At 35.4% G+C, this 57,671-nt stretch carries 54 protein-coding genes and 2 riboswitches (1 of these 56 running past the window's edge); of the genes, 27 read left to right on the top strand and 27 right to left on the bottom strand.

The genetic code is table 11. The features are described from left to right. The 3 genes in view from B2R82_RS12375 to B2R82_RS12365 are tightly spaced (at most 12 nt apart) and all read left to right on the top strand, a layout consistent with a single transcriptional unit that may run on beyond the window. Window positions 1-330, top strand: partial view of a GNAT family N-acetyltransferase gene (locus tag B2R82_RS12375; RefSeq protein ID WP_286925151.1) — the 3' portion only. The gene continues 105 nt to the left of window position 1, outside the view; only the last 330 of its 435 coding nucleotides appear in the window; its start codon lies beyond the left edge, outside the window; the stop codon is at window positions 328-330. 10 nt (window positions 331-340) lie between these two features. Further along, window positions 341-820, top strand: a complete 480-nt coding sequence (locus B2R82_RS12370; RefSeq protein ID WP_286925150.1) for a nucleoside 2-deoxyribosyltransferase — start codon at window positions 341-343, stop codon at window positions 818-820. Between the two features lie 12 nt (window positions 821-832). Next, complete coding sequence (locus B2R82_RS12365) at window positions 833-1,150, top strand: YbjQ family protein (RefSeq protein ID WP_286925149.1); 318 nt, start codon at window positions 833-835, stop codon at window positions 1,148-1,150. Between the two features lie 560 nt (window positions 1,151-1,710). Here the strand turns inward: B2R82_RS12365 and B2R82_RS12360 are convergent. Both B2R82_RS12360 and B2R82_RS12355 read right to left on the bottom strand, forming a co-directional pair. Further along, window positions 1,711-3,138, bottom strand: coding sequence for a serine hydrolase domain-containing protein (locus B2R82_RS12360; RefSeq protein WP_286925148.1), 1,428 nt, complete (start codon window positions 3,136-3,138; stop codon window positions 1,711-1,713). A 243-nt stretch (window positions 3,139-3,381) separates the two neighbouring features. Further along, window positions 3,382-4,152, bottom strand: coding sequence for a TSUP family transporter (locus B2R82_RS12355; RefSeq protein WP_286925147.1), 771 nt, complete (start codon window positions 4,150-4,152; stop codon window positions 3,382-3,384). A gap of 124 nt (window positions 4,153-4,276) precedes the next feature. Between B2R82_RS12355 and B2R82_RS12350 the strand changes: the two genes are divergently transcribed. Continuing rightward, on the top strand, window positions 4,277-5,059 hold the full coding sequence (locus tag B2R82_RS12350) for a TrmB family transcriptional regulator (RefSeq protein WP_286925146.1): 783 nt from the start codon (window positions 4,277-4,279) through the stop codon (window positions 5,057-5,059). A gap of 50 nt (window positions 5,060-5,109) precedes the next feature. Here the strand turns inward: B2R82_RS12350 and B2R82_RS12345 are convergent, their stop codons facing one another. Then, window positions 5,110-5,481, bottom strand: a complete 372-nt coding sequence (locus tag B2R82_RS12345) for a nucleotide excision repair endonuclease (RefSeq protein ID WP_286925145.1) — start codon at window positions 5,479-5,481, stop codon at window positions 5,110-5,112. 194 nt (window positions 5,482-5,675) lie between these two features. Continuing rightward, window positions 5,676-5,786: riboswitch (SAM riboswitch) on the top strand. A gap of 125 nt (window positions 5,787-5,911) precedes the next feature. Between B2R82_RS12345 and metA the strand changes: the two genes are divergently transcribed. The 3 genes from metA (at window position 5,912) to B2R82_RS12330 (ending at window position 10,934) form a co-directional block, all read left to right on the top strand. Continuing rightward, complete coding sequence (metA, locus tag B2R82_RS12340) at window positions 5,912-6,847, top strand: homoserine O-acetyltransferase MetA (protein WP_286925144.1); 936 nt, start codon at window positions 5,912-5,914, stop codon at window positions 6,845-6,847. Window positions 6,848-7,052: 205 nt separating this feature from the next. Beyond that, on the top strand, window positions 7,053-10,220 hold the full coding sequence (locus B2R82_RS12335; protein ID WP_286925143.1) for a bifunctional cytochrome P450/NADPH--P450 reductase: 3,168 nt from the start codon (window positions 7,053-7,055) through the stop codon (window positions 10,218-10,220). Window positions 10,221-10,379: 159 nt separating this feature from the next. Further along, window positions 10,380-10,934: a TetR/AcrR family transcriptional regulator gene (locus tag B2R82_RS12330; RefSeq protein WP_054770758.1), complete on the top strand. Its 555-nt coding sequence runs from the start codon at window positions 10,380-10,382 to the stop codon at window positions 10,932-10,934. A 44-nt stretch (window positions 10,935-10,978) separates the two neighbouring features. Here B2R82_RS12330 and B2R82_RS12325 read toward each other — a convergent pair whose 3' ends face one another. The 6 genes from B2R82_RS12325 to plsY all read right to left on the bottom strand — a co-directional run bounded on the left by B2R82_RS12325 (window position 10,979) and on the right by plsY (window position 16,383). Next, complete coding sequence (locus tag B2R82_RS12325) at window positions 10,979-12,292, bottom strand: GerAB/ArcD/ProY family transporter (RefSeq protein WP_286925142.1); 1,314 nt, start codon at window positions 12,290-12,292, stop codon at window positions 10,979-10,981. A 21-nt stretch (window positions 12,293-12,313) separates the two neighbouring features. Continuing rightward, complete coding sequence (locus B2R82_RS12320; protein WP_286925141.1) at window positions 12,314-12,547, bottom strand: hypothetical protein; 234 nt, start codon at window positions 12,545-12,547, stop codon at window positions 12,314-12,316. 4 nt (window positions 12,548-12,551) lie between these two features. Next, window positions 12,552-13,754, bottom strand: a complete 1,203-nt coding sequence (locus B2R82_RS12315; protein WP_286925140.1) for a Ger(x)C family spore germination protein — start codon at window positions 13,752-13,754, stop codon at window positions 12,552-12,554. A gap of 14 nt (window positions 13,755-13,768) precedes the next feature. After that, complete coding sequence (locus B2R82_RS12310) at window positions 13,769-15,331, bottom strand: spore germination protein (protein WP_286925139.1); 1,563 nt, start codon at window positions 15,329-15,331, stop codon at window positions 13,769-13,771. 139 nt (window positions 15,332-15,470) lie between these two features. Continuing rightward, window positions 15,471-15,761 (bottom strand): HesB/YadR/YfhF family protein, encoded by a 291-nt coding sequence (locus B2R82_RS12305; protein WP_286925138.1) that lies wholly within the window; start codon window positions 15,759-15,761, stop codon window positions 15,471-15,473. 19 nt (window positions 15,762-15,780) lie between these two features. After that, on the bottom strand, window positions 15,781-16,383 hold the full coding sequence (gene plsY / locus B2R82_RS12300) for a glycerol-3-phosphate 1-O-acyltransferase PlsY (protein WP_286925137.1): 603 nt from the start codon (window positions 16,381-16,383) through the stop codon (window positions 15,781-15,783). An 816-nt stretch (window positions 16,384-17,199) separates the two neighbouring features. On the opposite strand from plsY, the gene parE reads away from it, so the two are divergent. From parE to B2R82_RS12255, 9 genes are all read left to right on the top strand, one after another. Further along, the gene (gene parE, locus B2R82_RS12295) at window positions 17,200-19,176 is read left to right on the top strand and encodes a DNA topoisomerase IV subunit B (protein WP_286925136.1); all 1,977 of its coding nucleotides are present in this window, start codon (window positions 17,200-17,202) and stop codon (window positions 19,174-19,176) included. After that, window positions 19,173-21,611 (top strand): DNA topoisomerase IV subunit A, encoded by a 2,439-nt coding sequence (gene parC / locus B2R82_RS12290; protein WP_286925135.1) that lies wholly within the window; start codon window positions 19,173-19,175, stop codon window positions 21,609-21,611. Before parE ends, parC begins: the two co-directional genes overlap by 4 nt. A 205-nt stretch (window positions 21,612-21,816) precedes the next feature. Beyond that, a complete protein-coding gene (locus tag B2R82_RS12285; protein WP_286925134.1) occupies window positions 21,817-22,350 on the top strand; it encodes a sigma-70 family RNA polymerase sigma factor in 534 nt (177 codons plus the stop codon). Next, window positions 22,331-23,527 carry a hypothetical protein gene (locus B2R82_RS12280; RefSeq protein WP_286925133.1) on the top strand — a complete coding sequence of 399 codons (1,197 nt, stop codon included), beginning with the start codon at window positions 22,331-22,333 and terminating at the stop codon, window positions 23,525-23,527. The genes B2R82_RS12285 and B2R82_RS12280 overlap by 20 nt, the downstream gene beginning before the upstream one ends. Before the next feature lie 65 nt (window positions 23,528-23,592). Next, window positions 23,593-23,703: riboswitch (TPP riboswitch) on the top strand. 160 nt (window positions 23,704-23,863) lie between these two features. After that, a complete protein-coding gene (locus B2R82_RS12275) occupies window positions 23,864-24,862 on the top strand; it encodes an ABC transporter substrate-binding protein (protein WP_286925132.1) in 999 nt (332 codons plus the stop codon). A gap of 1 nt (window position 24,863) precedes the next feature. Beyond that, the gene (locus tag B2R82_RS12270) at window positions 24,864-25,154 is read left to right on the top strand and encodes a thiamine-binding protein (RefSeq protein ID WP_286925131.1); all 291 of its coding nucleotides are present in this window, start codon (window positions 24,864-24,866) and stop codon (window positions 25,152-25,154) included. Beyond that, window positions 25,154-25,924: an ABC transporter permease gene (locus B2R82_RS12265; RefSeq protein ID WP_286925236.1), complete on the top strand. Its 771-nt coding sequence runs from the start codon at window positions 25,154-25,156 to the stop codon at window positions 25,922-25,924. Before B2R82_RS12270 ends, B2R82_RS12265 begins: the two co-directional genes overlap by 1 nt. Beyond that, the gene (locus B2R82_RS12260) at window positions 25,902-26,651 is read left to right on the top strand and encodes an ABC transporter ATP-binding protein (protein WP_286925130.1); all 750 of its coding nucleotides are present in this window, start codon (window positions 25,902-25,904) and stop codon (window positions 26,649-26,651) included. Before B2R82_RS12265 ends, B2R82_RS12260 begins: the two co-directional genes overlap by 23 nt. After that, window positions 26,641-27,393, top strand: a complete 753-nt coding sequence (locus B2R82_RS12255) for a TatD family hydrolase (protein WP_286925129.1) — start codon at window positions 26,641-26,643, stop codon at window positions 27,391-27,393. The genes B2R82_RS12260 and B2R82_RS12255 overlap by 11 nt, the downstream gene beginning before the upstream one ends. A gap of 24 nt (window positions 27,394-27,417) precedes the next feature. On the opposite strand, the gene B2R82_RS12250 is transcribed toward B2R82_RS12255, so the two are convergent. The 5 genes from B2R82_RS12250 to B2R82_RS12230 form a co-directional block, all read right to left on the bottom strand. Continuing rightward, window positions 27,418-27,594, bottom strand: coding sequence for a hypothetical protein (locus tag B2R82_RS12250; RefSeq protein WP_286925128.1), 177 nt, complete (start codon window positions 27,592-27,594; stop codon window positions 27,418-27,420). Between the two features lie 98 nt (window positions 27,595-27,692). Continuing rightward, on the bottom strand, window positions 27,693-29,237 hold the full coding sequence (locus B2R82_RS12245) for a solute symporter family protein (protein WP_286925235.1): 1,545 nt from the start codon (window positions 29,235-29,237) through the stop codon (window positions 27,693-27,695). A gap of 11 nt (window positions 29,238-29,248) precedes the next feature. Then, complete coding sequence (locus B2R82_RS12240) at window positions 29,249-29,587, bottom strand: DUF485 domain-containing protein (protein ID WP_283868113.1); 339 nt, start codon at window positions 29,585-29,587, stop codon at window positions 29,249-29,251. A gap of 481 nt (window positions 29,588-30,068) precedes the next feature. Further along, window positions 30,069-31,622, bottom strand: coding sequence for a solute symporter family protein (locus B2R82_RS12235; RefSeq protein WP_286925126.1), 1,554 nt, complete (start codon window positions 31,620-31,622; stop codon window positions 30,069-30,071). After that, a complete protein-coding gene (locus B2R82_RS12230; RefSeq protein ID WP_286925124.1) occupies window positions 31,623-31,958 on the bottom strand; it encodes a DUF485 domain-containing protein in 336 nt (111 codons plus the stop codon). It lies immediately after the preceding gene. A gap of 587 nt (window positions 31,959-32,545) precedes the next feature. Here B2R82_RS12230 and B2R82_RS12225 point away from each other — a divergent pair. Further along, window positions 32,546-33,133: an SCO family protein gene (locus tag B2R82_RS12225; RefSeq protein WP_286925123.1), complete on the top strand. Its 588-nt coding sequence runs from the start codon at window positions 32,546-32,548 to the stop codon at window positions 33,131-33,133. 328 nt (window positions 33,134-33,461) lie between these two features. Here the strand turns inward: B2R82_RS12225 and B2R82_RS12220 are convergent, their stop codons facing one another. The 5 genes from B2R82_RS12220 to B2R82_RS12200 all read right to left on the bottom strand — a co-directional run bounded on the left by B2R82_RS12220 (window position 33,462) and on the right by B2R82_RS12200 (window position 36,566). Beyond that, complete coding sequence (locus tag B2R82_RS12220) at window positions 33,462-33,743, bottom strand: hypothetical protein (protein ID WP_286925122.1); 282 nt, start codon at window positions 33,741-33,743, stop codon at window positions 33,462-33,464. An 8-nt stretch (window positions 33,744-33,751) separates the two neighbouring features. Further along, a complete protein-coding gene (locus B2R82_RS12215; RefSeq protein WP_286925121.1) occupies window positions 33,752-34,141 on the bottom strand; it encodes an SHOCT-like domain-containing protein in 390 nt (129 codons plus the stop codon). Window positions 34,142-34,154: 13 nt separating this feature from the next. Next, entirely contained in the window at window positions 34,155-34,517 is a 363-nt protein-coding gene (locus B2R82_RS12210; RefSeq protein ID WP_286925120.1) for a DUF2089 domain-containing protein, read from the bottom strand. Between the two features lie 301 nt (window positions 34,518-34,818). Further along, window positions 34,819-35,781, bottom strand: a complete 963-nt coding sequence (locus B2R82_RS12205; protein ID WP_286925119.1) for an arsenic resistance protein — start codon at window positions 35,779-35,781, stop codon at window positions 34,819-34,821. Between the two features lie 296 nt (window positions 35,782-36,077). Continuing rightward, complete coding sequence (locus B2R82_RS12200) at window positions 36,078-36,566, bottom strand: PaaI family thioesterase (RefSeq protein WP_286925118.1); 489 nt, start codon at window positions 36,564-36,566, stop codon at window positions 36,078-36,080. Between the two features lie 609 nt (window positions 36,567-37,175). Here B2R82_RS12200 and B2R82_RS12195 point away from each other — a divergent pair. The 3 genes from B2R82_RS12195 to B2R82_RS12185 all read left to right on the top strand — a co-directional run bounded on the left by B2R82_RS12195 (window position 37,176) and on the right by B2R82_RS12185 (window position 38,477). Continuing rightward, window positions 37,176-37,463, top strand: coding sequence for an autorepressor SdpR family transcription factor (locus B2R82_RS12195; protein ID WP_283868106.1), 288 nt, complete (start codon window positions 37,176-37,178; stop codon window positions 37,461-37,463). Further along, window positions 37,460-38,086 carry a hypothetical protein gene (locus tag B2R82_RS12190; protein WP_286925117.1) on the top strand — a complete coding sequence of 209 codons (627 nt, stop codon included), beginning with the start codon at window positions 37,460-37,462 and terminating at the stop codon, window positions 38,084-38,086. Before B2R82_RS12195 ends, B2R82_RS12190 begins: the two co-directional genes overlap by 4 nt. Window positions 38,087-38,300: 214 nt before the next feature. Then, window positions 38,301-38,477 (top strand): hypothetical protein, encoded by a 177-nt coding sequence (locus tag B2R82_RS12185; RefSeq protein WP_286925115.1) that lies wholly within the window; start codon window positions 38,301-38,303, stop codon window positions 38,475-38,477. A 150-nt stretch (window positions 38,478-38,627) separates the two neighbouring features. Here the strand turns inward: B2R82_RS12185 and B2R82_RS12180 are convergent, their stop codons facing one another. Next, complete coding sequence (locus tag B2R82_RS12180; protein WP_286925114.1) at window positions 38,628-39,386, bottom strand: MBL fold metallo-hydrolase; 759 nt, start codon at window positions 39,384-39,386, stop codon at window positions 38,628-38,630. 302 nt (window positions 39,387-39,688) lie between these two features. On the opposite strand from B2R82_RS12180, the gene B2R82_RS12175 reads away from it, so the two are divergent. Next, on the top strand, window positions 39,689-40,255 hold the full coding sequence (locus B2R82_RS12175; protein WP_286925234.1) for a TetR/AcrR family transcriptional regulator: 567 nt from the start codon (window positions 39,689-39,691) through the stop codon (window positions 40,253-40,255). Between the two features lie 57 nt (window positions 40,256-40,312). After that, on the top strand, window positions 40,313-42,169 hold the full coding sequence (locus tag B2R82_RS12170) for an alpha/beta fold hydrolase (protein WP_286925113.1): 1,857 nt from the start codon (window positions 40,313-40,315) through the stop codon (window positions 42,167-42,169). 127 nt (window positions 42,170-42,296) lie between these two features. On the opposite strand, the gene B2R82_RS12165 is transcribed toward B2R82_RS12170, so the two are convergent. Continuing rightward, the gene (locus tag B2R82_RS12165; protein ID WP_286925112.1) at window positions 42,297-42,443 is read right to left on the bottom strand and encodes a hypothetical protein; all 147 of its coding nucleotides are present in this window, start codon (window positions 42,441-42,443) and stop codon (window positions 42,297-42,299) included. Window positions 42,444-42,893: 450 nt separating this feature from the next. Between B2R82_RS12165 and B2R82_RS12160 the strand changes: the two genes are divergently transcribed. Both B2R82_RS12160 and B2R82_RS12155 read left to right on the top strand, forming a co-directional pair. Beyond that, the gene (locus B2R82_RS12160; RefSeq protein ID WP_286925111.1) at window positions 42,894-44,618 is read left to right on the top strand and encodes a multicopper oxidase family protein; all 1,725 of its coding nucleotides are present in this window, start codon (window positions 42,894-42,896) and stop codon (window positions 44,616-44,618) included. A 1,745-nt stretch (window positions 44,619-46,363) separates the two neighbouring features. Further along, complete coding sequence (locus tag B2R82_RS12155) at window positions 46,364-47,269, top strand: tyrosine-type recombinase/integrase (RefSeq protein ID WP_286925110.1); 906 nt, start codon at window positions 46,364-46,366, stop codon at window positions 47,267-47,269. A gap of 197 nt (window positions 47,270-47,466) precedes the next feature. Here the strand turns inward: B2R82_RS12155 and B2R82_RS12150 are convergent, their stop codons facing one another. Both B2R82_RS12150 and B2R82_RS12145 read right to left on the bottom strand, forming a co-directional pair. Continuing rightward, the gene (locus B2R82_RS12150; protein WP_286925109.1) at window positions 47,467-48,831 is read right to left on the bottom strand and encodes a tyrosine-type recombinase/integrase; all 1,365 of its coding nucleotides are present in this window, start codon (window positions 48,829-48,831) and stop codon (window positions 47,467-47,469) included. A gap of 826 nt (window positions 48,832-49,657) precedes the next feature. After that, window positions 49,658-50,248, bottom strand: coding sequence for a hypothetical protein (locus tag B2R82_RS12145; protein ID WP_286925108.1), 591 nt, complete (start codon window positions 50,246-50,248; stop codon window positions 49,658-49,660). A 621-nt stretch (window positions 50,249-50,869) separates the two neighbouring features. Here B2R82_RS12145 and B2R82_RS12140 point away from each other — a divergent pair. From B2R82_RS12140 to B2R82_RS12130, 3 genes are read left to right on the top strand one after another with little or no spacing between them, the layout of a single operon-like run. Continuing rightward, on the top strand, window positions 50,870-51,811 hold the full coding sequence (locus tag B2R82_RS12140) for a hypothetical protein (RefSeq protein ID WP_286925107.1): 942 nt from the start codon (window positions 50,870-50,872) through the stop codon (window positions 51,809-51,811). Beyond that, on the top strand, window positions 51,808-52,941 hold the full coding sequence (locus tag B2R82_RS12135) for a hypothetical protein (RefSeq protein WP_286925106.1): 1,134 nt from the start codon (window positions 51,808-51,810) through the stop codon (window positions 52,939-52,941). The genes B2R82_RS12140 and B2R82_RS12135 overlap by 4 nt, the downstream gene beginning before the upstream one ends. A gap of 15 nt (window positions 52,942-52,956) precedes the next feature. Beyond that, window positions 52,957-53,256, top strand: a complete 300-nt coding sequence (locus tag B2R82_RS12130) for a helix-turn-helix domain-containing protein (RefSeq protein WP_286925105.1) — start codon at window positions 52,957-52,959, stop codon at window positions 53,254-53,256. Here B2R82_RS12130 and B2R82_RS12125 read toward each other — a convergent pair. From B2R82_RS12125 to B2R82_RS12110, 4 genes are all read right to left on the bottom strand, one after another. Then, complete coding sequence (locus tag B2R82_RS12125) at window positions 53,251-53,619, bottom strand: hypothetical protein (RefSeq protein WP_286925104.1); 369 nt, start codon at window positions 53,617-53,619, stop codon at window positions 53,251-53,253. The two genes, B2R82_RS12130 and B2R82_RS12125, sit on opposite strands and share 6 nt — an antisense overlap. 2 nt (window positions 53,620-53,621) lie before the next feature. Further along, entirely contained in the window at window positions 53,622-53,861 is a 240-nt protein-coding gene (locus B2R82_RS12120; protein ID WP_286925103.1) for a helix-turn-helix domain-containing protein, read from the bottom strand. Between the two features lie 328 nt (window positions 53,862-54,189). Next, a complete protein-coding gene (locus B2R82_RS12115; RefSeq protein ID WP_286925102.1) occupies window positions 54,190-55,239 on the bottom strand; it encodes a hypothetical protein in 1,050 nt (349 codons plus the stop codon). A gap of 300 nt (window positions 55,240-55,539) precedes the next feature. Further along, window positions 55,540-56,532: a DNA translocase FtsK gene (locus B2R82_RS12110; RefSeq protein WP_286925101.1), complete on the bottom strand. Its 993-nt coding sequence runs from the start codon at window positions 56,530-56,532 to the stop codon at window positions 55,540-55,542. Between the last annotated feature and the right edge of the window lie 1,139 nt (window positions 56,533-57,671).

Here is a 57,671-nt window from a genome sequence, read left to right as displayed (position 1 = left end):
GAGAGAAAAGAGGGCCTACTTTGTCTATTGGCGATTGAGGCTAAACGTATTATTGGCTTTAAACTGGGCTATATCCATCCAGATGGTGTTTTTTATAGCTGGCTAGGCGGTGTTCATGCAGCAAAGCGTGGTCAGGGAATTGCTAGTTTGCTTATGCGTCAGCAGCATACATGTATATTGGCAATGGGCTTTAAAAAAGTTCGTACATATGGTAGAAATGAGAGAAAGGCAATGCTTATCACAAATCTTAAACACGGATTTGATATTGTTTCAACATTTGTTGATGACAAAGGTCGACATAAAATAGTATTTGAAAAATTATTGGAATAGGAGTTTTAACATGAAGGCATACTTAGCAAATGGATTATTTTCATTAGGAGATCGTTTAGTAAATGAGCAACTAGCTGTGGCTATAAGAGACGCAATATCAAGTATTGAATTGTATGTACCACAGGAGAATGATGCCATTAATGATAAAACAGCCTATGCAGATAGTTTAGCCATTGCACAAGCAGATTTAGAGATGCTACAAAAAAGTGATGTGCTTGTAGCTGTTTTAGATGGTGTGGAGATTGATTCTGGTGTGGCGGCTGAAATTGGTGCATTTGCAATGCTGGATCGACCAATTATCGGTGTCTTTACAGATGTTCGCCAACAGGGAAGAGATAACATGCAAAAAATAGAGGCACTTGTAAGGGATGGCATTGAAAACCAGTTTGTATATCGTAATTTATTTGTAGTAGGCTTGATAAAACGCAATGGAATCATTACAACTTCCATTGAAGAAGCTGTCAAAGCCATTCAAAAATTTAACAAATAGGAGGTAATTTGTATGCTACTCTCAACAACAGATGCTGTAGCAGGGAAGGAAATAGTAGAAACAATTGGCTTAGTAAAAGGTAATTCTGTGCAATCAAGAAATATTGGTCGTGATATGGTGGCAGGACTTCGTCATATTGTTGGTGGAGAAATGAAGGAGTATGCAGAAATGCTCGTCCGTTCTCGAGAAATAGCAACTGGTGCAATGGAGGAAGAAGCCAAAGAACTAGGCGCAGATGCCGTTGTAGGGGTAAGATTTTCGACATCCTCTGTAATGGAAGGTACCTCAGAGGTATTAGCGTATGGAACAGCCGTAAAATTAAAGAAATAAATAATGAAGGGCTTCAATCAACGAGATTGGAGTCCTTTTTATCTTCATTAGCAATTCAATTCTTTACTGTGCGAAAGCGAAGCGACAGCAACACGGTTTTATCTGTGCGAAAGCGAAGCGACAGCAACAACAACAACAGACAACTGAGTGACCAACATCATGTTGCTGCCGCTACGTTAGCACTACGCTTTCGCACAAAAAACATCATGTTGCTGCCGCTGCGTTGCACTACGCTTTCGCACAAAAAACATTTGTTGGCTTAAAGCCCCTGGGGATGGCACGGAATCGAAAAGGAGTTCATAAAGGATGTATCATCGCATCCATGCGATAATGGCAAACTGACCTGTATCACGCAGGCCTAAGCACAAAGCCGAATCCGGACGCAATTAGGCCGAGGCAAAATTGATTTAGAAAAATACCGTGGACGAAAATTCACTGTGTGGAAAATTGTCGATGATATTAAAAAAGACTCCGAAGTGTCTTATGTTTGTCAAATTAAGCGTACCGATAAATTGAAATTTAATTACTTAACATTATGCTTATCTTGGGAGCGAGGTATTTTACCGGTGAGTGTATACAAACCATGTAATGCTTGCTGTTAATAATGCTGACGAAATCAAAGCTGTAAGAACACTATATGTTCGCCAAATAAGTATCGTTGACCAATCGAAAGCACAGCACAGTATACCCAGGGCAATCGTAGCGATCAGGAAAATAACTGTTACGATTATTCTCTTTTTTGTCATTGGCTGCCGCTCATTCGTTTTCATTCTGCGTAATCCTAAGAGAAATAGCAAACCGGCCAATAGGCAAAGAATAATTGTGATAGACGACAAAACGATATCCAAAAGCTGTGTGCCGCTTATTTCATATGACTGAGTTAGATTGCCATCTAATATATCTTTAACTTTTAGTACCATGCTTCTATTGATATTTGCGCCATTGGTCAGCAAGCAGATGGCTGTTCGTTCATTTAGCAGTATGACCATTTCAGTTCCGAAATTGGGATTGCCCCCTGGGTGCTCTATAATCGTTTGGTCGGCGTTTACCGACCAGCCTGCCGCATAATACATATCGTTGACAGCCGAAACAGACATATCACCCCTATGTGATTTTTCGATAACCGTGTGAAATATTTCGGGTATGTCCTGCACGATACCCATCTGTATGCCCATCCAACGCGCCATATCTTTTGTATTAGAAATGATGTAGGCTGCGGGTTTATTCCCAGCATAATCCGGAGCATTAAATGGAGTTGTCATAAAAAAGGTAGAACGGTAGCCCTGCGCCAACTGTCCAGTGGCTTGAGCATCTTCTTTATAAACATACGTCTGATGAAGACCTAACGGCTGAAATACCTGTTCCCTCATAAAGTCTTCATAGCTTTGTTGCGACACCATCTCAATAACCAAACCCAATATGTCATAATTAACGGTTCCATAGGTATACTGTTCACCGGGAGGAAACGCCAATTCAGCATCCACGAGCATTTCCACAGTCTTTTGCAACATATCCGGTGTATTGCCTTGTGGAATATTTTGAGTATGCCTAATATTTGTTAGACCACTGGTATGGTGAAGAAAGTTATTTAGTGTAAGGCTTTGCATATCAACAGGTTTCCCTTGATACTTTAACGTAAACCAAGGTAAATATTTTTGGACAGGGTCAGTCATTGAGAGCAGCCCTTGCTTTTCCAACAGCATAATACCCATACCGGTAAAAGCTTTACTAACCGAGGCTAACTCATAGAGTGTATTTTCACTTGCAGACAACTCCTTTTCACGGTCTGCATACCCTGAAGAAAAGTAGAGCACTTCATCATCAGCAAGTATTGAGATTGACATTCCCGGCACACCTGATATACGACTGGCATCATCTAGCAACGCTTGTATTGCCGCAGATTTCGAATCTGACAACGCATAACTTTGTGTTACGAATCCTGAGAATAATATAAATATCGTTAATACAAAAACAATAATCTTTTTCATAAATCCTCCATTTTGAAAAATTATAAGGGAATAATATAAAAACCTACTTTTGCAACTGCTAGACTAAATTTTCATTTATCTTTCTATTCACCTATATAATATCAAGTAATTGTGAAGAGTTACACTTAAATTAAACAACTTTAAAGAGCCTTGCTACGTAGAATGTAGTAAGGCTCTTAGCTTTTATTAATCAAAATTCATAACTTTATTATCATTATACATTCATGGCATTTTTCATGTTTATTAATGAGCAAAGTAATCATATGCATTTTTTGTTAATAATGTTATGGTCACAATGATGAATAAAACCCGTACAAAACCGCTACCTTTTTTAATGGCTACACGTGAACCCACCATTGCACCAGCAATTTGAGCGATACCCATTATGAATCCATAGGCAAAATGAACATGTCCTAAGTAGATGAACATTAAAAGACCCGCACAGTTACTTGCTAAATTTAAAAACTTTGCATTACCTGCTGCCTTTAAAAAGTCAAAGCCAACAAGTAAAAAACTAAAGATTAAGAATGATCCTGTACCTGGGCCGAGAAATCCATCATAGAAGCCAATACTAAATAGCAAAAACATAAATAAAACCAAGTGCAAAGGCGATAATGTTTTGACAGCGGATACAGAGCCCCAATCCTTTTTAAAAATTGTATAAACGGCTACTCCTGCAAGCATTATGAGCATGATTGGCTTGAGTAGAGAGGGATTGATTAAATGCACAGTCCATGCGCCAAACAATGACCCCACAAAGGCTAGTGGAAAGTATTTTAAAACAGAACGAATGTCTAGCTGTCCTGAACGATAAAAGGAAATTGTAGAGGTTAATGAACCCATGGTACCTGCTAGCTTATTGGTTGCAACCGCTGCTGCAGGATTTAAACCCGCAAACAACAGAGCAGGTAATGAGATTAAGCCTCCACCGCCAACCACTGAGTCTACAAAAGCAGCGAGAAACCCAAACGCGATCAATAAAATTACTACATTTACATCTACTTCAAAAAACATGTTGACACCTCATTACATAGTTACTACTGAAATAGTAACTAATTTTCGTTTCTCTGTAAAGATATTTTTTTCATTGGCTTCTATTCGTTAAATTATTCTATAATAAAGGAAATGGAGGGATTGGATGGATGAATTAATCGCCCAATTAAAAGAGCTAGGATTTACAGAATATGAAGCAAAGGCCTATACAGCACTTGTACAAAAGAGCCATATTAGTGCTTATCAGGTCAGCAAAAATTCTGGTATTCCTCGAGCAAGAATTTATGACATTCTGGATGTACTCGTTGAAAAAGGATTAGTGCTAAAAGAGGAAGCTGTTGATCAAACAACTTATTGTTCCATTCCTGTTGAGATGTTTCTGCAGCAAATACAGCAGCGTTGGCAATCGAATTTTACGTCTATTAGTGATCAATTAGAGAAATTAGAATCTAAGGAGCAGGAAGCGGAGCCTAAAGTGTTAATGCTAAAAGGCAGGCAGACCATTATTAATTATTGTCAGTCATTATTAAAAAAAGCTGAGAAAAAAGTACTTCTTTCTATGTGGGAAGAGATGTATGAAGCATTACGAGAGGATATTTATGAGGTGGCTGAACAGGTCGCTGTACATGGTATTACGCTATACGTGGATGAGCCTGTGTCATCCATTGATAGGCATCGAATGACCTATTATACAAAAAAATCTTCCACTCCCCATTGGTTTATCTTGTCTATCGATGGGCAAGAGATGATTTATGGACATTCTCCTTCAAATCTTGAAACCGCTTTTATTACAAATGATCCGGTTCACATCTATTTATTAGAAGATTATATTTGGCATGACGTCCTTATTAATCGTCTACTAAGACGAGATGATCATGAGCTTGAGGAATGGATTACGAAAGAACGAAAGGCATTTTTTGTAGAGTAAAAAATAAAGAATCTGCTTGCCTAATACTTAAGAGGCAAGCAGATTCTTTTTTAATAAAATACTTTATCAACATTATATTTAGAACGGAAAACATTAATGGCATATGTTTCGTAAATTTCACGTTCCATCGGATCTTCGATTTCATATACCTCAATTTTGAAAATTTCTTGACGATGATTTTTCATAGGCGATACATTGTCTTCAAAATGCTTTTTTATACGTTGACGAATTTTACGTGCTTTACCGACAAATAAAAGCTCATTTTTCTCATTGTAAAATAAGAAAATGCCACCTTTGTCTCGTGTGATTTTATGGAAGTCAATAAACCCGTGGTATGGTGTAATGGGTACATCTCCAGGTTTTATATCCTGCTCACGCTGGCGAATGACTATATCTGGTTTCGGAAATTCAATTTTAATCAAGCTAGTTCACGTTCCTCTCTGTTACTAAAGGTATATGTTAACATAATTACAGCATGTTTACCATAAAATTTCATATGTTGCTATGATAATTAGTGTTCATCAAAATTGAGCTGAACATGCATTGTAATGACGAAATATTCTATGTTTTATTGATATTCTTAATTGTTCATGTTACAATTCATTTTAATTAAATAATCTTATCAAGAGAAGCTGAGGGATTTGGCCCGATGACGCTTCAGCAACCTCTAACAAATGTTAGAAAGGTGCTAATTCCAGCAAAGGGTTTTTCCTTTGAGAGATAAGAGTGAACGTGGTAAAGTCCTTCTCATTCTATCTCGCATGGAATGAGGGGGATTTTTTAATTTCATAAAAGTGTCATTGTAATCATTACGATTAACACATTTATAAATAAAAGAGAGGGGAATGCAAGATGCCAATTAATATTCCAAAGAACTTACCAGCTGGAGAACATTTACGAGAGGAAAAAATCTTCGTGATGGAAGAGGATCGTGCGAAAACACAACAAATTCGTCCATTAAATATATTAATTTTAAACTTAATGCCTGAGAAAGAGAAGACAGAGCTGCAGTTACTGCGCTTACTCGGGAATACTCCACTGCAGGTCAATATTACATTTTTAAATACAGCAACACATGAATCAAAAAATGTTAGTAAATCACATTTACAGCTTTTTTACACAACTTTCCAACAAATTCGTCATCGCCGCTTTGACGGCATGATTATTACGGGAGCGCCTGTAGAGAAAATGGCTTTTGAAGAGGTGAATTACTGGCAGGAAATCTCACAAATTATGGATTGGTCTAAGAAAAACGTTACATCGATTCTACATATATGTTGGGGGGCACAGGCTGCTTTATATCATCATTATGGGATCGGGAAGGTTGAACTTCCAGCAAAATGCTCAGGGGTTTACTCGCATGTTATTACAGATTTAACAGTGGACTTAGTGCGTGGCTTTAGTGATTTATTTACAGCACCACATTCTCGTTATACATCTGTTTCAATCGATGAAGTACGCAATCACCCTGATTTACGTTTACTGTCCTATTCAGAGGAAGCTGGTGTATTTATTGTGCAGTCCAAGGATAATAAAAACATTATGATTACAGGTCATCTTGAATATGACGCGACAACCTTAGCAGATGAATACGGACGAGATGTTGCGAAAGGGTTAGACATTGCTGTCCCGGTGAACTATTTCCCGAATGACGACCCAGCAAATGAGCCCATTAATACATGGCGTGCCCACACCCATTTGTTATTCTCAAACTGGTTGAATTACTATGTTTATCAGGAAACACCATATGAATGGGATTTCGTTGATGAAATTGAATATCATATTTAATTAAATTTAAGGTTCAAAAGCCCAATGTCTCAACTGATTAGAGTGAGAGGTTGGGCTTTTGCTATTTCACTCTTTGTTCACAAATACTGCCATTTTTTCCTTTTACAATTTCTATAAAGTTGAATCTACATAATGCATGGTATATTATTTTATCAAATGATAGATTTAACTATCATTTTAAATTTACTGAAAGAAGGGATTCATGATGATTAGTGTAGAGGATGTTCCAAAACCAAAAACATTTGGTCCACTTGGCCATTTGCCTTTAATCGATAAAGAGCAGCCAACATTATCACTTTGTAAGCTTGCAGAAGAGTATGGGCCGATATATCGATTAGAAATTCCAGGTTATACTAGCTTAGTAATATCTGGTCATGAATTGGTAGCTGATGTTTGTGATGTTTCTCGTTTTGATAAACAGATATATAGTGAGTTGGAAAATGTTCGTGCTTTTGGCGGTGATGGTCTATTTACAAGCAGAACAACTGAACCGAATTGGCAAAAGGCTCATAACATCCTACTTCCCACGTTTAGTAAACATGCTATGAAAGATTATCATTCGATGATGATAGATATTAGCACACAGCTGATACAAAAATGGGAACGCTTAAATCCGATGGAAGAAATTGATGTCCCTGAGGATATGACACGATTGACGCTAGATACAATTGGACTTTGTGGCTTCAATTATCGCTTTAATAGCTTTTATAGAGAAACACATAGCCCTTTTATTATGAGCATGGTCCGTGCTTTAAATGAAGCTATGTTAAAAAGTTCTCGATTAAAGATACAAAATCTGATGATGGTTGGCACAAGGCGCCAATTTAACGAAGACATTGAAACAATGTTTACATTAGTAGATAAAATTATTGAGGAGCGAAAGGCAAGAGGTACACAAGAGCAGATAGATTTACTAGGCCGCATGTTAAATATAAAAGATCCAGACACAGGAGAAACACTGAGCGATGAAAATATTCGTTATCAAATCATCACATTTTTGATAGCCGGACATGAAACGACTAGCGGATTGCTGTCCTTTGCACTCTATTTTTTAATCAAGCATCCTGAAGTTTTAGAGAAGGCTTATGCTGAAGTTGATCAAATCTTGACTCAAGAAACACCGACATATGAACAGATTTTACAGCTAAAGTACATTCGCCTAATTTTAAATGAATCATTACGATTATGGCCGACAGCACCTGGCTTTGAGCTTTATGCAAAAGAGGATACTGTCATTGGCGACAAGTACCTGATTAAAAAAGGTGACAATATCAGTGTCCTTCTGCCACAGCTTCATCGTGATAAAAATGCGTGGGGTGAAAATGCGGAACAATTTTATCCAGAGCGCTTTGAAGATTCTCAGAATGTTCCTACACATGCCTTTAAACCGTTTGGCAATGGTCAGCGTGCCTGTATCGGCATGCAATTTGCCCTTCATGAAGCAACATTGGTATTAGGAATGATTTTACAGCGTTTTGAATTAATCGATTATGACAATTATCAATTAAAAATACAGCAAACTCTAACGATAAAGCCAGGTGATTTTAAAATTCGAGTAAAGCAGCGTAATCGAGTAATTGATCCGGAAAAGACAGTAGCACCTCAGCGACAAGAAAAAATGTATCCTCTACCAAAGACTAGTGTAGAGAATGCAAAAATGTCTTTGCTAATCCTCTATGGTTCTGATTTAGGGACTACTGAAAGAATTGCCAAACAGTTAGCAGATGAAGCTGTTCTGTATGGTATTCGAAGTGAAGTCGCTACGCTAGATGAGTATGCTGGAAAATTACCTAAAGAGGGCGCTGTACTAATTGTTTGCTCTTCTTATAATGGTCATCCCCCAAGAAACGCTCGAAAGTTTCTTGCATGGCTAGAGAATAGTAATGAGAATAGTCTAAAAGGAATAAATTATGCTGTGTTTGGCTGCGGAGATCGAAATTGGCATTATACGTATCAAAAGGTCCCTCAAACGATAGATGAACAGCTTGCCATTAAAGGGGCTACAAGAATTTTGCCACATGGGGAAGCGGACGTAAGTGCAGATTTTGAAAAGCAATTGGAGAACTGGCGAGAACAACTGTGGAGAACCATGAAAGTGACATATGATTTAACGTTAGATGACAATATGCTACTAGAACAAACAAAATTGTCCATTCAAGTTGTAAAAGGCTTAGCAACGGTACCACTTGCTTTAAAACACGGTGCCCGTTATGCATCGATTATAAAAAATGAAGAGCTTCAATCAGCCAATAGTGACCGAAGTACACGTCATATTGAAATTGCACTGCCAAAGGAATTAAGCTATCAGGAGGGAGATCACCTTGGCGTGATACCCAAAAATAGCAGCAAGCTCATCCATCGAGTTCTTCGTCGATTTAAATTGAATGCCAATGATCAGCTAATCATTTCGTCTAATGGAAATGGGTTGCATCTTCCTACAGATTATCCGGTTAGCTTATACGAGGTGCTTGCCACTAGTGTTGAATTGCAGGAGACTGCTAGTCGTATACAAATACGAGAGCTAGCGGTTTATACAGAGTGTCCGCCACATAAACGTGAATTAGAGCATTTATTACAAGAAGATATTTATAAGGAGCAGGTATTAAATAAACGGTTATCCATGCTAGAGCTTCTTGAAATGTACGAAGCCTGTGAATTACCATTTGAAAAATTTATAGCCTTACTACCTCCTTTAAAGCCTAGATATTACTCTATTTCTAGTTCACCAAAGGAAGATCCTGAACGCCTAAGCATTACAGTAGGTGTCGTAAGGGAACCAGCCTGGAGTGGTCGAGGGGACTATCATGGCGTAGCATCAAATTATTTGGCACAGTGTCAACCAGGGGAGTCACTAGTAATGTTTATACGCTCAGTTGATTCAGGATTCCAGCTGCCAGAGGATGCGACTACATCGATTATAATGGTTGGACCTGGAACTGGCGTAGCACCATTTAGAGGTTTTTTACAGGCTCGCGCTGCCATGAAAAAGCGAGGAATTCCCCTTGGGCAAGCACATCTATTCTTCGGCTGTAGAAATGAGGCTGATTTTATTTACCGTGAGGAGCTTGAGCAATTTGAAAAGGATGGAATTGTGACACTACACACGGCATTTTCCCGTAAAGAAGGAACTCCGAAAGCTTATGTGCAGCAAGTAATGGAGCCATATTCCTCAAATATCATCGAAATGTTAAATAATAATGGACAATTATATGTTTGTGGAGATGGTAATCATATGGCACCAGCTGTAGAAGCTATGCTACAGCAGACTTATCAATCTAAAAAAGGGGTAGGAGAGAAGGAGGCAATAGATTGGTTAGAGCAGCATCAGCATAACAGAAAGTATGTGAAGGATGTCTGGGTTCAGAATGGGTAGTGGTATTCATAGCAGTGCAAAATGTTTTATTTCCTTGTAAGAACAGCCTTCACGATGGGCAAGTAGGTTGAATTCCAGTGTCCTGTATTCTACAATTGTATCAATTGGTAGTATACACTATCTAGTATTCACCTTATTTTTGGAAAGAAGTGAAGCATGATGAAAAACGCAAAAGAGGCTAGGCTTCATGCTATATTAGATGCAGCTACAGAGCTCCTCGTCGAAAAGCCGACAGCATCCTTAACCGACATCGCTAACTATGCTGGTATTGGTATCGCTACATTACACCGCTATATTGAAAACAGGGAACAACTAATGTTGCAATTAGGTTTCAGAGCTGTTCAGGTTGTCAGCGAAACCATGAATGAAATACCAGTGGATGAGGAAAAGCTGGAATCCTATATCCCGAGACTTGTTGAGGCTTTAATTCCATTAGGAGATAAAATTTATTTTCTTGCACATGAATGCTCTGTGAATTACAGTTCCGAACTTTTGGCTGCTGAGGATCAGCTTAAGGAGCCGATTAGACAGACAATTATCCAATTACAAAAACAAGGTTATTTACGTCAGGATATGACTAGTGAATGGATGCTTAATGTCTTATACTCACTCCTATTTACGATGTGGCAGCAAGTACAGGAGGGGAATATCGCCAAAAACTCAGCTGCATTGTTAATTATGGAAACAGTGTTTAACGGGATTAAGGCGAAATAAATGATTAAAATGATGACCTGGCTAATTTTTAAGGTCATCATTTTTTAATGGTCATTTGTATCTTGATCAATTTTTACATCATTTTCATTTGGCTTATTACCTTTTTGGCTTTCTAGTTCAAGTTTATTCTCATCTTGTGCGTCATTTTTAGAATCGCTCTCTGTATGACTATCACCCTCTGAAGCATTATGGCTGTTATTCTCACTATCTTGCTGCGCCTGATTCTTGTTATTTGTTTGAATTTCATTGCTATTTTCACCTTGTGAATTCCCGTCTATTTTGCGGATTTTCGCAATGATCAGCAACGTTAACGGTAAAATAACGGTAAATATCGCAGAAAATATAGGCCAAATTTCATTATTGTAGACATTGGAATGAACAATATTAGGATGAATAATTTGAGAAAGACCAATCATTAATAAACCAAATGGTAAAATAAGTGGACGATGATCCTGTATCTTACATAACTGCGCTACACCAATGACTGATGCGTAAAAATACATAAAAGTTCGAATATAAATGGATACAATCCACATACCAGCCATAATAATTTCAATACGCTGTAAAAAGTTCCCGATTGAAATTCTTTGCGCCAGTGCATAGCTAGGGAAGGTGCGAGAGGCGGTATTTGAAGGACCAAGCACAAGTATACACAGGGTAATTATTATAATTAAGACAATACCACCAATAATTGCTCCAATGTAAAATCCCTTTTGTGCAGATTTTTGGACATCCACAGTAGATGGGAAAAGCATTAGCAGTACAACAAGTGGAAAAGAAAAAATACTCATAAAGCGAATAATACTAAACGAAATTGATTTTTTAGGTGTTTCCAAGATTGGCTGAACATTATCGAAACTAATTTGAGGTGTGATACAAACTGCAAATACGATAAAAATCAGGATAAAAAAAGGGAATAGAATCTCTGCAGAGCGAGCAAAAACTTCAATTCCGAGAAAAGCAGCATACACAATGATGATACTAAATAACAATGCAAATGCCATTGTAGGTGTTTCTGGCATTACCTCTGTTTTCATGAAAATGCCAATAAAATATAATAGTTCACCTGAGGAAAGAAAGGTAAGGAGTATAAAGCCAATCGCCGTAAATTTCCCAAAAATACGGCCAAGTATTTTTTCGTTTGCCTCAATGAATGTAAGGTTAGGTGTGCGTTTTCCTAAAGAAATATATAGCTTTACTAAAAGTAAGCTGATTGCGACTCCGATGCTTGCGGCAATCCATGCGTCCTGCTTTGCCTCACTTGCTATATTTGCAGGAATAATTAAAATGGCAGTTCCAATAGAAAAGAGAAGGGTGATGATCATAAATTGTCTTGAACTAATGATTTCTTTTTCCATTATGAGCAACCCCCTTCTTTTTTATTTTGTAAGTGAAACAATTAGATTCCTAATGGGTGAAAAAATAAACGTGATAAGGTTAAGCGGACTTGGAATCTTAAGCTTTAATGCGATGCCAATATTGATTGCAGTAGCAAATATTAAAATAACTGAAAAAATAATGATGGTTTTCGTTTCTTTCTTTTTCTTTAATTGTGGGATAAAAGCAAAGGCAATTATAGACGAAATAACAAGGATAAATAGTGTCATTACCATGACCTCACTCCTCCTTTTTGGATTTATGCAATAATGAGTTTTGCATGGTTCCTAATCCCTGTGTATTTACATGAACCTCAACCTTAATAGGAAGTTCAGGGAAAATTGTATCCCAGTCTTTTTTTATTTTTTTCCATTGTTTTGCATCTGAACGATGGAGTACTTCGCTGAAACCGAAAATATCTACTTGATAATTTTGCTGAACGTTTCTGATTGTATTTTCAACCTGTTGTTTAATAATTTCCTCCGTTTTTTTATTTATATATTTAATGGATTTATTGTTAGAAAGCTTCATATTACATTCAACTTCTCCAACATTTTGTTCCACGTCAATATGCACATTTATCTGAGGAGAGCCCTTTTTAAAATTACCTTTTATTTTGCTAGTTGATTTGGTAATTTCGGTTGACAGAGTACCTCCTTTTGTGCAAGCGATAATTTCAATGGTGCTCTCTATTTTGTCATTAATAAAGCTAAGACCTCTACTTTCATCTTCTGTTAAAAGTCCGATATATTTATCTTTTTTAAAGATAGCCAAGCCCGCATACTTTAACAGTACTGGAGTTTTCACTCTTTTGACATTTGTTTGGTCCATACCTAAATTTGTATCGCCATGTATTTCAATTGCTGATAGGATGGCACTTTTTTCACTGTTGTTTAAAGTATTGACTAAATCATCGATATTAATTGAAATGGTGGAGCCCCAAACTTTTTCGGACACTCTCAAAGAATTTAGCATTTTATTGGCGGGTACTTTTTCAATCGGTGTTAACACACTTAAAACGTCCTTAGCAGATGCCTCATGAGAGAGGATGACATCAAAATCATTTCGAAATTCATGGTCTCTAGAAATTAAATCCAGCGCTTCGTTTATTCCCTCTTTCGCTAATTCCTCACCGATAACAACTATCCGAAGATGAGAAAAATAGGGTTTCCTAGCTGCTAAAGTTGTCATTTTTCGAACAGCTTCAAAAATGGTTTCTCCTGTTGCGTGATAGGTAATGACAGGAGTTCGTCCAGTAGATGGCTGCCTAGTAGAAATTTCACTAGGATCTACCACTTGAATTGATAATTCATATTCATCATCAACCTTATCCACCCCTAATGCGACGACAATTGCTAATTCATTTAGTTCACGCTTACTCCAGCAACCACTTAGTAGTAAAGGGAGAATGAGGAGGAAACAAATTAAGCTGAATTTTGACATGTGCCATTCCTCATTTATACATTAGATTTATTTCTTTTTTTCGTATCCAAATACTTATGACCTCTAACATTATTTTTTTGACTGACTAAGCGTGGTCGAGTCAATAGCGCTCTTCGAGGAAATAATACTAACGCATCTTTTTGATCCTTTAAAATTAGTGGACCGAATGGACTTAAATACGGCACACCAAAAGAGCGAATGCTACATAAATGTAGGATAATGATCATAATTCCAAACATAACACCAAATAAACCTAGCATTGCTGCTACAATCATTAATGGAAAACGTAGAACCCGAATGGTATTAGATAAGCCATAGGCAGGGAACAGGAAACTACAAATCGCTGTTAAAGCTACGATAATTACCATTACAGCTGATACAATGCCTGCTTCAACGGCTGCCTGACCAATGACTAAGGTTCCCACAATGGATACAGCAGGTCCAATGGTTCTCGGCATTCGAAGACCTGCTTCTCGTAATACCTCAAAGGCAATTTCCATAATAAGTGCTTCAACCACTGCAGGGAAAGGAACGCCTTCTCGTTGGGAGGCAATACTAATAAGCATAGCGGTTGGAAGCATTTCCTGATGAAAGGTGGTAATGGCAACATAGAGTGATGGTGCCACCAACGCAAGGCTTATTCCTAAAAATCTTAATAACCGAATAAGTGAGCTGACGATCCAATTTTGATAGTAATCCTCAGCAGATTGTAAAAAGGAAGTAAATAAAGCGGGTACCACCAATACGAAGGGGGTACCATCCACTAGAATAGCAATTTTCCCATCTAACAATTCTCCAGCAATAACATCAGGTCGTTCAGAATTATAAATTGTTGGAAATATTGTGAGTTTAGAATCTTGAATAAAATCCTCAATATAGCCACTTTCTAGTATGCCATCAATGTTAATACGATCTATGCGTGCCAGTACCTCAGCCACTATTTTGTCATTGGCAATACCATTTATATACATAACAGCTATATCTGTTTGCGTTACCTCTCCAACCACACGAGATTTTATCCAAAGATTAGGACTTTTAATTTTTCGACGGATAAGGGCAGTGTTTGTGCGTAATGTTTCAGTAAAGGATTCTCTTGGACCTCTAATCACAGATTCTGTTGATGGCTCTGTAACCTCTCGATCTCTAGCACCTTTTGTACTTGTTACAATACCAAAAGTACATCCATTTAATAAGATAACCGTATTGCCATTTAAAATCGCGGTATACAATGCTGGGAAATGAGAAATATTATTTGCATCACCGGCTGTCAAACAAGATTCTCTTATATATTGATGAATTGTTTCTATATCTGTTTCTGAGCCATTTACTTCAACCAGATCGAGCATGAGCTTATCAATAACAGTATCCGAAATGGTTGTTTTATCAGATAAGCCATCCATATAAACAATTGCGATTGTGTGCTTTTCAGCTTTACCAATCGTAATTTCTCGTATAATTAGGTCATTACTATTTCCAAGTGTGTTTCGAATCAGTTTGACATTGCTCGAAAGTGAACTATATAGAAGTTCATTGTTGGAATTTGATTGGGAGGCATCTGTACTTTTTGAAACGGACATTTACTTTCCTCCTCCAAGTGTGCATTTACTACATATAGAATGGACAAATATCTGTATAGATAAACAAAGGTAGGAATTTATATTGTGGGAAAATAAAAAAACCGTGTTCCTCTCGTAATAAACGAAAGGAAACACGGCTTTATTTACGATAATCATATTTTAATTCATCGTTTGTAGCATCAATATCTACATGGAGATTGTGGTTATTAAAAAACCATACATCTTTTTCATCAATATAGTAGGTAACCCCGTCAATCTCTGTTTTGACACCAATCTCGATTGGTTCCTCACGAGTCATACCAAGAGAAAAGCCTTCATGAAATGGACTGGAACCTCCGTATCTTGCATAAAAACGAATGGTATCGCCTGTTTCTACTTCCATTTCTCGTTTAAACCAATTTAGGGCTTCATCTGTTAGTGCAATATTCATTAGAATGCTCCTCTCTTTGCTACAGCCATTTCACCTTTGGCTCGGTCCCATTTTTAATGCGGCCAATATTTGCGCGGTGACGATAAATAATAAAGGTGAACAAACATGCGACTAAAATAGTTAACGCAAAATCACCTGTAACAAAATAATAAATGATTGAATAAATTAGTGCTACTAAAGCGGCAATCATGGAAGTTAAGCTTACAATCTTTGTGACTTTTAACGTTACAATAAACGTAATAAAAAGTAAGACAAATAATGGCCATGTATATCCTAAGAGAACGCCAGCAGATGTCGCTACGGCCTTCCCTCCGCGGAAGCTTGCAAAAATAGGGAACATATGACCAATAACCGCTATAAGTCCAAGAATTAACGAGTGTATGGAGACTTCGGAAAATATCGGTAGTGCTACTAACAATACAGCCGCTGTCCCTTTTAAGACATCCATAATGGTTACGATAATTCCTGCTGTTTTTCCTAAGATACGGAAGGTATTCGTGGCACCCAGATTACCACTACCATGTTCACGAATGTCAGTTTTATAAAATATTTTGCCTATCCATAATCCAGAAGGTATAGAGCCAATTAGATAAGCACATAAAATAATAAGTCCATTTACCATAGTTGGACTCCTTTCATTGTAATTCATCACTTGGTACTAATAGTTTGTAACAAGTATTTTACACTTTTTCTTGATAATCTACAACGGCATGAAGGAGATTTCATGACGTTCCTTGAATTCAATACAAAAGAAAACTATTTTTTCAAGGGTTTCGATATGTATAATGATTAGGTTAGGCTATTTGACACGAGTATCCTTGCATTAAGACAAGCCTTTTCTAAAAATATAGGTAAAATGGCAATTTTGTCAATCATCCTTTCCTTTGGTAGAATAGAAGTCTATCTTAAATTTCATGGAAATGCTAGTATAAATCATCAGTCTGACAGAAGATACCCACTTAGTTGTTCATACATATCCACTCTTATTCAAGTGGCTATCAAATGCTTCTGCATGAAAAATTGAAAACCTTCACGAGCTATCTTTGTTTTAGCCGAAAGTTTATAATCGGTTATTAGTCATTCGATGTCTTATCTTGAAGCGGCAATGTTTTTGTACCGAAAGCTTAGCCTCAGGTACAGACAACTTTTATCCTTAAGCGGCGTATTTAGCGGATGACTTTGAAGAGGAGCTCGACTATGGAGAAATGTAGATGTCATTACGCTGTGGCATAATCGATTTATGCAACAAAAACTTAGGTCCTTGCGTCAAGGGAATATAATAGCTTATGACAATGCGGATCATTACTTTTAAAAACGAAGAAGCTGTGAGGAATAAAAAATTTTATTGGGCCTGTCGCTAGCTATTGACAGGAAATGCTATTATTATTAGGAAGAGAAGATAAATAGAACATGCGTTTGTTTTTTGGAGGGGAATTTTTTGACGAATAAACAGTCACCAAGCGTCTATAATGATGACGCTATACAAGTATTAGAAGGATTAGAAGCGGTACGAAAGAGACCCGGCATGTATATCGGTTCTACAGATGGCCGTGGTCTTCATCACCTTGTGTATGAAATCGTGGATAATGCGGTGGATGAAGCATTGGCTGGCTTTGGTTCTCATATTATTGTCAAGATTCATAAAGATCAAAGTATTAGCGTGCGAGACTTCGGTCGTGGAATGCCTACGGGTATGCATAAGATGGGAAAGCCAACACCTGAAATTATTTTTACGGTTTTACATGCTGGTGGCAAATTTGGACAAGGCGGCTATAAAACAAGTGGCGGTTTACATGGCGTAGGTTCTTCTGTCGTTAATGCGTTATCAACATTTTTAGAGGTGACTATACACCGCGACGGTAAGAAATATTGCCAACGTTTTGAAAATGGTGGTCATCCAGTTACGACACTTGAAGAAATCGGCAGTACGAAACAGACAGGCACTCTAGTCCATTTTCTACCAGATGACAAGATTTTCTCTGTTACAAAGTTTAATTATGATACACTTGCAGAACGTTTACGTGAGTCAGCATTTTTATTGAAGGGCTTAAAAATTGAGTTAATTGATGAACGCGAGGAAGGCAAAGGTGATGTGTTCTTTTATGAGAACGGCATTGAAGCTTTCGTTGCGTATTTGAATGAGGAGAAAGACGTTCTTCATCCTGTCAAATATGTGGAAGGGATTCAGGATGATATTGAAGTAGAATTTGCATTCCAATATAATGATGGCTATTCAGAAACAATTCTGTCCTTTGTTAACAATGTTCGTACACGTGATGGCGGAACACATGAAACAGGCGCAAAAGCAGCATTAACACGCGTATTTAATGAATACGCAAGAAAGATAGGTCTGTTAAAAGAGAAAGATAAAAACCTTGAAGGGACAGATATTCGCGAGGGTCTAGCAGCAATTGTGTCTGTACGTATTCCTGAGCATTTACTACAATTTGAGGGTCAAACAAAAGGCAAGCTAGGGACGAGTGAGGCTCGTTCTGCCGTAGATAGTGTGGTCTCTGAGCAAATTTTATATGTGCTTGAGGAAAATGCCGAGCTATCTGCATCCCTTGTTCGTAAAGCTATTCGTGCACAGCAAGTTCGTGAAGCGGCTCGTAAAGCACGTGAAGATGCACGAAATGGCAAAAAGAACAAAAAGGCCAGTACCATTCTTTCAGGAAAATTAACGCCCGCACAATCTCGCAATGCTGCGAAAAACGAGCTCTATTTAGTCGAAGGAGATTCTGCTGGAGGCTCAGCAAAGCAAGGGCGTGATCGTACATTCCAAGCCATATTACCTTTGCGCGGTAAAGTCATTAATACGGAAAAAGCCAAGCTACAGGACATCATGAAAAATGAGGAAATTTCAACGATTATTCATGCTATTGGTGCAGGTGTTGGTACAGATTTCTCTGTTGAGGATTCAGCCTATGATAAAGTCGTTATTATGACCGATGCTGATACAGATGGTGCACATATTCAAGTGTTGCTATTAACGTTTTTCTACCGTTACATGCGTCCATTAATTGAAGCAGGTAAGGTCTTTATTGCCTTACCACCTTTGTATAAAATTTCAAAGGGCACTGGTAAAAAAGAAGTGATTGAATATGCTTGGACTGAAAATGATTTACAGAAGGCCATCAAAAAAGTTGGAAAGGGTTACATACTACAGCGCTATAAAGGTCTTGGTGAGATGAATGCAGACCAGCTGTGGGATACGACGATGAACCCAGAAACACGCACATTAATTCGTGTAACGATTGAGGATGGTGCACGTGCTGAAAGACGTGTTACAACATTAATGGGCGATAAAGTTGAACCACGTCGTAAATGGATCGAAGCCAATGTAAACTTCGGTATGGAGGATGATTCAAATATTTTAGACAATGAATTCATCCAACAAGAGGAGGACCAAGCATGAGTAGTACGGAAAAGTTTCAAGATTTACCTTTAGAAGAAGTGATGGGTGACCGTTTTGGTCGCTATAGTAAATACATTATTCAAGACCGCGCGTTGCCTGATGCACGTGACGGTCTTAAGCCTGTGCAGCGTCGTATATTATATGCAATGTTTTCCGAGGGGAATACACATGATAAACCATTTCGAAAATCCGCTAAAACAGTTGGGAATGTAATTGGTAACTATCATCCTCATGGTGATAGCTCAGTTTATGAGGCTATGGTGCGCATGAGTCAAGATTGGAAAGCGCGTCATATGCTGATTGAAATGCATGGGAATAACGGGTCAGTAGATGGTGATCCGCCAGCAGCGATGCGTTATACGGAAGCAAGACTTTCAGCTATTGCTGCAGAAATGCTACGTGATATCGGCAAGAAAACCGTAGAATTTGTGCCAAACTTTGATGATCAGGATATGGAGCCAACCGTTTTACCAGCCCGCTTCCCGAATTTACTAGTGAATGGCTCAACAGGTATTTCAGCCGGCTATGCAACTGATATTCCTCCTCATGCTCTTGATGAGGTGCTTGACGGGGTTCTAATGCGCTTAGAAAAGCCTCACTCAACGGTCGATGAGTTGATGACCGTTATTAAAGGTCCAGATTTCCCAACTGGTGGCATTATTCAAGGTGTTGATGGCATCAAAAAAGCTTATGAAACGGGCCGCGGTAAAATCATTGTCCGTGCACAAGCCGCTGTGGAGCCAATTAAGGGTGGCAAAGAGCAGATTGTCATTACGGAATTGCCATATGATGTTAATAAAGCGAACCTTGTTAAAAAAATAGATGAGCAACGTGTTGATAAGCGTCTAGAAGGTATCGCGGAAATTCGTGATGAATCAGATCGTACAGGTTTACGTGTGGTCATTGAACTGAAAAAAGATGTACCAGGACAAGGTATTTTAAATTATTTATTTAAAACAACAGATTTACAAGTAGCTTATAATTTTAATATGATTGCCATTCATAATCGTCGTCCAACGATGATGACACTGCCATTATTACTTGATGCGTATATTGCACATCAAAAAGAAGTCGTTACCAACCGTTCAATCTATGATTTACAAAAGGCTAAGGATCGTTCGCATATCGTTGACGGCTTAATTAAGGCATTGTCTATTTTAGATGAAGTAATTGCTACGATTCGTTCTTCAAATGATAAAAAAGATGCGAAATTAAACTTACAAACTAAGTTTGACTTTACAGAGGTACAATCTGAGGCGATCGTTAGCTTGCAATTATACCGTTTAACGAACACGGACATTACAGAGCTTCGCCAAGAACAGGATGAATTAAATAAATTAATTGCCAAGCTAGAAGGCATTCTTAATAGTGAGGCAAAGCTTATTCGTGTCATAAAACAGGAGTTGCTTGATATTAAAAAACGCTTTACAGAGCCACGCCGTTCGAAAATTGAACAAGAAATTGAAGAAATCAAAATTACATTAGATGTCCTTGTACCAAGTGAAGAGGTTGTCGTGACTGTGACTAAGGATGGTTATATTAAACGTACTTCCACACGTTCCCATGCAGCCTCAAATGGTCAGGATATTGCGATGAAGGATTCAGATTATTTATTATATGAAGAAACCTTAAATACACAGCATCATCTGCTACTGTTCACCAATCGAGGCAATTATATTTATCAGCCTGTTCATGAGCTACCAGACATTCGCTGGAAGGATCTCGGTCAGCATATTTCAAGTATTGTGCCGACTGGAGAGGATGAATCCATTATTGCGGTCTATGGTTTCGAGACATTTGAGCAAGCGAATACTTATATTTTAACGGCTACGAAAGATGGACAAATTAAACGCTCGCCTTTAGCAGATTATGCAGTTACCCGTTATTCAAAGCCGATAAAGACAATGAATGTTAAAGCTGGCGATGAAATGATTTTTGCAGATTTCGTAACGGATGACACTGAATTACTATTAACAACCGATACAGCCTATGCGATTCGTTTCCCAATGGAGGAATTACCAGTAACAGGTGTCAAAACTGGTGGTGTTAAAGGAATTACCTTAAAAGATGGGGAAGCATTAGTGGGTGTTAATGTTTTACAGCCAAACGACACAGAATATGTTGTGATTGTAACGCAGCGAGGTGCTGTGAAGAAAATGAATGTAGCTGAAGTTGAGATGGCAAGTCGCGCAAAACGGGGCTTAAAGGTGTTAACAGAATTAAAAGCAAACCCTCATCGTATTGTTGCAGTAGTCAAAGCTACAGATGAGGAGCATGTTATCATAGAAACTGAAAAAGGTGTGCAAGAGGTTATTGATGTACAAGCATTAACGCGAGCAGATCGTCATTCAAATGGCTCATTCAAGGTAGATATTGCAACTGATGGACAGATTTCACATGTATTAACAGTAAAAAAAGAACAAAATCCAAGCTAGATTGACGAAGCCTTTTTAAAAGATAAAAGTCGATTTGCCACAAAACTGTGATGCAAATCGACTTTTTTTAGTTTTAAAGTGCCCTTCTTTAATTGTTATTCAGCACCGGCTAAATAATGCATTAATATAAAATTAATGAAAAGGTGAAACCAACAAGCATTGTGCTTTGTCTAACTTATACAAATTGAAGAAGGGAGGGAATTGCTTGGAGAAACAACAAAGAGATATACATTTACGGGAGGTTATGGATTTATACGGTCATTACTTACTTCGACTAGCTTATACATATGTAAAAAATAAAGAAAGGGCAGAGGATATTGTACAGGAAGTATTCATCCGCTATTACATTCATATGGAGCAATTTGAAGGGCGTTCTAGTGTCAAAACTTACTTATACCGTATGGTCGTCAACGAGTGTCATAATTACTTTAAAAGCTGGGCATATCGGAAAACAGAGTTAACTAGTCTTTTTAAAAAGCAGGAAGCCTCTATTTCAGTGGAATCTCAAATTTTAAAGCAGGAGGAAATGGATGTAATTGCTCACAGCATTACTACATTAGAAACGAAATATCGAGAGGTCCTTTGGCTTTATTACTATGATGAACTATCTATCACCGATATCGCATCCATCTTACAATGTTCAGTTAATACAGTGAAAACAAGGCTAGCAAGGGGGAGAAAACGAGTAGGCATCCAATTAGAAAAGGAGGGATTTTATAATGGAAATGAATTTTCGTAATCGATTAAAGGCTACAATACCAGATCAAATAGCATTAACTCCCCAAAAAAAAGATGAGATTTTAGAGGCTGCTCATGTAAGATTAGAGCAACAGCAAACCCCTGTAAAAAAACATATGTGGAAGCCCGTAGCGGTAGGAATTTCAGCTTTAGCTCTTACGGCCTTATTAAGTTATCCTTTTATAGATGAAATAAAAGAACAATTGGCAATATCGCAAATAACTGAGCAATCCTATGAAGAAATTAGTATCCCTGGTCGATCTGCTAATACATTATCTACAGCTATCTTTGATGATGCAACGAACTCCTTTTATTATTACGAAGGCAATACCATTTATTCCTATGCACTTGATACACATATTGAAAAAGCGGAAGAAACAAGTGAATTCCCTATTTCAAAAATGTTAGTAAATGAAAATTGGCTTGTTTGGATGGCTGATGATAGGAATTCTGTGTTTGTAAAAAATAGAGAAACATTAGAGATCAAAGGCTTTTCTACAAATAATTATATGGATTTCGAAGATGATACGCTACTAACAGAAATATCTGATACAAGGACAGGTGATACCATTTATAGCTTAACAAATCTGCGTACAAACGAGGTAAAACAATATGTAGAACTAAATAAACAATCTTTTGATGGAGTTGCAGTAAGTCCTCCAATTTATCAGGACAATAAGTTGCTCCTTCCAAAAGCCTTTAAAAAAGATGGTGTAGAAACGGTCCGCTTTACGCTCTATGATGTTGGAACGGAAAAAGAAAAACAATATGATTTCCCTTTTAATGGCATACATGACGTGGCACTTACTGATCATAAAATCTACGCTTCCTTTAGAACTGGAGAAAGCTTAGAGACAGGATATGTTGATTTAGTAGATGGCTCCTATCATAAACTTGATGGTAAAAAAGCCCTTACTTTAACAGCCTATCAAAATAATCTTGCTCTTTACGAATGGATACCGAAGGAGGAAAAATATCGCTTTAAATCCTATCAAGTCAAAGAAGATGGTTCATTAACACCGCTTTACGACTTTAAAGATATTTCATTAGTCCTCTTTGAGCCACGATATACTAAGGAAGGAACACTACAGGTATTTGGGATAAATGAAAAGTATCTCACGGAGGATGGAATTCATGAAGCGAAAGATGCTGCAATTAAAATATTTTTACAGCGTTAATATTAAATAGAGCCTTGTCATTTACAGTGAGATATGGGTATAATAATCAACGAAAAGTTCATATGGAAAGAATGTAGGGGGGCTGGTAGTTGCCAGCTGAGATTGTGTCCGTTAGACGCTGACCCTTTGAACCTGATTTGGCTCGTACCAGCGTAGGGAACATCTATTCAAAAAAAAGTAAATTTTTGATATTGATTGACAACGTCTGGGAGAAATCCTGGGCGTTTTTTTGTTAAATGTACATATCTTGGGTGCAGATAATCCATAAATACGCTTTCTTCTGGTTAGAGCATTCCTTCATGAACACTTTCACACTACTTACTGGGAGGATTCAGCATGAAAAAATGGTTATTGGTTCTTATGGCTGCCCTTTTAACATTAGCGGGCTGTAGCGAAAAAGAGGATACCAAAAAGGATGAGCATGCGTTAAAGAAGGTGTCCGTTGTACTTGATTGGATGCCAAATACAAATCATACAGGGCTATATGTTGCTAAGAAATTAGGTTATTTTGAAGAGCAGGGCTTAGATGTTGATATCTTACAACCTGGTGACGCAGGAGCAGATCAGCTTGTAGCATCTGGCAAGGCACAATTTGGCGTAAGCTATCAGGAGGGAATTACACAGGCTCGTGTACAGGGTGTACCTCTAGTATCGATTGCGGCGATTATTCAGCATAATACTTCTGGCTTTGCCTCAATCGCCTCCAAAGGTATTACATCACCGAAGAAATTTGAAGGTAAAACATATGGCGGCTGGGGAGCTCCACTAGAGCAGGCCGTACTACAATCATTAATGCAAACTGAAAATGCAGATATTAATAAATTAGATATTATTAATGCTGGCGATATAGATTTCTTTACAATGATGAAAAAAGATATTGATTTTGCATGGATTTATTATGCTTGGACTGGGATTGAAGCTGAGCTTCGTGGTGAAAAGCTGAACATGCTGTATTTAACAGATTATAGTGACCAACTGGATTATTATACACCCGTTCTTGCTACAAATGAAAAAATGATTAAGGATGATCCAAAGATCGTTGAAGCATTTGTCGCTGCCGTGGCAAAGGGCTATGAATACGCGATCAGTAATCCAGGTGAGGCAGCAGATGTTTTACTTGAGGCAGTACCTGATTTAGATAAAGACCTTGTGCATAAAAGTCAGGAGTGGCTGGCAGATAAATATCAGGATGACGCTGCTCAATGGGGCGAGCAAAAGCTAGCTGTCTGGGAAAACTATGCGAAGTGGATGACTAGTAACAACGTTTTAGAGGGCGAATTTAACGCAGAACAAGCATTTACAAACGACTTTTTACCGAAAAAGGAGACGAAGTAACATGGCAAACTCATTAATCAGTGTACAAATTATTCCGAAAACAGAAAAATATGAAGATGTGATTCCATTTGTCGATGCGGCCATTGCTATTATTGATGCATCAGGCGTGAAATATGAGGTGCATCCTTTAGAAACGACGATGGAAGGGGAGCTGACAACGTTACTACAAATTATAGAACGAATGAATAACAAAATGATAGAGCTTGGGGCTATCAATGTTATTACCCAAGTGAAAATTTTATATCAGCCATCAGGTATTACTATGGATACATTAACGGAGAAATACCAGTGATGAAGCAGGCAATACAAAAGGGAAGGTCGATAATTTTTATCGCCTTCCTCTTATTCATATGGGAGCTAATCGTGCGTTTGGCAGATATCCCGCATTGGTTATTGCCGGCACCAAGTGCTATTTTAGCAGAAGGGGTACGATCGTTTGAAACATTTTTGCCTCATGCCTTCGCAACCGTGCAATTAGCTTTACTAGGACTTACAATTGGCATATGTTGTGGACTAGCAGTTGCTGTGCTCCTACATCGTTTTTCATTTATTCGAGAGCTATTTTATCCCATTCTTATTATGTCACAAAACGTTCCAATACTTGTCCTAGCGCCCTTGTTAATTATTTGGTTTGGCTTTGGTTTATTACCCAAGCTTATCATTATTTGCCTAGTATGCTTTTTTCCGATTGTTATTGCAGCAATGGATGGCTTTCGTCAAACCTCACCAGAGTTGAAGCATTATTTTGAGATGATTGGGGCAACAAAGGCACAAACCTTTTGGAAGCTAGAATGGCCATTTGCATATCCATCTATTTTTTCGGGTATTAAAATTGCCGCTACCTACAGCATTATGGGGGCTGTTATTGCGGAGTGGCTAGGTGCTAAAAAGGGAATTGGGGTCTATATGACATTGGCACAGTCATCATTTCGTACAGATCGTGTGTTTGTTGCCATTTTGGCTATTATATGTTTAAGTTTAGTGTTATTTAGCGCTATTCGACTGCTAGAAAAAATCATTGTGAGGGGGAGAGGATTCCATGCTAAGCGTTCAAAATATTGATAAATCCTTTGATTCTCTTCAGGTCATTCAAGATTTATCCTTTGAGGTTAAGGACGGTGAATTTGTGGCAATCATTGGCCCATCTGGTAGCGGGAAAAGCACACTATTTCAACTAATTGGTGGTGTTTCTTCTATTGATAAGGGAGCCATTTTATTAGATGGTGCAGATATACAGCAGAACAGAGGAACAATTGGCTATATGCCTCAGCAACCCTGTTTACTACCATGGCGAACCATTTTAGAAAATGTCACAATTGTAGAGGAGCTTCAGCAAAAGCCGAATGTGGAACTTGCGAAGGAGTGGTTAGCAAAAGTGGGTCTTGCTTCATTTATAAATGCCTATCCGAATGAACTATCTGGAGGTATGCAACAGCGAGTGTCCTTTATCCGTGCAATCGTTAGTGACAAGCCTATATTATGCTTAGATGAGCCATTTTCTGCACTAGATGAGTTTACGAGAATGGAAATGCAGGCTTGGCTATTATCCATTTGGGAAAAATATCGAAAATCCATTTTATTTGTTACCCATAGTATTGAGGAAGCGCTATTTTTGGCAGATCGGATTATTGTGCTATCAAAACGACCAGCAACAATTAAACAAGAGATAGTTGTTCCTTTTGCACGACCACGTCAGGAGAAAATTCGTCATTCTGAGACATTTACAGCATTAAAAGAACAATTATTTATCTTTTTAAAAGAAGAAAAGGATGATGTTTATGTTGATTGATGCTCATATTCATTTAGATCAGTATCAAGACAACGATATACCCTCTTTACTAGAGGAGGCAGAATATGTTATTGCTGTGAGTATGAATCTTGCATCATGTGAAAAAACGTGGATGCTATCGAAAACCTATAAAAATGTAAAGGCTGCATTTGGCTTTCATCCGGAGCAAGTCTTACCTAGTAAAATGGAAATGGATGCTTTATTTGATTGGATACGTCAACATGCACATGAAATGATAGCAATAGGGGAAGTAGGTTTGCCTTATTATTTAAAGCAAGAAAAATCTATTGATTATCGTCCATATACAGCATTGTTGGAAAGGTTTATTTTGTTAGCAAAGGAATTAGATAAACCAATTATTTTACATGCCGTTTATGAGGATGCAGCACTTGTTTGTGATTTGCTTGAAAAACATCAAGTAACGAAAGCCCATTTCCATTGGTTCAAGGGAGATGAGAAAGTAATAGAACGCATGATTCAGAATGGCTATTTTATTTCTGTTACACCTGATTGTACGTATGAGGAGGAGATTCAACAGCTTATTACGAGATATCCAATCGAGCTAATCATGGTGGAAACGGATGGACCTTGGCCATTTGAAGCTTCGTTTGAAAATAAACGTACATCTCCCTGGATGATAAATCATTCTATAGCGGTCATTGCATCAATAAAAGGGATATTAATGCAGGAAGCGGCTAAAAGCATTACACAAAATACAAAATCATTTTACAATCTATCATAAATAAAAAAGCAGTATATAGAATGTTTATTCATCTATACGCTGCTTTTTGTATTTTGTGAAGTTGCGTTCCAAGGTTTCTTGCTTAGTCTTTGTGACACGTTCATGTGTACTAAAAGGGGAGGATTGACGATCGATTTCAACATTTTTTCCTTTTGTACGCTTTAAATGCATACGTTTCTTTTTGGCTTTTGATTGTGACATAGGATTACCTCCAATTGCTTATTATCAATATAATACTGAATAAAACAGAAAATGTAAAACCTCGTAAGTAAGTTACTTACGAGGTAGTTGTCATATTATTAGTGAGATACGTCTTGTACAGAAATACCTGTGTTTGCTTTAACATCCACTTCGCGATATTTCTTGTCATCACTTTCTTTAGAAAGTAATGTTCCAATGAAACCACCAAGGAAACCAAGAGGTACCGAAATTAATGCTGGATTTGTTAACATAATTAACGGTTCACCCACGAAAATTGCTTTTCCTTCAACTGGATTCCAGATGTTTGGTGACACTGCAACAAGTACTAATGCAGAGATTAAGCCTGTTAACATTGCCGTTACAGCACCGGCTGTGTTAAAGCGTTTCCAATAGATTGTATAAATGATTACTGGTAGGTTAGCAGAACCTGCAATACAGAATGCAAGTGATACTAAGAACGCTACGTTTAATGTTTGTGCACCAAGTGCTAAAAGGATAGAAACAATTGAAATTGTAATCGAACCGATACGAGCTGCAAGTACTTGCTCTTTTTCTGTAATTTGACCTTTTTTAATGATTTGACCATAAATATCATGAGAAAGGGCAGACGCTCCAGAAAGTACAAGACCTGCTACTACGGCTAAAATTGTTGCAAATGCTACCGCACAAACGAATGAGAATAGAATGTCGCCACCAAGTGCTTCTGCAAGAAGTGGAGCAGCCATGTTACCAGCTGCGTTTGCTGCAATAATTTCTTCTTTACCAACGAATTTTGCTGCACCGAAGCCTAGGAAGATTGTTAGTACATAGAAGATACCTACAATCCATGTAGCCCAAATAACTGAAGAACGAGCTGTCTTCGCATCTTTTACTGTAAAGAAGCGCATTAGGATATGTGGAAGACCAGCAGTACCTAATACAAGAGCGATTAACATTGAGATTGTATCAATACCATTTGTATATTTAAGACCAGGGTTTAAATAAGCTGCACCGCTTTCAGTAGCAGTCCCCATTTCTTTAAACATTGTAGCAATGCTGAAGCCGAACTCTTTTAATACTAAGAATGAAATAATGACAGTTCCTAACATTAAAAGACATGCTTTAATAATTTGTACCCAAGATGTTGCAGTCATACCACCGAATAATACATAAGTTGTCATCATAACACCTACGATTAACACGGCAATCCAATAGTCGATCCCTAAAAGTAATTGAATAAGTGCTCCTGCACCAACTAGTTGTGCAATCATGTAGAATAAAACAATTGTAATAGTGCTTAAAGCTGCTGTTCCACGAACTTTTGCGCTATCAAAACGCGCTGTAATCATGTCAGCTAAAGTAAATTTACCAAGGTTACGTAATGGCTCTGCAACAATGTATAATACCACTAAGTAAGCTACTAAATAACCAATAGAGAAGAAGAATCCATCAAATCCAAATAATGCAACTGCACCTGCGATTCCTAAGAAAGAGGCTGCTGATAAATAGTCACCAGCAATAGCTAGTCCATTTTGCCAGCCTGTTAATCCACCGCCTGCAGTATAGAAGTCACTTGCTGAAGAAGTACGTTTAGATGCCCACCATGTAATAACTAATGTTAAACCTACAATGGCAACAAAAAAGAATATGGCTGTAAGACTCATACCTCCATCATTCATCGGCGGCCACCTCCGTTCTCATATTCAGCGATAATCGCCTTTGCTTCTTTATCGTAGCTGTTTGCTTTTGCTACATATAAATGACATAACCCCCATGTCATAATGAATAATCCTGCTGCATAAACCCACACCCAAGTGATTTCCCCAAATGCCTTTTGGTGTAGAATTGTCGTGTAAGAAGTAAGAATTGGTAGCAACATATACGCTGCTAAAAAGATTACAGTCATAGACCAAAGAAATGAATTCTTTCTTCGTACAAGTGCTTTAAACGATTGTTGATTTGCAATTGCATCATAGTCAATCACGACGCCTTTGTTTGCTTGATTGTTCGCCATTAACATTCCCCATTTTGTGTTTATTTTTACTGCTTCAAGACTTGATTTTGCTAGTTAAGTGAATTCACATCTTCATTTTATGAGACAGTTCACAAAATTGCAATACATTTCAGAAAAATTATGTAAAAAAAATTTTTAGAAAAATAGTCTTAGAAGAGAAAATTTATGACAAAGCCTAGAAATATAGGGGTTTTGGAAAATTCAGATAAATATACGAAATGGGGACAAATCTAGATTTCGGGGCATAAAATAAGGTTAAAATTTGAAAATAAAATTATTTTTTCCATAAAAATTAAACACTATTTACCTAGTGAAAATTGGTTTTTTTCTGTTTTTTGGAAACAGAATAGTATTGTTCAATAAGTAAATTGGTAAAATTTTTATAATAAAAAAGTAAAAAACTCGATGAAAAATCGAGTTTTTTACTTATATTGTTAGTGTTGTAGAACAGGTAGAGGTCACCTATGAAATTACAAAAAAATTAATGTGAAATATCAGAAACAGATACACCTGTATTTGCTTTAACACGAATTTCTTTGTAAATGCGATCTGCTTCTGCTTGTGGAACCTTGCTAGATGATAAAACAGATCCTAAGTAACCAGCGATAAAGCCAAGTGGAATAGTAATGATTGCTGGCACTGCTAAAGGTACAAGAGGGTTACCAACAAAGATTGCCGCTCCATCAACAGGACTCCATACATTTGGCCCCATCGCCCCTAATATTAAACATGATACTAAACCAGTTACCATTGCTGTAACGGCACCTGTTGAATTGAATTTTTTCCAATAAATTGTGTAAAGAATAACAGGTAGATTTGCTGAAGCCCCGATACAAAATGCAAAGGAAACTAAGAAAGATACATTTAGGTTTTGCGCAAAAAGAGCAAGGACAATCGACACAATGGCAATCGAAATTGAGCCTGTACGAGCTGCAAGAACCTGTTGCTTTTCAGTTAATTTACCACCTTTTATAATTTCACCATAAATATCATGAGAAATCGCAGAAGCACCTGTTAAAACTAAGCCTGAAACAACGGCTAAAATTGTTGCGAATGCTACTGCACCGATAAATGCCATTAACACATCTCCGCCTAAGAACTGAGCAAGAAGTGGGGCAGCAGTGTTACCTGCTTTACTTTCAGCAAGTATTTTATCTATTCCTACAAAATTTAATGCACCAAAGCCTAAGAAAATAGTTAATGAGAAGAAAATAGCTGTAATCCAAGTAGTCCATGAAATAGAAGACCGAGCAGTTTTTGCGTCTTTAACAGTAAAGAAGCGCATTAAAATATGGGGTAAACCAGATGTACCTAAAACAAGGGCCATCATCATCGAAACAGAATCGACCGTACTTGTATATTTTATCCCTGGTACAAGGAATTTTTCACCGTGATCAACAGCGATTGTATCAAACATCTTCATAAGAGAGAAATCAAATTTAACTAATACCAGTGTAGCTAATAAACCTGTCCCAAATAATAGAAGACTTGCTTTAATGATTTGAACCCAAGATGTAGCAGTCATACCGCCAAACAATACATAAGTTGTCATCATCACGCCGACGATTAACACAGCAATCCAATATTCAATCCCGAATAAAAGTTTAATAAGAGCACCAGCACCTACTAGTTGAGCAATCATATAAAGAATAACGATAATAATTGTTCCTGAAGCTGCAACTCCACGGATACGTTTTTCATTAAAACGAGCAGTTAGCATATCAGCTAATGTATAACGACCTAAATTACGCATTGGCTCTGCAATTACATATAATAGAACTAAGTTTGCTACTACATAACCAACAGAGAAGAAAAAGCCATCAAAACCAGTTAAAGCAATTGCACCAGATACACCTAGAAATGCGGCTGCAGATAAATAGTCACCAGCAATCGCAAAACCATTTTGCCAGCCTTTAAGACCTCCTCCAGCAGTATAAAAATCCGCTGCAGATGACGTGCGCTTTGCAGCGATATAGGTAACAACAAGTGTTAAACCAACGATTGCTAAAAAGAAACCAACAGATACCAAGTTCATTTATTTTCCACCTTTCGCATGATATTCTGCTAGCACGGCTGCAGCAGCTTTATCGAATGAAGAAGCTTTTTTTACATATACTGTACAAAGTACGATTGTCATAATGAATAACCCTGCTGAATAAACCCAAACACCTGTAATATTTCCGACGAATTTTTGTTGTAGTACAGGCTGAAAAGCAAGGATTGGTAGCAAGATATAAAGAATTAAAAATGCTGCTGTAATCGAGAAAAGAAAGGTATTTTTCTTTTTCACGAACTTGTTGAACGATTCCATAGCTTCAATTGCACTATAATCAACTGATTCTACATTTTTGTTACCAGAAATGTTTGCCATTATTATTCCCCCTAAAGTGTTATATTTCTGTTTTAAACGGCATATTTCTCTCTTTATCGCCGTTATATTCACTTATTTTATGAGGTATATTCTTATAATGCAATACTAAATTTTGAGTTTTTATAATTTTTAGTCTCTTTGCATTTATGGAAATAACATAGAAATAATAAGGATTTAATAGAAATATTCCGTACGAAAGAGAACCGAATTACCTACTAGAATAATATTATTGAAATAGTTTAGTGATAATAATTTTGAATGTAGGAGAATATTTAAACACGAAAGAGAATTTTAATGAATTTGTTATTGCGCCATCAAATAATGGAAGATTAAAAAAAGCAAAAAAACTTTGTTATATAACAATTATCTGATGCCTTGGGAAATAACCAAAATAGTAAAAAACGGCTTGAAAAAAATTTTTTAAAAATGAGAATAATCTGGAATATACAGGGTATTGTTATGGGAAAATCATACAAAATACAAAGATTGGACATATTAAATTGTAAGGTTAGACCATAATCTTGTATTTAGTGGGTAGAATTTATACAATAAAAATAGTGGTAAATTGAAGGGAAGTGGGCAAATTAATGAAAAAGAAAAATATAATGCTTGTATTGATACTAGTATTAAGTAGCATTTTAGCTGCTTGTGGTAGCTATAAATTCGAACCAGAAATGAATATAGAGGTCCAGGATTTTTCGGTAACAAATCAACACAATGAAAAGGTGAATCTAGAGAATTATAAAGGTAAGCCATGGCTGGCGATGTTCATTTTTACAAACTGTAATACCATATGTCCACCAATGACGTTTAATATGACAGAGGTCCAAAAAGCGCTAAAGGATAAAGGCTTGGAAGACTATCAAATTGTAGCTTTTAGCGTTGATCCAGAAGTTGATAAACCAGATGTGTTAACGAATTATTTAAAAACATACTCAGTCCCAGATGAAAGCAAATGGCAGCTATTAACTGGCTATGATCAAAAGTTTATTGAACAGTTTGCCATGAAATCGTTTAATTCACACGTTAAAAATGATCCAAATTCTGACCAAGTTATACATATGGGAAGATATTACTTAGTCAATGCAGACGGTACAGTTGTTAAAGATTATGATGGCACAACAGATGTACCAGTTGATACAATTGTGGCAGACATAAAAGCTCTATCAAAATAAATGGTTTATATTACAATTTAAAGATATGGATAACTTTGATGGGGCTGTCCCAAAAGTTTATCCAAAAATGAATAAAAAGGTGAATGACAGAAACGTTGATAAATCAATGTTTCTGTCTTTTCAATTTCCTGTGATTTTACTCCAAAAGACTGTGAGACAGCATCGTATAATTTGAGATAGAGAATTGCTATCTAAAAAATTAATTGAAAGGGGAAGAGGTAATTTATATAGGGAGGTACCTGACATTACTTTAACCCCGTCCTAAATCATATTGTTTCAGCTTTTTATTAGTGAAATTAGGCATTTTCTCAAAATGTCAGCCTGTATTCTAAAGTCTGACCTTAACCTCCGTACCATCCTTAGCTTTGACATCTACAAGCACGGTACCTTTATAATTTTTAAGTTCCTTAACAATAGGCATTAGTATTTTTTTGTCTATTTGTGGTAAGGTAAGGCCTATTTTTTTTCTTTCGGAGTATTCTTTGGTCCATCTATTGACATGCTGCTGAAAAAAATTAGAAGACAAAATAGAAAGAACAATGTTTAAAATAGCGTATGGAACTGGGATAGTAAACCGAATATCCTTTGCTTTTACTTTTACATGCATCATAAGCAACACTACTCAAAAAAGACTGCAACGGAATCCCCATTTGCCGATTTAATATCAACAATTTGTCCATCTAATTCGTTTTCGATTGCTTCAATAATAAGGTTTATATCTATATCCTTCACATATTTTTCCGACTGTGGGATACTCGCTGCAATGCTATGTCCAGCCATTAATACTACCTTAACAAGTTTGATAGGCAAATTGACTGTGACGTTATCATTTTCTGCTGAGACAACACGGATTTTTAATGTTTTATCTAAATAGCTAGTAGTTTTTTCAAAAGACTTATTACTTGTTTCTTCTTTCTCTTGTAATGCTTGAATGAGTTCTGATCCTTTATCTGCATCAATTTTTCCTTCTTGAATCATTGTTAACACTCTTGTAATTTCCTCTTTCATGATAAATTCCTCCTTATTCTTTTAAAAGCTTAATGGCTTCTTCTGGTGTGATTTCACCATTTTCCAACATGGTTACAACCTTTTTCTCATCTACTTCATTTTTCTTCTTTTGTACATAGCCAAGGGAAGAAATGATGTCAGTTAGCTTACCTCGAACCGTTGGATACGAAATCCCTAGTTCCTTTTCAACATCTTTAATATTCCCTCTGCATGTTAAAAATACCTCCACAAAATGAAGCTGATCCTTTGACAAAGTTGCCAGCTTCGATAATTCAAACTCATTTTCAATCGTAGTGTGGCAATGGGAACACTGCAACTTTGTAATTTTCAATGTTTGACTGCAGACAGGACAATTTGTAATTACTTTATAAGCCATAATGAGATTCCTTTCTTTTGATTAATTTGATTATACAACAAGGAATGGAAAATTAAAATAATAATATTTAATTTTTTAAAACCAAAAACTCAATAATGTTAATAATGAAATTAATAATATTGAATTTTGTTACTCGGAATGTAGGATTCCAGATTTTGAGTTGCTGATTCAAATGAAGAACTAAAAAATAAAGAGAGGGAATAAAAGTATAGGGTTGAAGGCCTGATCCGAGTACATGTCAGGTGAAATAAACGAAAAGAACGTGTTTGAAATATTTCAAACACGTTCGATAATATTATTTTTATTTTCGTAAAATTAGATTCGGAACTATACGAATATAAAAGATTTCCCCTATAATTTCAACAATGGTTTGTGTGACAATAATGGCGGCTACCAATGTATTTAAATGATTCGGTAATGATAGGGCTAGGGGGAGAACAACAAGTGAATTACGTGTAGATCCGCTAAAAATTAATGCTCTACCAGACTCAATATCAAGTTTGAACCATTTCCCAATTAATTTAGAAATAAACGGCATAATAATCATAAAGGCAATATAAATGGGAATGACCCTTATAATCCAATCAATGGATGTAGATAATTTTCCTATTTGAGATGAAACAACAACAAAAAGAGTTAACGCCATAAAAGGAACAGGTAGCCACGCAGAAAGATTAATTAATTTATCCCCTGCAGATGATTTCTTTGCAAATAATTGGAGGGCAATAGCTAGTAGTAGTGGTATAATAATAAGTTCCAAAAATGCCTCTAAGAACGGCTGTGGTTCAACAATATTAGCTGCTTCATCACCAATGAATAACCATAAATAGAAAGGTAGTAATAGCATTTGAGTGATGAAGAGAATGGGTGTAGAAACAAGCATAGCTTTTTCGTTACCACATCCGAGTGCCGTAAATACTATCACATAATCAATACATGGTGTAAGTAATACTAAATAGACACCAAGTAATAAAGGTGGATGGTCTGGTAATAGCATTGTTAACAGCCATACAATAATAGGGACAACAATATAGTTGACAGTTAGTAGAGCCCCAATAAAACGTTGGTTAGAAAATGATTCTTTTAAAGATGTAAAGGGGATTTGCGAAAACATACTATACATTAATATAGCAATTACAAATGAAATCGTAACGTTTAACTGCTTTCCTATAGTAGGTGTAAATAATCCTACTACTACTGCTAGCAATAAAACAATTACATACAGGAAAACTTGGTTATTTTCTAATTTTTCTCTTGCAATCATTGTTAGAATAACTCCTATTTATTTTATTGATCATTTAAGTAAGGGATTAAAATTATACTAAATTAGCAAAATTCCAATACAAGGGTACTATATCATATTAGTTAAAACTAGTTTGGAAATACAAGAGAAAAAAGAAGTACAATTCAATAAAATTAGCACAAAATTAAATAGGCATGGCGCTAACTTTATCAACCATGCCTATCTTTATAAAAAAGCAGAAGATTAGAAAAAATAATAGGCTTTAAAAAACAAGTTAACCTTCATTGGGCTAACTTGTTTGATGAACAAGGGAAGTGCTATTCGTTTTTTTGAAAAGTACTGGGCATTACAACAAGAACCACTGTACCTCGAGCACATAGAGTATCTTGCGCGTAAACTTCGGTTTCAACCTTCCATCTTTTCGGATGAATTTCCTCAACAGTTCCAATAGCTCTTAATGGGACATGTTGTGGTGTTGGTTTTAGAAATTCTACATTAAGGTTAGCAGTTACAAACCTAGGAGGCTCTGCTCCATCACCAATTTCATGTCCATTTTTACGATGCAAAGCAAGGGCAGCAGATCCTGATCCATGACAATCAATTAATGATGCGATTAAACCACCGTAGATAAATCCAGGAATACCCATGTATTTTGATTCAGGTGTATAGATTGTAATAGTTTTTTCACCTTGCCAACCAGTTCGAAGATGATGACCATCATTATTCAGTCGGCCACACCCATAACACCAAGCGAAATCATCTGGATAAATATCTTGAATCGCTTTTTCTACTATTAAATCTTCCATTCTTTCCTCTCCCCAGTACTCTAGTATTTAATATTTTCTAAACGATTGTTAATCATATAAGTATAAGTAATTATTTACAATTCATCAATAAAAATCTAAATATTCTTTCTATTTATAAGAGTGTGATTTAAATGGGTAATGGCTTGGGGCTAATAATTCTCTTGTATAGAGTAAAGGGGGCTTTTGTTAAACCTGAAATCCAATTATGATCAGTTGGGTATTTTCTTGGAGAAGCAAACATGTATTTTTTAATCCATTTATTAGAAATTTAATTTACTCTAGGAACCCGAAACAATTGGCCCTCCCACAAAATTGCAAAAGTTTTATTTGTTGCGGATGGGAAGTTTGGTATCCAAAAGAAGGGGAACCAGTACAGCTTAGTAATTCATATATGTTTTTCTTTTTATTGTCAAATTTATTGGCAGCCAAGTGTACTAGAAGATAGCCTTACTGCTAATGAGAAAGAAAGATACACTTGAATAAATTCAAAACAACTTTCTGTCAATTCTGGTTATTTGCAATATTGACAGAAATACACCAGCGTGGTTTAATTTAATTATTAAACAATTATTTAAATGTTTAAATATAAAAGGAAAGGGAGATGATAATATGACGTTAAATCTTACATTCAAAGCGCTCTCCGACCCGACTAGACGTAAAATTCTTGATCTGCTTATGGATAAGGATTTAACGGCTGGGGAAATAGCCGATCATTTTCAAATGACAAAGCCTGCGATCTCTCATCATTTGGGCTTGCTTAAGCAAGGGGATTTGGTATGGGACGAAAGGCAAGGGCAGCATGTTGTTTACTCAATTAATACTACTGTATTACAGGAAGTAATGAAGTGGTTTATGCAATTCAATAATAACAAGGGAAAGGGAGAGGAACAATTATGAAAAAGTTTTGGTTTCCGGTGTTGCTTTTCATTATAGCTGTGTTAGCAAGTGGATGGAGCTACCCACAGCTTCCTGAAAACATTATTTCCGCTTCAAAGTATCAACGTGATTCTACCGCTACTCCCAAAGAGTTTATTGTGAGCATGATTCCAGTAATGATGTTTTTTATGCTTGTCTGTATGGCATTGATCCAGAAGCTTGGATTGAATAAAAAAAACCCGCGCTCCGTTGGGCCGGTTAATGCGATTCTGAACGGCGTCATTTTTATCCTCCTGCCAGTTCACGGTCTGGTATTGGCCTATGGCATGGGTAATCCATTTAACGTGGATATCATTGCTCCTCTAGTTACAGGTGCTGTGTTCATTGTGATCGGTAATTTTGTTCCGAGAGTGAGAGGGAATTTAGGATCCAGCCTGGCTACTTCCGTATACGATACCAATAATGGAATCGAAATTCGCAAGTCTCACCTTTTCATGGGTCGGGTATATGTATCAGGTGGCTTCATCATGCTAGTTAGTACACTCGTGCCTGGTGGAGCATCTTTACCAATCTTTATTACACTGCTGTTGCTTACTGTAATTATCTCAATTATTGGGTATTACACAAAGTTGCAACGGGTATAAGAAACCTGCCCTGAGATTATTAAAAAAGTTCATGCCTTCAGTTATTTTAAAGTGTACCCTGTAGTGTAGACCCCTAAAAAAGTCTACCTTCAGGGTATGTTTTTGTATTATTAAGAAACTCAACTAGAGAAATACATATAGCGTTTTCTTCGTTTGCGACTAGGTTTAGCTCTTTATCCGACTTAACATCCTTTCTTTTAAGAAGAGGCTTAAAATGGAACAGAAGGATTTATACGAGGTATTAAAGATTTATTATAAAGAGAGAATCGATACAGGAATGGCTACCTTTCAAACAGAGGTGCCAAGTGAACGTGAATGGGACGAAGGACATCATGCAAAATTGCGTTTAGGTAGGGTTTTGGACACTCCAATCATCTATCTTTGCCAATAATACATCAAGTATTCTATTACATAAAAAGATGGGCTTTAGAATTGTTGGTACGAGAGAAAGAATTGTGTGACTTTAAGTATATCTTTGCCGATTTGGCATGGATATACTTAATTTTATTTTTGGTGAAAATATACTTAATAATGGAAACAATTAAAAAGAAATAATTTCACCGTCTTCAGGAATCAATACTGAACCACTTAGATCCTGTTCCTTAAGAAAATCGGATAGTTGCTTTCGGCTCAATTTACAGTGGTTAATAGTATCTAGATGCACTGCAAGTAGCTTAGTTTTCGGAGATAGCTGAGCAATGCGAGCAATATCCTCGCGTGTCATTGTAATAATAGTTCCCCATATCATTTCTGCCTCTGAGGCATTCAAAAGAGCAACATCAGGCGATAAATCTCGAAAGGTTTTTTCAATATTTGGTGTATAAATACAGTCACCTACGATATAAATAGAACCTTCCGACATCGTATTCAAGTAAAAACCAGAAACTGTCCCTAGTATCTTACCAGTAATGCCAGGAGCATGCGGTCCCTCAATTCTCCTCATTTGAATTCCTTCCCATTCATAATAGTCATTAATTGCTATTATTTTCTTGAATCCAGCTTTTTGAACAAAGCTTTGGTCCCTAGGGCTACAAAATACAAGAGTTTCCTTATTCAAGATGGATATTGATTTCGTATCCCAATGATCAAAATGACGATGTGTTAGAAGGATAGCATCTACATCTTCGAAAATGTGAAGTGAAACAGTCAATGAAGTCAATGGATTTCTGCGATAATTTCTAGTGAAAGGGACAGGTGAAAGTTTACCGGCTTCACTCAACATCGGATCAATCAGTAATCGTTTTCCATTTATTGAGATAATTGATGTAGCATGTCGAATATGCTGTACTGAAATGGGCATAAAAGCATCTCCTCTAAACAATTTAGTGACTACAAAAATAAATTTGTATGTATCTTCCAAAAAAATATTTGTTTTCTTTTCAAAAATATATGAACCTAGCGTTAAAACACAAGTGAAAAATTGCAAGCCATCCAAAACAGTTTTTGGGTTCAGTTCAACTTTGTTCAAAATGAGATTCATTTTTAGCAGTAAAATCAATTAAAGTATAGCTTTTTTGGTCAATTTTTTTATTAAACTAACAAAAATACTTGCAACACCAATTGTAGTACTGTATAGTACTAATTATGACAAAGGTAAAATTAATGAATCAAAAACGTGTAATTGAAGTAGCTGCAACATTATTTTTAGAAAAAGGGTTTGCTTATACAAGCATGGATGAATTAGTACGTGTAAGCAAAGTTTCAAAGTCTAATGTGTATTATCACTTCTCTAATAAGGAAGAATTGTTGGAAGGGGTCGTTGATTATTGGATTGAAATGTATCAATCTGCAATAGATGACTTACTAGCTCAAAACCATTTATTAGTTGAAGATCGTATCCAACTGTTTTTAAAGCAAATATCACAAGGAGTTCAGACGAGAGAATATAACGGGAGCTGTCCATTTATTACGCTTTATATTCAAAGTCCTACAAATGCCACAAAAGTAAAAGAAAAAATAGGTCTTTTTTTTAAAGGCTTACAAACGAAAGTTTCTCTATTCCTTCAACAAGGGGTAGAGAATGGTGAATTTAGAAAGACAATAAATATTGACGAGGTTGCATCTCTTTTTATTACAAATCTTGAAGGAGCGCTATTTATTTCAGAAACACTGGAGGATGCAACTGTCATCATGAAAACAGCAGATCATTTGTTTAACTTGCTTCGGTAAAAGAAGCATTTTTTTTACATCAAATTAGTACTACACAGTACTACTAGGAGGATTTTTATGAGAACAGTATTTTTAACGGGTGGAACAGGTTTTATTGGAAAGCAATTAGTGAAGGAATTAGTCAAAGAGGATGTGAACATTCTTCTTTTAGTGAGGTCGAAAAGTAAAGCAACACACATTTTTCAGGAAAGAGGCATCTTAAAAGAGGAAAATATGCACTTTATTGAAGGTGATTTAACGAAAATAGACTTAGGTCTAAGTGCTGAAGATAAGGAGTTGGTATTGAAAACGGATGTGATTATTCACGCAGGAGGCTCCATGGATATTCAAGCGACAAACAAAGAGGCAACTTCTGTATTTTTGAATGGCGCCAAACATATTAGTGAATTCGCTAAAAGTATTCATCAATTGAAGGGCTTGCAGCAATTTATTCATGTTGTAGGTTATATGAGTCCCTTTGATGATAAAAATAGCAAGATTGCAATTGATGTGTTTAAAGAAGGAAACAATTATTTGAAAATAAAAAATCCATATGAGAAAACAAAATTTTTAGCAGATCTTTATATCCGTCAACAGGCATCAGCAGTAGGTTATCCGCTGTCTGTCATTAATCCGCCAACTGTGGTCGGTAGTAGTAAAACAGGGAGTACAGAGCAGATAGCAGGATTAGGTTTGCTTGTGACAAGTATGCGAAGAGGGCTCATGCCAGTGATTCCTGGAGGTAAGGGATATAGGTTGCCACTTATTTCAAACGATGAGTTTGCGAAGTTTATTGTGCAGGTTTTCAAATTGGAGCAGCCGGCTATTCAAACATATACACTTGTTGAAGACAAAGAGAACGATCCGAACATTGCTGAATTATTAAGTGTTATGTCGGAAAGTATGAATATGAGGGCACCAAAAATCTCTGTTCCAATGCCGCTTATGAAAACAATAATGAAAAGTGGAGTAAGTAAAATAACAAACATTCCTTCTGATGGACTGAATTTTATGACAAAACGAACATTTTCAAATGTTTCAGTGAAAAACATGATGGGGGGAGATTGGTTTAAGAAGACGAGTGTCATGAACTTTTTCCCTGCCGTAGTAGCTGATCTGGATTATCGATTGATGTATCAAAATGGTGAGCATCATCATTTATTTGAGCGAACATTATGCGATAACAATACCCTTTACCAATTACAAGGAGAGGGGAAACCGTTTATTTTATTACATGGTTTATTAAGTGATGGAGAGGATTTATTTCCTTTAGGGAAAGAGCTTCATGAAAAAACGGGTCGACCTGTATGGATCTTGGACCTTCCAGGTTTGGGACGTTCTCCTTTTAAACGAGAGAAAAATCTTTTAAATATCTATTTGAATGTAGTGAAAAAGTTATTGGAGAAAGCTACTAACGGTGCCCATCTAATTGGCCATTCATTTGGTGCGTATATTCTTTTGGAAGCATTAGTACAAAAGTACATAGATAAGAAGTATACAATTACTTTACTTCAGCCACCTATTGCTAAAAAAAATGCTAAATCGATAAATGTTCCTCAATTTATGAACAAATGGACATTGAAATTGGCAACTACTAATTTGATAGAGCGATATTTATTAAGTAATGGTTTATTTGAAAGTATAGAGAGCATCCCTGAACATTATATTGAAAAAATAAATAAAAGTTTTACTTCTCCTAGAATTTTAAATACTACCGTTCAGCTTAACAGTTTACTATCGAAAAACGTTCAAGGTGATTTCAATGAAGTAACAAAGTATAATCTTCACATTATTTGGGGGGATTCTGACAGAGGCTATTCTGCTCCTTCGCATCTGGGTAAGGTTGATTTTGTTCCATATGGTCATCATTTTCCTCTTAACCATCCGAGTGAAACGGCTAATTTGGTAATAAAAAATAGTAGTACTAGCAGATGAGAGTGTGGGATAAATAAAAAGCGTGTAGTAAGATCGTTGTGTCTTTGAAATAAAGTCGCCTTGTGAAGAAATATACTTAAACTCCCATGAAAGAACGTAATAATCTTTCATAAAACAAACAGATTATTTATGTTGCATGTAGTCTTGCCATTAATTCCCTAGTGCTGATTATTGGTGCTAGTGTAATAAATTCAATGCTCATAGCCATTCTCCTTTGTGCATTTAAAAGTTTAGCTCCAATTTGTGCTTTTGCAGTATGGAATTGACCATACATTAGTCCAATATTTCTCTAGTCCACATACCCATAACTTGGCTATATGTAGCTAGTTCAGCAGCAATGTCACCGGGTGCGTTCGTTGAATAAGAAATATAACAACTTATTATTCATTTTTTAAGGGATGTATAATTATTGAATGTAAATTGAAACAACTTAAAGAGCTTTGCTACTTCTTATAGATTGTAGTAAGGCTCTTACCTTTTTAATTAAAATTAAATAACTTTATTAATTCAAATCAAAAGAAGATTACAAACATTTATCTCAATAAAAATAATTACCTTTAACTCAACTAACGGCGTCTTAGTAGAAAAATTTTGAGATTTTATGTTGTCCTTCCTCTTCTACCTAAACATTTTTATCTGCTTATACATTAAATAAAGTAAGTCATATTGATTCTATGATTAACAATGACTATGGGATTAAATTATTGATAAGGAGGCAATTAATTTGAAATTAAAAAAGTTTATTGATGCATTACCGATTCCACCTACTATTAAACCAGCTGGAATACATGATGGAATCCCTTACTATGAGGTGGTGATGCAGCAGATAAAACAAAAGCTACATCTGGCCTTACCACCGACAACAGTTTGGGGATATAATGGTTTGTATCCCGGGCCAACATTTGATGTTCTCAGGGACCATCCCATTCTTGTAAAGTGGGAAAATAAACTACCTTTTACACACCTTCTGCCAGTGGATACTACTGTTCACGGTGCTGAACCTAGTCAACCTCCTGTGAGAACGGTAGTTCACTTGCATGGGGGACGTGTTCGCCCTGAAAATGACGGATATCCAGAGGCATGGTTTACCAAAAACTTTGAAAACTTTGGCAGCAAATTCGTGCATGAAGTTTACTACTATCCGAATTGTCAGCGTCCGACAACTCTCTGGTATCACGACCATGCCCTTGGAATTACTCGATTAAATGTTTATGCCGGGTTAGCAGGGTTTTACCTTATTCGAGACAAGGAAGAGGAAAAACTAAATCTCCCCAAAGGAGAATTTGAAATTCCATTAGTTATCCAGGATCGTTCCTTCTATGATGACGGTCAACTCTTCTATCCTTCCCAGCCCGGACAAAAACCACCACCTGCACCACAACCACCACCTCCAATAGATCCTGATCTTCCGAATCCATCGATTGTTCCGAGTTTTGTTGGAGATACAATTTTAGTCAATGGAAAAATATGGCCCTACCTTAGAGTTGAACCGAGAAAATACCGATTTCGAATCCTCAATGGTTCTAATGCCCGTTTTTACCGTATGCGATTGAGCTCTGGTCAAGATTTCGTTCAAATTGGTACGGATGGCGGATTATTAGAAAAACCTGTAATGGTTTCTGAAATCATACTGGCTCCAGCAGAACGAGCAGATGTAATCATTGATTTTTCAAAACATAGGGGGCAGAATATCATACTGACAAATGATGCTCCGGCACCTTTTCCTGATGGAGTTCCTCCTTCTCCAGATCTTTCGCAAATTATGGAATTTAAAGTTAAACAAAAATCTTCCAAGCCGGATACAAGTACAGTACCAGAAAGATTAAGTTGCTTTGAAAAACTCGAACCTAAAGATGCTATATATGTAAGAAAAAACGTTTTAGTTGAAACTACTGATGAATATGGCCGACCGTTGTTTGAACTCAATAACAAGATGTGGATAGATCCTATTACAGAAACACCATATAATGGAACAATAGAAATTTGGGAACTTTATAATTTAACCACAGATACCCATCCGATACATTTGCATCTAGTGCAATTCCAAATTCTCAATCGAGCGCCAATTACCGTGGATGAAAATGGGAATATCATTAAAGTAGGGAAAGCAAAGAAACCGGATCTGAATGAAATGGGTTGGAAAGATACCGTACGTGCAAACCCTGGAGAAGTTACCCGAATCATTGCACGTTTTGGGCCGTTTACCGGAACATATGTATGGCATTGTCATATCATTGAACATGAAGATCATGATATGATGCGTCCGTACCAAGTACTTCAAAATCATAATTTTGATCCATGCATCCCTATTCCAGGCGTATGCCGGGACGATTCATTTACCCAGTGCTGCGATCATAGCCATAAAAATTGTGACTGTAAAAAGTATCATGACGAGGATGAGCCAAGTTCTCATCACCATTTCCTTAAAGAGGATCACGGAGATGAGTGAGTCAAGTTCTTATCACCAACACTTTGATTATATTATTGTCGGAACCGGACCTGTTGGTGCTCAAATGATAAAGAAACGTCTGTTCTAATTCTTGAAGCAGGGGAAAATAATGAAGAATGCTACTGATTTTTCACTGGTACTCAACCTGATTGTTTTTTAGACTTTGTTATAATTCGCGAAAATAATATTCAATATTATTGGACATTCCCATACTATGGGTTGGATTTCTACAAATACACAACTTGAAGTTACAATTCATGAAGGTTTACTTACTTGTCATGTTGATATAATTCATGAACAAGAAACCCTACAGAGTTAAGTCTGTAGGGTTTCTTGCTACTTTGTTATAGTTAAATGCGAATTTACAAAGTTAAGTCTTCTCATTAGCGATTACTGCATTTTTAGTCATTTTTTATATCTGAGAAAAATTTATAATTTACTCTACATTTTTTAGAAGGGTAGTCCTCTAACCCTCGTATAATCATACGTTCCAACATTTTTAATACAATTATTTTCATGTACTAATATTTCCTCCAAAAAAAAAACAAAATGAAAACCTAATAAAACAAGGCTTAAATTAGTAGGTCGATAAAAATAACAGTTGCTTTATTTTATTGAAGATGTGACTACAATTGAGCCTAGTACTTTTCTATAATTGGCTAAAATAACGTGATGGATGTCAGGAAACAAGAAGACAAATTGAAGAATTACTTAAGATTGATGATATGTTGGAAGCTGAGCGAAAGGCTCAACGTGAAGCTTAGTATAAAAGACAACAACAGGAAAATGAGCGCATTGAAAGATTGTTGCAGGAGAAAAGAGAGAAGGATGCCAAACTAATTGACGCAGTAAAAGCACAACTCAGCTATGGAGCGACATTCAATGATATAGCATATTCACTTGTATTGAACGGTCAGAATAGTGCGGTGGCAATTAGTAATATAATGGCTAATGATTTTGGCTAAAGAATTTCTATAGGTGTAATGAAGAGACCTTATATTTATATGGATGTCTTATTGGCTTTAAAGAAACAAGTGGATAACGGAAATTTAATCATGGATGAATCATCAAACATTGAAGATTGTATTTTCATAGTAGTGATAAAACTGAAGAAGTGCAACAACAAACTCTTTCACTGTTTTAATTCGCAAGCTTAGAATTTACAGTGACTATCAAATTATTATTTTAAAGATACAATACAATAGTTAATTTAAAAAATCATGGAAAATAGTTTTAAATTTCAGGATGAAAAGAATTTAGGAAGTGGAAATTTAGTTATTAAAACAGTATTTCTACATATAAATTTTTGTTATCCAAAACTAATCTGAAATGAAATGGTAAAATAAGTATGAAAAAACGTCTAATTATTATTGTAATTAAGTGAGAAACGTACCAAGCAAATTTTCGATTTTAAGAAGACATCAAAGTCTAAACTTTTTTGATAATGAAGTAAAGTTTAGACTTTGATGTCCATGTACAAGGTACAAGCAATTTTGTCTCACTGTTTATAGTATACTTTTTACTGATACACAACTTCCTATAATTTATATTATGTAAACTAAAATTATTTGGCGTGGAGGAGGGCTTGGATATGTCAACTACCCATAATATTTGTACTTTTCGACTTGTAATTCTTAAGTTCCTTATAATTTTCATGTGAACGATAACTCTCCTTTTTTACGATAATGGGATGATTTTGTACGGATAATAATTATTGTTTAATACGATATCTGGAGGTTTTATACTTGCAACTACATGCTGCCATTGATGAATTTGTTTTGTATATCGAGATTGAAAAAAATTACTCAGTTAATACGGTTACGAGTTATGAATACGATTTACAACTCTTCTTAAGCTTTTTAAAGGATCATGGCTGTTCAACCTGTTTAAATGAGATTACCAAGACCCAAGTACGTCGCTTTATCCAGTATTTATTAGGATCATTAAAACAAAAACCTCGTTCGGTGAACCGAAAAATTTCTTCTTTAAAATCATTCACCAAATATTGTTTACAGGAACAACATCTTGCTAATGATTTTACGCGCGGGATTGAATCGCCGAAGACCGATGATAAGCTTCCTGTCTATATGACATTAACGGATCTAAAACAGCTATTTGACTATTTAGAACGCGCCCAATCACGTTTTTCAAAGCGAAATGAGCTAATGTTTAAATTATTAGCAACAACAGGTCTAAGACGTTCTGAACTTGTTTCATTAACATGGGAACAAGTTGATCTGGTAAATGAAACGATTCGAATTGATGGAAAAGGAAAAAAAGAAAGGATATTGCCCCTTCATCCACACTTAATACCGCTTCTGGAATCCTATAAAACTTCTTTAAAATCATATCAAATTTATCCAACAGAACCTGTTTTTCTAAATAAAAATCGTAAGGCATTAGATCCGCGGGGGTTACATGTCATCTTCAAAGATGTGCTGAAAAAGGCAGGCCTCCCACCTACCCGCTTCACGCTACATCACTTGCGGCATACTTTTGCAACATTGATGTTGCAGCAAAATAAAGAAAACGTTGATTTGCGAACACTACAAGAACTCCTTGGCCATAAAAGCATTACATCAACCCAAGTCTATACACATGTTGAGTACGAACAGAAAAAGAAAGCAATTGATTCCTTTAGAATATTTTAATTAATTTCCTTTAATAAATAGGAGCTAATTACCCAAATACGTGTAGTTAGCTCCTATTTATTTATTATCATAACCGTAAAATACGTTGGATAAATAGGCTGATAATGGTTATTGGTTGGCTGCGGTAGCAAAGGATAATTTAATCATGTGAAGGCTTTGTAAAACTTCCTGGTTGAAGTCTCTTAAAGAGTGCGTTATTAATACCCTTTATTAAGATCATTCAAAATAGACATCAGTTGGTCCATCTGTATTGATGTTGCATTTATTTGTGATTGTTGATTGAACACCATACCCGGTTGTAGTTGTGATGGTACCATTTGTTGCAGTGTGCCATATGGCATTTGATGCGGTGTTACTGTCTGCTGTATGGGCATTTGCAAGTTTTCCATGATTTGCGATAAAGGCTTCGCGATAATTTGCTTCTTAAAATGAAGAAAATATTCTTCATTATTGTGAAGTTGATGTTGAAAAGCGAGTTCTAATTTTTTAGACACATCTTGGAAATCTAATTTAAGATTATATTTTATATCAAGTTCTAAAGCGGTTTCTAATACCGTTTCTAGAAGGATTTGAGCAGCCTGTAATCGTCTAATATGCACGTCAAAACGTAAAAGATATGGATCTAATGAGTCATAGTTTTTAGTAGAATGTAATAATAGAAATTTAATCGTTTCACGAGGAACCCCCATTTCATCAAATAAAGTTGAAATCGTGTAACGAAATGCGTGAGGAGAAAAAAATTGTTCTGTTTTAATCACTTCTACTCTTTCTTCATTATTAATTGGATTTTTCTTTTCTATCCAATTTAAATGTTCACATATTTTGTTCGTAATATAGTTCATTTGTTTGTTTTCTAGAGGGTTTCCTTTTAACCCATATAATAAGGAATCTTCAGGGTCAAGATCTTTAATATGCTCTACAAGTAAAGACATCATTTTAGGTGGCAGTGGCAAGAAAAAATCTTTATTTTTTCGGTTCCCTTTTTCTTTTTTCTTAGATATCTCATTTCCCTTTCCTTTTTCACGATTTCGTTTAAATTCTATCCCATTTTTTTGAATAGCTACTGAATTAACCGTTAACTTTTTTAAAGATGTAGAACGTAATGCAGTGTAGATTTCAATTAAAATAGGGATCAGAACATTTACTCCATTATTTTGTAATTCATACGCAGCTTTATAAACGGTGAATAATTCCTCTAAATTTAAGGCTCTTGAGTGATGTTCGTCAGCATAATCTTCAATAGCATCTATAGCGGCAAAAGGATTGCTATTAATGATCCCTAGGTGATTAAAGTGAGAATATAAAGATGATAAGGTTGATATTTTTTGATTAACGGTTTTAGGACTAAACTGCTCTTCCATTCGTTTAACCCATTCCAGCAAATAATCATATTTTACATTTTCAATTATTGGATCAATTTCGTTATTTTCCATATCCAATACAAATTCTTTTATATTCCGTTCATATGCTCCATTTGTAGAGGCAGACCAACTCTTTGCACTTCTGTATTTTTCAAATGCGATGTATAAAGGGGTTTTGGGTGTGATTTTAATATCTGACAATTAGGTTTCCTCCTTATATAACAAAAAACCCCAAGCTAAATACAACTATCAAACGTATATATTACGTTTAACAATTTATAAGCTTGGGGTTTCCCCTTGTTATATATAAATTTATTATTTTTTCTTTAATATGAATATCTTAACATTTTTTAATTATTTGTCAATACTTTTAGATTACGTCTAATAGATAAAGCTTTTAATTGTTATTCTAGTGATAGATAAGCCTTAGTTGTTATCTCCTTATCCCCCTTTTACCCCGTACCTGCGCGTTTCACAGCATTCGGCGTCCCATAAATTCTATAAGTAGCGAAAACGCTCAGAATTAACTCTAAGCGTTTTTGTTTTGTATATAACCTACAATTCAAATTTAACTGCAACAACCTGTTTAATTTAATCAACTTAAATAATAATGTTCGTATTTTATTAGGTCTTAGAAGTATCCAGTCGATGGACACACAGCAATTTCATTGGTTAAATACGAATGTTTAAAATATCTATAATTAGAATTGTTCGTTAATTAACTTGTTGCTGGATTTTTATAAACAATCGTCTCAAATTAGATATCAGTTTAATCCGCTTCTTTCCAAACGCTGTTTCTTGTTTAATTCAAACTAACAAGGAAAAGTATTACGCGCAGACGAATTGAAAATAGAGCAGATGAACGACCACCCACCTCGATTCGTATGAACACAATTTCACAGCACCCTATCTTCTATATTACGCCATCTTTGAAAAGAGATACTATAGTTGTTTATTTATGATTTTACAAATGCAATAACCACCTATCGATAAATTTGATAGGTGGTTTAAACTTTATTATTTAAATTCAAACTAATGGATGTATTTTTTTTGAGACTCTATAAACATTTCCATTAAACTTTTTTAGCAGTTCATCAAAGATATCGGATCTCATTACTAGCTCAAAGCCTGACAATCTAAACGTTTCTTCACTTAATTCTGTACCTATTAAATCATAATCCCGATTTCTGTAAAATACCGCAACTTCATTATTTTGATCCAGTAAATCAAACGCACTCGGAAAGTCTGCTGCTTTTAGGTTTAATGCATTTATAATCGAATCTTCCAATTTTAATAATCTATGTTCTCCAAAGTCATTATAAACTGTGCCGTAGGATGATAAATAAATTACTGGGGGCTTTGGTAAATCATGTTCAAATGCTTCATCTATATACCACCAATCTATATCTTCTACCTTCTTAAACGGCATTTTAATAGATCTAATATCTGCAAAATCAATACTTACAAGACCACTATAAACCTTCTTTATACTCTGCATGTTTGACAAGTAACCTTCTTCAAGAATTACTTCATTTTGAATACTAGCAATTGTGACCCAATCTTCAAATCCCTCGATATTTGAATTCTTTGGAATGTGATTTTCTAAATCTATATCCATATTATATTTTCTGGATATCGAACTTTACTATATTTCATCGATATTGGAATTCTTAAATCGCTAACCATGTGCGATAGTATTAAGGGATTGACATTACCAAATTTCAATACTTCTCTATTTAAAACTTGTTTGTAAATTTCATTTTCTATTCCCCAATAATGCACTTTAGGTAGTATCCTCTCTCTTGTACTACTGAAAGCCCTATATAGACTTTGCATCTTTTCAACATAGACCACATTACTCTCATTTATTTGGACGTACTGACCTAAGTGCAGGGGCTTACATTCAACAATTTAGTCTGCCTCCTACTTCTGGATCTCATTTTAAGAGTAAATTCATCTATTTCTCAAAATTTTTCTATTCAAAAATACGCATGAATTTTCTTCCAATCTGATTTACATTTTCTTAAAAATATTGTTAGCAACATATTTATATGGCCTTAAAATATCGAATTTTCACTGCTAAAATATTTACACACATAACACACAGTCACAAACATATTAGGCTTAAATGTCCCCCATCATTGAACCTTAGATTGTGTTTGTATGTGCGTATTGTGTGTTTGCCCAACATTTTATTTGGAAACAATTATTAATAATCATTAAATAAGGAGGATTAATCATGCTAAATGATAATAATGGGTATGTAAGTATAAATGAGGCTACAAAATTTATAGAACCTGACCGTCGAAACATTTCCTATATCATCACGAAAGCGGAATTTTCGTCGCAAATAAGAATAACTAAAGGTAAAACATTAATTCCCAAAGTATTATTAAATCAGATTGAGGATTATTATGAGCAGAATAAGGCTCTTTTCGATAAATACAGCAAAAGTGATGATCATATTAGTACATTACTAATGTCTAGATATTTAGGTATTACTTTTGAGGAACTAATAGAGCAAATACATGAAGGAAAGTGGGACGGGAAACATGTATGTATTCCAAAACTCACTCCACCTGTCAAAAAAGATCAAAATCATTTTAACTACTTTTTTATTCGATCTTTAACCATCAAACATTTTAAAACTATTAACGAAATAGCTACAAAAAATAAAGATATTATCGTAACAAGAGAAACAATATTTAGATATGCGAGAAAAGGGTTGTTACCTCAACCTATTCACCTAAAAGGCTCAAATTTATACGATGAGAAGGAAGTATTAGCATCATTGTATAGTATAAGGAAAAGTCAAATATTATCTCAGAAAGAACATAAAGGAGGTATTATAGTTTCAAGATATAGCCTTTTAAATAATCACCAGAAAAATGCAATTGATAAATTTATTAATTTCAGAAGAAAAAATGGAATTATTGATTTTAATGGATTCCGTACTAAAGATACTATTGCACATATGGATAAAACACTTAAATCCATGAAAGAAATTATTTCAAGTGCCTTTGTTCTAATTATTAGTGGACGTTGTGGAATCGAAGAGGAAGTGATTGTGAATAAAAGTATAAATGAGGATATAATTGATGAATTTAATCCTGATGTTTTCGATTTTCTTTCAATTAATGTAGAAGATTATTTTTCTTTATCCTCAAAAAGAAAAAAGTGACACTAAAAAATTATCTATTAAACTTAAAACAATTCTATTACTTCTATTTACAACAGCTAGAATTAGAAGCTGTCATTAGTGAAGAAAAACATAGGGAGTTTTTAGCCTTAAATTTACGGGTTAAGCAATTTTTAAATCAATTTCCTAGAGAGAGAAAAAAATGGTTTACGCTTGATGAATCTAAAGCAAAAAAATCCTTTCTAACACCTGAACAATTGATAAAAGTAAGAGATCTAATTCTAACTGACCCTGTTTCTAGAAATTCCACAATGAATGCTACTATTTGGCAGTTGGGATGTACAACTGGTTTAAGGCCAGAAGAAATGGAACATGTCCGTATTGAGCATTTTCTTTTAGATGAACTAGGATTTTTAAAATTAAATGATAGAGGTTGGGGAATCTTAAAATTACCAACTGAGGCATCCAAGCATGAAAATTCACCTTCTCATGTTATTTTTGGAACACCTATTCCAAAGGAAACAGTAACACAAATTAACAGGTACTTACAAAAACTTTACTTAAAACAAGGTACTTCAAACAAACCAGGATCTGGTTATCTCTTTAGGCCTAACCCCGCATTTCCCGATATGCCCTATAATAAAATAGATAAAAGTTTTTTAGTTAGAATAAGACCATTATTAAATTTCCTAACACCTGAACAAACTGAAAACTTTGTTCTAAAATCATCTCGACATTCTATGAATAACATTATTTCTAAAACTCATCTACCAGTACTAAGATTTAATGGGGAAATTCAAAAAATTGCTGCACAGTATCAGATGAGGCATAAGCCAAAAGATACTACAATTGGGGATGATTATTACTCTGCATTAATTACAGAAGATGATTTTTATAAGGTACTTGATTTATCTATTAATTTTCCGTGGAATCAAGAACAATTAGAACTATGGGAAATAAAACAAGGATATAAAAAAGCCACAAATAATGAAATAAAATTACAACAAGATAATCTAATTATGGAAGTACAATCAAAAGAGGTTTCTGAACGTATTAATCAGATTGAAAATCGGCTGTCAGAATTAAGGACAAGACCGAAAACAATAAGTGTAAAAGAGTGGACCATCGAAGTAAATAAGTTAAAAAAAGAAAAAATTGCATTAACAATTTAAGATGGAGGAAAATTAATGAATAGTAACTCAAAAGATGACGAACAGTTATTTTGCGACATTAATGAAAATATTAATATACCAAGAATATTTGAAATTTTGGATGATGATTTATATCTAACACCAAAGGATATTAGTGAACTTATAGGAGTACATCCTGAAACGGTACGAAGATGGTGTCGTAACAAAAAATTACGAATTATTGCTCCGAGCGGCCGCTATAAAATACTTGGAAAAGATCTTAAAGAATTTTTATTTCGATTGTATATCAATAAAAATCATAACAAAAAAAGACCTCATAAACTCATGTGTTTATGAGGTCTTTTTCTCAAAATACTGCAACAATTCATTGAACTTCAATTCAATATTATTTAACTTTTCCTTCATTTCAGGTGATTGTTTTATTAAATTTTGTATCATTAAATTAATCTTCTTTTTCTCTCTTTTTGGATTATATATTCTTGTTTTTAAAATATGTCCATTATTAAAATATCTAATAAGACTTAATAGATTTCCATTATTGCAACATTTAGAGCATTTCCAATTTGTTGTATTTGTACACATTTGAACTTCGTCAAAGCATTCAAAGCATGGAAATAGGATAATCTGCTCTTTAGAATTGTAAATGTAATCCACCTTATGTTCTTTAAAAAGTGATAAGATGGCATTTTCTTTTCCCATTCTTAGCGCTCCCATCTTGGTGTTACTTTTGATCGCTTCATAAAAATTTTAAAATCTTCCCCAACAATAATGTACTTGTTACCAAAACAATACGATGGTAATTTCCCCTGCCTGCACCATCTTCTTACACTCTCAACATGCATACCAACTAATACTGCAATATCCTCTGGATTTAGAATTTCTTCATCGGGTAATTCAAAAATCTCATGAATTTTTATATTTTTTAATTCTTTATTAGACATATCATCTGCTCCTTCCCTCATTAAACATTTTAGACAAAACAGACAACATTTATACCTTTCACATAACAAACAGATGTAATATTATGTAAGCTGAAGTGGCATTCTAAACCAATCTTAAATACCTCACCTTCTCTATTCAAAATTAGATAACCCCGTCCTAAATTTAGAACGGGGTTATACTTATTTAAGCTTTAAAATAAAATGAATTTATTGATATTATACTTATAAATCCTTTTTCAATGCTCTTACATAGTAATTTTTATTCTTTGTATCCATAAGGAAATATTGGTGAGGAACATGTGAAAATTCAGCCTATGTTTCCTCTTCCCTATATCTCTTCCCATGCACTCTTGATAAATATCTTTTTTGTTCCTAGAATATTGTTTTTTAAGGCTGCTTCCATAGACTGTGTTAATTTATAACCATTCAATTGATACTCCCGATAGAATTTCCCCGAGCAACTAAGTGAACAAAATTTACTTTTGAAAAAGTACTTTTTCAATTGATACATTTTCCTTTTTTCAAAAGTTCTAGTTTTACCGCAATCAGGGCATTTATATAAAACTACATTTTTACCATATATATCACGACTTAGGCATTTATTGATTAAATCACGTTTCCTCTTTAAATACATTGGAGGATCCCATGAATATAACCATTTTGCAATAGCGTGAACAGAAGCGGGGCCACCATAAGATAATGCATAGGTGTTTTTATTCTTTCGTACAGTTACAGGATTTACGCCTAATTCAGTTTCAAAAATGACCTTTATTTCCATCATCATTGCTTGTGTGCCGTTAAAAGTCAATTGCGGCATCCCAGTGGACTTTTTAATACTAATTGAACCATCTCCATCAAATACCCCTAAAATAAATGGTCGATGATCCCAGACCTGTTCTAGTGGGTATTTAAGTTTAAAGGTTTTTTGATTCTCTAGACCATATTTTAATAAATCCGAGTAAATGATTTTACTGCCAAATGTGATTCTTGAATATTCCCTTCCCTTTGTATAATCAGGTTGAATTGGAGCTTCTGATTCAATTAAATTCTTGAGGTACTCTAAGATATAGGCATCTCTTTTTTGAATCTTAATTTTTAAACCAGCATGATTTTTTTCATCATATGAAAATACGTGACCATCACTATATATCCAACCAAGAAAATAAAGCTTTTCTAACGTATCTAACTTTTCAAAGAACTCTTCGTTTAATGGGTACTTTCTTGCCTTGTAAGTAAAACCTTCACTGACTAAACACCTTTTGATAACCCCATGGGTAGTCTTGTATTGCCATGCAATTTCTCTTAAACTCATTCCTTGTTCTTGATGTAATTCATTAAACATTTCAATGTCCTTCTGATTAAATCTTTTGTTAAACATATTCTATCTCCCCTTCAAATGTTTGTTATTAGCAATGTTGACAGGAACATAGAAAAATATACTATCTAAATTAATTATTTCTTGAAGTTTCATATTTTTTAGTAGTTTAAACCATAAAAAAAGACCATCAAAATGATGGTCCTACCTCAACAAACCGTTTAGTACAATTTGAACAATATTTACTTATCTAAGTACCATTCTTTTTCTGATGTAGCATTCGGCGTGTCAATTAAGTCAAATAGGGATTGTCTTATATGTTCCCTGTACAGAAAAAACACAGAGACTAACCTCTGCCTTTCCTTACTTATTAGTGAATTCTAATCCTACTATGGTATCTCGGATATTTTCAAGATCTTTTACTAATACTTCTCGTGGCTTACTACCATCAGGTGGAGAAACAACACCTCGCTCTTCCAAAGTCTCAACTAATCTAGCAGCCCTTGCATAACCAATTCTAAATTTTCTTTGTAACATTGAAACGGAAGCTGTTTGCTCTTTAATAACTAGCTCAATTGCATCCTGAAGGAAGGAATACTCATCATCAGTTTTTATATATTTATTCAATTTTGGGTTATCCATTTCCTCTTTACAATCATCATTGCATTGTGACTTGATATTAGAAATAAAAACTGGTTCTGATGTAGTATTTGTAAACTCTTTTAAAAGATGTTCTGCCTCATCTATACACCTAGCATTTAATGTGAAAAATCTGTCTTTAGAGTCCTCTATTTGTTTTTCAACAAGCAAATTTAACTTTATTAAATCTTTAATTCCTTGTTCAATAATACCAATGTCTTCTTTAAAATGTTCAACAATTTGAGACATAGTAATATCAAAGTTATACCTTTGAATAAATACTAGTAAAGCCTTTGAGGTAGAGTTAATCTTTTTATTATGTAAAACACGATTTATTATAAAATCTATTACATCTGTGCTATTTTGGATAAATAATCGTTCATCTTTCAATTCATTAGCTGCTATATTAATTTCCTTTAAAAAGGTAAATGCACTTTTTTCCGTCATATGCGAAATTTTTAAAGCCTTTGAATCTGGCATAGAGTATTCTTTTTTTTTCAATAAAACAATCGTACTTGGAAAAACGCCCGTTTCAATACAATAACTCCCATTAAGAAATAAGGGAAAATAAATATAAGAAGATTTCATATATATACATCCTAAATTTTCTTTATCTATTTCAATTATTCTTGCTATTTCTTCCTCACAGTTTAAAATTTCTTTTAATACTGGCTTCCTGTTTGGTCTTACTATCAAAGCTGTTATAATCTTTTCCATCTGAATCTCTCCCCCTCAATATTTCTATTTCAAATATATGCAAGAGAATTGAGCAACATGTTTGGGAGTCTTTCAGTCAAGATATAGTTGCTTGAGTTATCAAAATACCTACCAAAAAAAGCATGCTAAATATAGCATGCTTCTATATGACCTCTTTGTTATAATCAATCCACTTTTCCATTTCTCGTTCTACTGCTCGGTTTTGCCATTCAAACCAAAGATCAACACATTCACTACAATGACTATCTACCCCATTTTTATTATGCATATCTTTACATGTAAATAAGGTCTTTTTACGACAACAGTAACAATAGATTATTTTTTCTTTATAAAATTCCATAGCTAGATCCTTTCTATTTTTTAAAAATTTTCCCCACTTTTAAGACAGTTTATTCAAAAGCATTGCACAATTGTTTGATTGGTAGTTACCTGGGGGCTTAATGAATTATTAGAGGATGCTGCTGCTGCTCATGAACTAGCCTCGTGAGCGAAATATTTTACTTGGTCGGTGATTTTTTAGGGTTAGTTTATTTTCTCTATATAGGTAAGTATTCAAATGTAATACCTGAATTGAAAAACTGCACCTCCAATAGTTAGATGGTATCTAACAATTAGAGGTGCAGTTCAGTATTTTAAATATAACTAGGGGGTTTTTAAAACTAGGAATTTCTTAGTATTTCATCTGTTAACTAAATCTTTCAAAGTCGAATTACATAATCGATAAATCACAGGCATAACATCTAAAGCTTCAACAAATTCAACTACTTGCCAGCTCTTTCATTTACATTTTTTCCTATTTGAATCAACAACTCATTTAAAATTAGGAATACTTCTATTTATATTTTGAGCTATTGCTATTGTACCAAGTTTAAATATAATATGTATTTTAATGTTCTCTGATTTTAACTTGAACGAAAATGACCTCCTAATTTAAACTCATGAAAGTTTTAAATAGGAAGTCTTTCCAAAAATAATTATTCTTTTCTGTTAAAACAAGATTAGGCCAAGTTTTACTAATTGTAGCCTGTCTAGGTGTTCCAGCACTTAGACTTTTTTAATGAAGATAATTTTAGCATATTGTTTTTTAATATTCCATTCCCAGCACTAGCGTCGCATTAATTTTAATTGAATTTTCTGTT

This window comes from Lysinibacillus sp. UBA6686 (assembly GCF_002455205.1).
In the GTDB taxonomy this organism is placed as follows: domain Bacteria; phylum Bacillota; class Bacilli; order Bacillales_A; family Planococcaceae; genus Lysinibacillus; species Lysinibacillus pakistanensis.
This window is presented reverse-complemented; position numbering and strand designations above follow the sequence as displayed.

Excerpts from the sequence above, each read along its gene's own strand:
- B2R82_RS12370 (WP_286925150.1), top strand. The coding sequence starts at position 341 with ATGAAGGCATACTTAGCAAATGGATTATTTTCATTAGGAGATCGTTTA.
- B2R82_RS12365 (WP_286925149.1), top strand. The coding sequence starts at position 833 with ATGCTACTCTCAACAACAGATGCTGTAGCAGGGAAGGAAATAGTAGAA.
- B2R82_RS12360 (WP_286925148.1), bottom strand. The coding sequence starts at position 3,138 with ATGAAAAAGATTATTGTTTTTGTATTAACGATATTTATATTATTCTCA.
- B2R82_RS12355 (WP_286925147.1), bottom strand. The coding sequence starts at position 4,152 with ATGTTTTTTGAAGTAGATGTAAATGTAGTAATTTTATTGATCGCGTTT.
- B2R82_RS12350 (WP_286925146.1), top strand. The coding sequence starts at position 4,277 with ATGGATGAATTAATCGCCCAATTAAAAGAGCTAGGATTTACAGAATAT.
- metA (WP_286925144.1), top strand. The coding sequence starts at position 5,912 with ATGCCAATTAATATTCCAAAGAACTTACCAGCTGGAGAACATTTACGA.
- B2R82_RS12335 (WP_286925143.1), top strand. The coding sequence starts at position 7,053 with ATGATTAGTGTAGAGGATGTTCCAAAACCAAAAACATTTGGTCCACTT.
- B2R82_RS12330 (WP_054770758.1), top strand. The coding sequence starts at position 10,380 with ATGAAAAACGCAAAAGAGGCTAGGCTTCATGCTATATTAGATGCAGCT.
- B2R82_RS12325 (WP_286925142.1), bottom strand. The coding sequence starts at position 12,292 with ATGGAAAAAGAAATCATTAGTTCAAGACAATTTATGATCATCACCCTT.
- B2R82_RS12320 (WP_286925141.1), bottom strand. The coding sequence starts at position 12,547 with ATGGTAATGACACTATTTATCCTTGTTATTTCGTCTATAATTGCCTTT.
- B2R82_RS12315 (WP_286925140.1), bottom strand. The coding sequence starts at position 13,754 with ATGTCAAAATTCAGCTTAATTTGTTTCCTCCTCATTCTCCCTTTACTA.
- B2R82_RS12310 (WP_286925139.1), bottom strand. The coding sequence starts at position 15,331 with ATGTCCGTTTCAAAAAGTACAGATGCCTCCCAATCAAATTCCAACAAT.
- B2R82_RS12305 (WP_286925138.1), bottom strand. The coding sequence starts at position 15,761 with ATGAATATTGCACTAACAGATGAAGCCCTAAATTGGTTTAAACGAGAA.
- plsY (WP_286925137.1), bottom strand. The coding sequence starts at position 16,383 with ATGGTAAATGGACTTATTATTTTATGTGCTTATCTAATTGGCTCTATA.
- parC (WP_286925135.1), top strand. The coding sequence starts at position 19,173 with ATGAGTAGTACGGAAAAGTTTCAAGATTTACCTTTAGAAGAAGTGATG.
- B2R82_RS12280 (WP_286925133.1), top strand. The coding sequence starts at position 22,331 with ATGGAAATGAATTTTCGTAATCGATTAAAGGCTACAATACCAGATCAA.
- B2R82_RS12275 (WP_286925132.1), top strand. The coding sequence starts at position 23,864 with ATGAAAAAATGGTTATTGGTTCTTATGGCTGCCCTTTTAACATTAGCG.
- B2R82_RS12270 (WP_286925131.1), top strand. The coding sequence starts at position 24,864 with ATGGCAAACTCATTAATCAGTGTACAAATTATTCCGAAAACAGAAAAA.
- B2R82_RS12265 (WP_286925236.1), top strand. The coding sequence starts at position 25,154 with ATGAAGCAGGCAATACAAAAGGGAAGGTCGATAATTTTTATCGCCTTC.
- B2R82_RS12260 (WP_286925130.1), top strand. The coding sequence starts at position 25,902 with ATGCTAAGCGTTCAAAATATTGATAAATCCTTTGATTCTCTTCAGGTC.
- B2R82_RS12255 (WP_286925129.1), top strand. The coding sequence starts at position 26,641 with ATGTTGATTGATGCTCATATTCATTTAGATCAGTATCAAGACAACGAT.
- B2R82_RS12250 (WP_286925128.1), bottom strand. The coding sequence starts at position 27,594 with ATGTCACAATCAAAAGCCAAAAAGAAACGTATGCATTTAAAGCGTACA.
- B2R82_RS12245 (WP_286925235.1), bottom strand. The coding sequence starts at position 29,237 with ATGAGTCTTACAGCCATATTCTTTTTTGTTGCCATTGTAGGTTTAACA.
- B2R82_RS12240 (WP_283868113.1), bottom strand. The coding sequence starts at position 29,587 with ATGGCGAACAATCAAGCAAACAAAGGCGTCGTGATTGACTATGATGCA.
- B2R82_RS12235 (WP_286925126.1), bottom strand. The coding sequence starts at position 31,622 with ATGAACTTGGTATCTGTTGGTTTCTTTTTAGCAATCGTTGGTTTAACA.
- B2R82_RS12230 (WP_286925124.1), bottom strand. The coding sequence starts at position 31,958 with ATGGCAAACATTTCTGGTAACAAAAATGTAGAATCAGTTGATTATAGT.
- B2R82_RS12225 (WP_286925123.1), top strand. The coding sequence starts at position 32,546 with ATGAAAAAGAAAAATATAATGCTTGTATTGATACTAGTATTAAGTAGC.
- B2R82_RS12220 (WP_286925122.1), bottom strand. The coding sequence starts at position 33,743 with ATGATGCATGTAAAAGTAAAAGCAAAGGATATTCGGTTTACTATCCCA.
- B2R82_RS12215 (WP_286925121.1), bottom strand. The coding sequence starts at position 34,141 with ATGAAAGAGGAAATTACAAGAGTGTTAACAATGATTCAAGAAGGAAAA.
- B2R82_RS12210 (WP_286925120.1), bottom strand. The coding sequence starts at position 34,517 with ATGGCTTATAAAGTAATTACAAATTGTCCTGTCTGCAGTCAAACATTG.
- B2R82_RS12205 (WP_286925119.1), bottom strand. The coding sequence starts at position 35,781 with ATGATTGCAAGAGAAAAATTAGAAAATAACCAAGTTTTCCTGTATGTA.
- B2R82_RS12200 (WP_286925118.1), bottom strand. The coding sequence starts at position 36,566 with ATGGAAGATTTAATAGTAGAAAAAGCGATTCAAGATATTTATCCAGAT.
- B2R82_RS12195 (WP_283868106.1), top strand. The coding sequence starts at position 37,176 with ATGACGTTAAATCTTACATTCAAAGCGCTCTCCGACCCGACTAGACGT.
- B2R82_RS12190 (WP_286925117.1), top strand. The coding sequence starts at position 37,460 with ATGAAAAAGTTTTGGTTTCCGGTGTTGCTTTTCATTATAGCTGTGTTA.
- B2R82_RS12185 (WP_286925115.1), top strand. The coding sequence starts at position 38,301 with ATGGAACAGAAGGATTTATACGAGGTATTAAAGATTTATTATAAAGAG.
- B2R82_RS12180 (WP_286925114.1), bottom strand. The coding sequence starts at position 39,386 with ATGCCCATTTCAGTACAGCATATTCGACATGCTACATCAATTATCTCA.
- B2R82_RS12175 (WP_286925234.1), top strand. The coding sequence starts at position 39,689 with ATGAATCAAAAACGTGTAATTGAAGTAGCTGCAACATTATTTTTAGAA.
- B2R82_RS12170 (WP_286925113.1), top strand. The coding sequence starts at position 40,313 with ATGAGAACAGTATTTTTAACGGGTGGAACAGGTTTTATTGGAAAGCAA.
- B2R82_RS12165 (WP_286925112.1), bottom strand. The coding sequence starts at position 42,443 with ATGTATGGTCAATTCCATACTGCAAAAGCACAAATTGGAGCTAAACTT.
- B2R82_RS12145 (WP_286925108.1), bottom strand. The coding sequence starts at position 50,248 with ATGGATATAGATTTAGAAAATCACATTCCAAAGAATTCAAATATCGAG.
- B2R82_RS12140 (WP_286925107.1), top strand. The coding sequence starts at position 50,870 with ATGCTAAATGATAATAATGGGTATGTAAGTATAAATGAGGCTACAAAA.
- B2R82_RS12130 (WP_286925105.1), top strand. The coding sequence starts at position 52,957 with ATGAATAGTAACTCAAAAGATGACGAACAGTTATTTTGCGACATTAAT.
- B2R82_RS12125 (WP_286925104.1), bottom strand. The coding sequence starts at position 53,619 with ATGGGAAAAGAAAATGCCATCTTATCACTTTTTAAAGAACATAAGGTG.
- B2R82_RS12120 (WP_286925103.1), bottom strand. The coding sequence starts at position 53,861 with ATGTCTAATAAAGAATTAAAAAATATAAAAATTCATGAGATTTTTGAA.
- B2R82_RS12115 (WP_286925102.1), bottom strand. The coding sequence starts at position 55,239 with ATGTTTAACAAAAGATTTAATCAGAAGGACATTGAAATGTTTAATGAA.
- B2R82_RS12110 (WP_286925101.1), bottom strand. The coding sequence starts at position 56,532 with ATGGAAAAGATTATAACAGCTTTGATAGTAAGACCAAACAGGAAGCCA.